This window comes from Streptomyces vulcanius (genome assembly GCF_042653945.1).
In the GTDB taxonomy this organism is placed as follows: Bacteria; Actinomycetota; Actinomycetes; order Streptomycetales; family Streptomycetaceae; genus Streptomyces; species Streptomyces mangrovi.
The window spans coordinates 172,261-225,093 of record NZ_JBHSFK010000017.1 but is presented as its reverse complement, the minus strand read 5'-3'; the positions used below and the strand labels follow the sequence as shown (position 1 = coordinate 225,093).

General features: G+C 70.4%; 52 protein-coding genes and 3 pseudogenes (1 of these 55 only partly in view). 30 read left to right on the top strand and 25 right to left on the bottom strand.

What is annotated here, in order from left to right:
• On the top strand, positions 1 to 200 hold a 200-nt coding region (locus ACFPIH_RS26170), incomplete at its 5' end, for a transposase (protein WP_385877577.1).
• A gap of 21 nt (positions 201 to 221) precedes the next feature.
• Here ACFPIH_RS26170 and ACFPIH_RS26165 read toward each other — a convergent pair.
• Together ACFPIH_RS26165 and ACFPIH_RS26160 are read right to left on the bottom strand one after the other, a co-directional pair.
• A complete protein-coding gene (locus tag ACFPIH_RS26165; RefSeq protein WP_381167404.1) occupies positions 222 to 407 on the bottom strand; it encodes a hypothetical protein in 186 nt (61 codons plus the stop codon).
• 233 nt (positions 408 to 640) lie between these two features.
• Complete coding sequence (locus ACFPIH_RS26160) at positions 641 to 916, bottom strand: hypothetical protein (protein ID WP_381167402.1); 276 nt, start codon at positions 914 to 916, stop codon at positions 641 to 643.
• Positions 917 to 1,056: 140 nt separating this feature from the next.
• Here ACFPIH_RS26160 and ku point away from each other — a divergent pair, with 140 nt between their 5' ends.
• Complete coding sequence (gene ku / locus ACFPIH_RS26155) at positions 1,057 to 1,932, top strand: non-homologous end joining protein Ku (RefSeq protein WP_381167400.1); 876 nt, start codon at positions 1,057 to 1,059, stop codon at positions 1,930 to 1,932.
• 22 nt (positions 1,933 to 1,954) lie between these two features.
• Here ku and ACFPIH_RS26150 read toward each other — a convergent pair whose 3' ends face one another.
• The gene (locus tag ACFPIH_RS26150; protein ID WP_381167398.1) at positions 1,955 to 2,284 is read right to left on the bottom strand and encodes a DUF6233 domain-containing protein; all 330 of its coding nucleotides are present in this window, start codon (positions 2,282 to 2,284) and stop codon (positions 1,955 to 1,957) included.
• A 45-nt stretch (positions 2,285 to 2,329) separates the two neighbouring features.
• On the opposite strand from ACFPIH_RS26150, the gene ACFPIH_RS26145 reads away from it, so the two are divergent.
• Complete coding sequence (locus tag ACFPIH_RS26145; protein ID WP_381167396.1) at positions 2,330 to 2,527, top strand: hypothetical protein; 198 nt, start codon at positions 2,330 to 2,332, stop codon at positions 2,525 to 2,527.
• Positions 2,528 to 2,562: 35 nt separating this feature from the next.
• Positions 2,563 to 2,814 (top strand): hypothetical protein, encoded by a 252-nt coding sequence (locus ACFPIH_RS26140; protein ID WP_381167394.1) that lies wholly within the window; start codon positions 2,563 to 2,565, stop codon positions 2,812 to 2,814.
• Positions 2,815 to 2,908: 94 nt separating this feature from the next.
• Here ACFPIH_RS26140 and ACFPIH_RS26135 read toward each other — a convergent pair whose 3' ends face one another.
• Genes ACFPIH_RS26135 through ACFPIH_RS26125 form a run of 3 tightly spaced genes read right to left on the bottom strand, consistent with a single transcriptional unit; the run spans position 2,909 to position 3,576 of the window.
• Positions 2,909 to 3,115 carry a hypothetical protein gene (locus ACFPIH_RS26135; protein ID WP_381167392.1) on the bottom strand — a complete coding sequence of 69 codons (207 nt, stop codon included), beginning with the start codon at positions 3,113 to 3,115 and terminating at the stop codon, positions 2,909 to 2,911.
• Between the two features lie 35 nt (positions 3,116 to 3,150).
• A complete protein-coding gene (locus tag ACFPIH_RS26130) occupies positions 3,151 to 3,330 on the bottom strand; it encodes a hypothetical protein (protein ID WP_381167390.1) in 180 nt (59 codons plus the stop codon).
• 33 nt (positions 3,331 to 3,363) lie between these two features.
• Entirely contained in the window at positions 3,364 to 3,576 is a 213-nt protein-coding gene (locus ACFPIH_RS26125; protein WP_381167388.1) for a GntR family transcriptional regulator, read from the bottom strand.
• Positions 3,577 to 4,226: 650 nt separating this feature from the next.
• Here ACFPIH_RS26125 and ACFPIH_RS26120 point away from each other — a divergent pair.
• From ACFPIH_RS26120 to ACFPIH_RS26075, 10 genes and pseudogenes are all read left to right on the top strand, one after another.
• The gene (locus ACFPIH_RS26120; RefSeq protein ID WP_381167386.1) at positions 4,227 to 5,411 is read left to right on the top strand and encodes a site-specific integrase; all 1,185 of its coding nucleotides are present in this window, start codon (positions 4,227 to 4,229) and stop codon (positions 5,409 to 5,411) included.
• A gap of 104 nt (positions 5,412 to 5,515) precedes the next feature.
• Positions 5,516 to 5,752, top strand: coding sequence for a hypothetical protein (locus ACFPIH_RS26115; RefSeq protein ID WP_381167384.1), 237 nt, complete (start codon positions 5,516 to 5,518; stop codon positions 5,750 to 5,752).
• 352 nt (positions 5,753 to 6,104) lie between these two features.
• Positions 6,105 to 6,543: pseudogene (locus ACFPIH_RS26110) on the top strand (transposase); the annotation flags it as partial.
• Between the two features lie 182 nt (positions 6,544 to 6,725).
• On the top strand, positions 6,726 to 8,597 hold the full coding sequence (locus ACFPIH_RS26105; RefSeq protein WP_381167382.1) for an ATP-dependent nuclease: 1,872 nt from the start codon (positions 6,726 to 6,728) through the stop codon (positions 8,595 to 8,597).
• Positions 8,594 to 10,498: a UvrD-helicase domain-containing protein gene (locus tag ACFPIH_RS26100; RefSeq protein ID WP_381167380.1), complete on the top strand. Its 1,905-nt coding sequence runs from the start codon at positions 8,594 to 8,596 to the stop codon at positions 10,496 to 10,498. Before ACFPIH_RS26105 ends, ACFPIH_RS26100 begins: the two co-directional genes overlap by 4 nt.
• A gap of 150 nt (positions 10,499 to 10,648) precedes the next feature.
• Positions 10,649 to 10,954: a hypothetical protein gene (locus ACFPIH_RS26095; protein WP_381167378.1), complete on the top strand. Its 306-nt coding sequence runs from the start codon at positions 10,649 to 10,651 to the stop codon at positions 10,952 to 10,954.
• Between the two features lie 531 nt (positions 10,955 to 11,485).
• Positions 11,486 to 12,103 (top strand): hypothetical protein, encoded by a 618-nt coding sequence (locus tag ACFPIH_RS26090; protein WP_381167376.1) that lies wholly within the window; start codon positions 11,486 to 11,488, stop codon positions 12,101 to 12,103.
• A gap of 164 nt (positions 12,104 to 12,267) precedes the next feature.
• Positions 12,268 to 13,074, top strand: a complete 807-nt coding sequence (locus ACFPIH_RS26085; protein WP_381167374.1) for a hypothetical protein — start codon at positions 12,268 to 12,270, stop codon at positions 13,072 to 13,074.
• A complete protein-coding gene (locus ACFPIH_RS26080) occupies positions 13,067 to 14,278 on the top strand; it encodes a helix-turn-helix domain-containing protein (protein ID WP_381167372.1) in 1,212 nt (403 codons plus the stop codon). Before ACFPIH_RS26085 ends, ACFPIH_RS26080 begins: the two co-directional genes overlap by 8 nt.
• Before the next feature lie 48 nt (positions 14,279 to 14,326).
• A complete protein-coding gene (locus tag ACFPIH_RS26075; RefSeq protein ID WP_381167370.1) occupies positions 14,327 to 14,863 on the top strand; it encodes a P-loop nucleotide/nucleoside kinase family protein in 537 nt (178 codons plus the stop codon).
• Positions 14,864 to 15,589: 726 nt separating this feature from the next.
• Here the strand turns inward: ACFPIH_RS26075 and ACFPIH_RS26070 are convergent.
• From ACFPIH_RS26070 to xylB, 4 genes and pseudogenes are all read right to left on the bottom strand, one after another.
• Positions 15,590 to 15,763: a DUF6245 family protein gene (locus ACFPIH_RS26070; RefSeq protein WP_381167368.1), complete on the bottom strand. Its 174-nt coding sequence runs from the start codon at positions 15,761 to 15,763 to the stop codon at positions 15,590 to 15,592.
• Positions 15,764 to 16,973: 1,210 nt separating this feature from the next.
• Positions 16,974 to 17,654 (bottom strand): annotated as a pseudogene (locus ACFPIH_RS26065) (acetamidase/formamidase family protein); the annotation flags it as partial.
• 170 nt (positions 17,655 to 17,824) lie between these two features.
• Positions 17,825 to 19,033, bottom strand: a complete 1,209-nt coding sequence (locus tag ACFPIH_RS26060; RefSeq protein WP_381167366.1) for an ROK family protein — start codon at positions 19,031 to 19,033, stop codon at positions 17,825 to 17,827.
• A gap of 79 nt (positions 19,034 to 19,112) precedes the next feature.
• On the bottom strand, positions 19,113 to 20,564 hold the full coding sequence (gene xylB, locus ACFPIH_RS26055) for a xylulokinase (RefSeq protein ID WP_381167364.1): 1,452 nt from the start codon (positions 20,562 to 20,564) through the stop codon (positions 19,113 to 19,115).
• Between the two features lie 125 nt (positions 20,565 to 20,689).
• Between xylB and xylA the strand changes: the two genes are divergently transcribed.
• Both xylA and ACFPIH_RS26045 read left to right on the top strand, forming a co-directional pair.
• Positions 20,690 to 21,856 carry a xylose isomerase gene (gene xylA, locus ACFPIH_RS26050; RefSeq protein ID WP_381167362.1) on the top strand — a complete coding sequence of 389 codons (1,167 nt, stop codon included), beginning with the start codon at positions 20,690 to 20,692 and terminating at the stop codon, positions 21,854 to 21,856.
• Between the two features lie 146 nt (positions 21,857 to 22,002).
• Positions 22,003 to 22,425 carry a hypothetical protein gene (locus tag ACFPIH_RS26045; RefSeq protein ID WP_381167360.1) on the top strand — a complete coding sequence of 141 codons (423 nt, stop codon included), beginning with the start codon at positions 22,003 to 22,005 and terminating at the stop codon, positions 22,423 to 22,425.
• Positions 22,426 to 22,488: 63 nt separating this feature from the next.
• Here the strand turns inward: ACFPIH_RS26045 and ACFPIH_RS26040 are convergent, their stop codons facing one another.
• Positions 22,489 to 23,871 carry an esterase-like activity of phytase family protein gene (locus ACFPIH_RS26040; RefSeq protein ID WP_381167358.1) on the bottom strand — a complete coding sequence of 461 codons (1,383 nt, stop codon included), beginning with the start codon at positions 23,869 to 23,871 and terminating at the stop codon, positions 22,489 to 22,491.
• 136 nt (positions 23,872 to 24,007) lie between these two features.
• A pseudogene (locus ACFPIH_RS26035) lies at positions 24,008 to 24,257 on the bottom strand (TetR/AcrR family transcriptional regulator); the annotation flags it as partial.
• Between the two features lie 136 nt (positions 24,258 to 24,393).
• Here ACFPIH_RS26035 and ACFPIH_RS26030 point away from each other — a divergent pair.
• Entirely contained in the window at positions 24,394 to 24,576 is a 183-nt protein-coding gene (locus ACFPIH_RS26030) for a hypothetical protein (RefSeq protein WP_381167356.1), read from the top strand.
• A gap of 71 nt (positions 24,577 to 24,647) precedes the next feature.
• Here ACFPIH_RS26030 and ACFPIH_RS26025 read toward each other — a convergent pair whose 3' ends face one another.
• Entirely contained in the window at positions 24,648 to 25,529 is an 882-nt protein-coding gene (locus ACFPIH_RS26025) for a hypothetical protein (RefSeq protein ID WP_381167354.1), read from the bottom strand.
• Between the two features lie 246 nt (positions 25,530 to 25,775).
• On the opposite strand from ACFPIH_RS26025, the gene ACFPIH_RS26020 reads away from it, so the two are divergent.
• On the top strand, positions 25,776 to 26,657 hold the full coding sequence (locus ACFPIH_RS26020) for an oxygenase MpaB family protein (RefSeq protein WP_381167352.1): 882 nt from the start codon (positions 25,776 to 25,778) through the stop codon (positions 26,655 to 26,657).
• Between the two features lie 12 nt (positions 26,658 to 26,669).
• On the opposite strand, the gene ACFPIH_RS26015 is transcribed toward ACFPIH_RS26020, so the two are convergent.
• Positions 26,670 to 27,281 carry a class I SAM-dependent methyltransferase gene (locus ACFPIH_RS26015; protein ID WP_381167350.1) on the bottom strand — a complete coding sequence of 204 codons (612 nt, stop codon included), beginning with the start codon at positions 27,279 to 27,281 and terminating at the stop codon, positions 26,670 to 26,672.
• 180 nt (positions 27,282 to 27,461) lie between these two features.
• Here ACFPIH_RS26015 and ACFPIH_RS26010 point away from each other — a divergent pair, with 180 nt between their 5' ends.
• Genes ACFPIH_RS26010 through ACFPIH_RS25990 form a run of 5 tightly spaced genes read left to right on the top strand, consistent with a single transcriptional unit; the run spans position 27,462 to position 32,351 of the window.
• Positions 27,462 to 28,256 (top strand): MHYT domain-containing protein, encoded by a 795-nt coding sequence (locus ACFPIH_RS26010; protein ID WP_381167348.1) that lies wholly within the window; start codon positions 27,462 to 27,464, stop codon positions 28,254 to 28,256.
• A gap of 35 nt (positions 28,257 to 28,291) precedes the next feature.
• Positions 28,292 to 30,838, top strand: a complete 2,547-nt coding sequence (locus tag ACFPIH_RS26005; protein WP_381167346.1) for a sensor histidine kinase — start codon at positions 28,292 to 28,294, stop codon at positions 30,836 to 30,838.
• Positions 30,835 to 31,272 carry a roadblock/LC7 domain-containing protein gene (locus tag ACFPIH_RS26000; RefSeq protein ID WP_381167344.1) on the top strand — a complete coding sequence of 146 codons (438 nt, stop codon included), beginning with the start codon at positions 30,835 to 30,837 and terminating at the stop codon, positions 31,270 to 31,272. The genes ACFPIH_RS26005 and ACFPIH_RS26000 overlap by 4 nt, the downstream gene beginning before the upstream one ends.
• 22 nt (positions 31,273 to 31,294) lie before the next feature.
• Positions 31,295 to 31,714, top strand: a complete 420-nt coding sequence (locus tag ACFPIH_RS25995; protein ID WP_381167342.1) for a DUF742 domain-containing protein — start codon at positions 31,295 to 31,297, stop codon at positions 31,712 to 31,714.
• 31 nt (positions 31,715 to 31,745) lie between these two features.
• Positions 31,746 to 32,351 carry a GTP-binding protein gene (locus ACFPIH_RS25990; protein ID WP_381167340.1) on the top strand — a complete coding sequence of 202 codons (606 nt, stop codon included), beginning with the start codon at positions 31,746 to 31,748 and terminating at the stop codon, positions 32,349 to 32,351.
• A gap of 10 nt (positions 32,352 to 32,361) precedes the next feature.
• Here ACFPIH_RS25990 and ACFPIH_RS25985 read toward each other — a convergent pair whose 3' ends face one another.
• Entirely contained in the window at positions 32,362 to 32,790 is a 429-nt protein-coding gene (locus ACFPIH_RS25985) for a PPOX class F420-dependent oxidoreductase (RefSeq protein ID WP_381167338.1), read from the bottom strand.
• 106 nt (positions 32,791 to 32,896) lie between these two features.
• Between ACFPIH_RS25985 and ACFPIH_RS25980 the strand changes: the two genes are divergently transcribed.
• A complete protein-coding gene (locus tag ACFPIH_RS25980) occupies positions 32,897 to 33,310 on the top strand; it encodes a roadblock/LC7 domain-containing protein (protein ID WP_381167336.1) in 414 nt (137 codons plus the stop codon).
• A gap of 141 nt (positions 33,311 to 33,451) precedes the next feature.
• Entirely contained in the window at positions 33,452 to 34,327 is an 876-nt protein-coding gene (locus tag ACFPIH_RS25975) for a DUF6397 family protein (RefSeq protein WP_381167334.1), read from the top strand.
• Positions 34,328 to 34,360: 33 nt separating this feature from the next.
• Here ACFPIH_RS25975 and ACFPIH_RS25970 read toward each other — a convergent pair whose 3' ends face one another.
• Both ACFPIH_RS25970 and ACFPIH_RS25965 read right to left on the bottom strand, forming a co-directional pair.
• Positions 34,361 to 35,227 carry an acyl-CoA thioesterase gene (locus ACFPIH_RS25970; protein ID WP_381167332.1) on the bottom strand — a complete coding sequence of 289 codons (867 nt, stop codon included), beginning with the start codon at positions 35,225 to 35,227 and terminating at the stop codon, positions 34,361 to 34,363.
• 31 nt (positions 35,228 to 35,258) lie between these two features.
• Positions 35,259 to 37,772 (bottom strand): DEAD/DEAH box helicase, encoded by a 2,514-nt coding sequence (locus tag ACFPIH_RS25965; RefSeq protein ID WP_381167330.1) that lies wholly within the window; start codon positions 37,770 to 37,772, stop codon positions 35,259 to 35,261.
• A 145-nt stretch (positions 37,773 to 37,917) separates the two neighbouring features.
• Here ACFPIH_RS25965 and ACFPIH_RS25960 point away from each other — a divergent pair, with 145 nt between their 5' ends.
• Positions 37,918 to 38,712: a metal-dependent hydrolase gene (locus ACFPIH_RS25960; RefSeq protein WP_381167328.1), complete on the top strand. Its 795-nt coding sequence runs from the start codon at positions 37,918 to 37,920 to the stop codon at positions 38,710 to 38,712.
• Positions 38,713 to 38,738: 26 nt separating this feature from the next.
• On the opposite strand, the gene ACFPIH_RS25955 is transcribed toward ACFPIH_RS25960, so the two are convergent.
• The 4 genes from ACFPIH_RS25955 to ACFPIH_RS25940 form a co-directional block, all read right to left on the bottom strand.
• The gene (locus tag ACFPIH_RS25955) at positions 38,739 to 38,993 is read right to left on the bottom strand and encodes a type B 50S ribosomal protein L31 (RefSeq protein ID WP_381167326.1); all 255 of its coding nucleotides are present in this window, start codon (positions 38,991 to 38,993) and stop codon (positions 38,739 to 38,741) included.
• 18 nt (positions 38,994 to 39,011) lie between these two features.
• Positions 39,012 to 39,497: a DUF5709 domain-containing protein gene (locus tag ACFPIH_RS25950; RefSeq protein ID WP_381167324.1), complete on the bottom strand. Its 486-nt coding sequence runs from the start codon at positions 39,495 to 39,497 to the stop codon at positions 39,012 to 39,014.
• 174 nt (positions 39,498 to 39,671) lie between these two features.
• Positions 39,672 to 41,453: an ABC transporter ATP-binding protein gene (locus tag ACFPIH_RS25945; RefSeq protein ID WP_381167322.1), complete on the bottom strand. Its 1,782-nt coding sequence runs from the start codon at positions 41,451 to 41,453 to the stop codon at positions 39,672 to 39,674.
• The gene (locus ACFPIH_RS25940; protein WP_381167320.1) at positions 41,450 to 43,252 is read right to left on the bottom strand and encodes an ABC transporter transmembrane domain-containing protein; all 1,803 of its coding nucleotides are present in this window, start codon (positions 43,250 to 43,252) and stop codon (positions 41,450 to 41,452) included. The genes ACFPIH_RS25945 and ACFPIH_RS25940 overlap by 4 nt, the downstream gene beginning before the upstream one ends.
• Positions 43,253 to 43,656: 404 nt before the next feature.
• On the opposite strand from ACFPIH_RS25940, the gene ACFPIH_RS25935 reads away from it, so the two are divergent.
• Together ACFPIH_RS25935 and ACFPIH_RS25930 are read left to right on the top strand one after the other, a co-directional pair.
• Positions 43,657 to 45,261, top strand: coding sequence for a peptide-N4-asparagine amidase (locus ACFPIH_RS25935; protein WP_381167318.1), 1,605 nt, complete (start codon positions 43,657 to 43,659; stop codon positions 45,259 to 45,261).
• A gap of 173 nt (positions 45,262 to 45,434) precedes the next feature.
• The gene (locus ACFPIH_RS25930; protein ID WP_381167316.1) at positions 45,435 to 46,895 is read left to right on the top strand and encodes a cation:dicarboxylate symporter family transporter; all 1,461 of its coding nucleotides are present in this window, start codon (positions 45,435 to 45,437) and stop codon (positions 46,893 to 46,895) included.
• A gap of 75 nt (positions 46,896 to 46,970) precedes the next feature.
• Here ACFPIH_RS25930 and ACFPIH_RS25925 read toward each other — a convergent pair whose 3' ends face one another.
• Positions 46,971 to 47,423: a MarR family winged helix-turn-helix transcriptional regulator gene (locus ACFPIH_RS25925; protein ID WP_381167314.1), complete on the bottom strand. Its 453-nt coding sequence runs from the start codon at positions 47,421 to 47,423 to the stop codon at positions 46,971 to 46,973.
• Positions 47,424 to 47,516: 93 nt separating this feature from the next.
• On the opposite strand from ACFPIH_RS25925, the gene ACFPIH_RS25920 reads away from it, so the two are divergent.
• Entirely contained in the window at positions 47,517 to 49,334 is a 1,818-nt protein-coding gene (locus tag ACFPIH_RS25920) for an ABC transporter ATP-binding protein (RefSeq protein ID WP_381167312.1), read from the top strand.
• Positions 49,335 to 49,387: 53 nt separating this feature from the next.
• Positions 49,388 to 50,239 (top strand): endolytic transglycosylase MltG, encoded by an 852-nt coding sequence (gene mltG / locus ACFPIH_RS25915; RefSeq protein WP_381167310.1) that lies wholly within the window; start codon positions 49,388 to 49,390, stop codon positions 50,237 to 50,239.
• A gap of 27 nt (positions 50,240 to 50,266) precedes the next feature.
• On the opposite strand, the gene ACFPIH_RS25910 is transcribed toward mltG, so the two are convergent.
• The 3 genes in view from ACFPIH_RS25910 to ACFPIH_RS25900 are tightly spaced (at most 55 nt apart) and all read right to left on the bottom strand, a layout consistent with a single transcriptional unit that may run on beyond the window.
• Positions 50,267 to 51,364 carry an NAD(P)-binding domain-containing protein gene (locus ACFPIH_RS25910; RefSeq protein WP_381167309.1) on the bottom strand — a complete coding sequence of 366 codons (1,098 nt, stop codon included), beginning with the start codon at positions 51,362 to 51,364 and terminating at the stop codon, positions 50,267 to 50,269.
• A 39-nt stretch (positions 51,365 to 51,403) separates the two neighbouring features.
• Positions 51,404 to 52,432: an ABC transporter substrate-binding protein gene (locus ACFPIH_RS25905; protein ID WP_381167307.1), complete on the bottom strand. Its 1,029-nt coding sequence runs from the start codon at positions 52,430 to 52,432 to the stop codon at positions 51,404 to 51,406.
• A gap of 55 nt (positions 52,433 to 52,487) precedes the next feature.
• On the bottom strand, positions 52,488 to 52,833 hold the 3' portion of the coding sequence (locus tag ACFPIH_RS25900) for an ABC transporter ATP-binding protein (RefSeq protein WP_381167305.1). 380 nt of this gene lie beyond the right edge of the window; only the last 346 of its 726 coding nucleotides appear in the window; the start codon falls outside the window, past its right edge; the stop codon is at positions 52,488 to 52,490.

Genomic DNA, 52,833 nt, shown 5'->3' with positions numbered 1-52,833 from the left:
TGCGCAAGCGCGGCATCACCCACCGCATCGCACGCAAGGGCATCGAATCTTCCACGCGACTGGGCCGCCACCGCTGGACGATCGAGCGCACCATGGCCTGGCTCGCCGGCTGCCGTCGGCTCCACCGCCGCTACGAGCGCAAGGCTGAACACTTCCTGGCCTTCACCGCTATCGCCTGCACCCTCATTTGCTACCGGTGACTCGCCAAATGAGACGTCGTCTTAGCCCTGGGGGTCGGGGAGTTGCCCCGGCTTGACGGCGACGATCTCCACGCTGGTGCAGCCGGCGGCCTCGAGCGTCGTCTTCTGCTGTTTGGCGCTGGGTTGGTCGTATGCGACGGCGGAGGCGTGGGGTGTGCCGGTGGGGTCGGTCCAGGTGAGTCCGTAGTTCTGCATGGTGGTGGTCATGGCGGCATTCTGGCTGCTGCCACTGACAGTGGATAGTTTCGGCCGTCGTCTTCCCTGGTGGCTGGTTTGTGGTGCATCGTGTGCGGGCGGGCACCGATCCATCCCCTGGGTGAGGTTCCCCTTTCGGGCCCTGCCGTCGTCCACCCGGCGGCGGGGCCCGCCGCTCCTCCCGGCTCCCCACGGGAGGCCATGCGGCTGCCCGCCCAGACGTTGGGGCGGGCGCTCGCATTGTGTCAGCCAGCCTTCTTCTGCTCCCGGAGCTCGTGGACGGTGGCGGTGAGCGTGCCGTCTTGCTGCTCGTAGTGGGAGAGGGCGACGCCGAGGCCGAAGAAGGTGGGCGCCCACTGGCCGACGAAGATCCCCCACCGGTCGGCGCGGGCGAGTCCGGTGCCGGGTTCCATTGTGAGGCTGCCTGCCCAGGCGGCGACGGAGAGGCCGATGCTGGCGAGGGCTGCCATGTAGGCGTGTTCGCTGCGGATGCCCATGTCGTGCATGCCTTTGATGATCACGGACTGCTCCATTCGTGAGGGGGTGTGGTGACCGTGTTCCTCACATCGGGCGCACCTATTCATAGCTTTTGTGCGCATATGTGGGGAAGGTGGTTGGCGCGTAGCCTGATAGTGCTCGGGGCCGTCGCGGAGGTCTCGCCATGCCTCGAACCATCTGGTCAGGCGCCATCTCGTTCGGCCTGGTCACCGTGCCTTGCAACGTCCAATCGGCCACTGAAGATCATTCGATCCGATTCCACCAGTACCACCTGGAAGACATGGGCCGCGTGCGCACCCGCAAGGTGTGCGAGCTGGAGGACCGCGAAGTATCGAACGCGGAGATCGGCAAGGGCTACGAACTGTCGAAGACGCAAGTCATCCCCATCACGGACGAGGAACTGCGGGACCTGCCACTGCCGACGGCGAAGGCGATCGAGATCGAGGCGTTCGTACCGCTGGAGTCCATCGACCCGATCCGCATCGCGGAGGGCTACTACCTCGCCCCGGATGGCCAGGTCGCGGCGAAGCCGTACAAGCTGCTTCGGCAGGCGCTGGAGAGGTCGTCGAAGGTGGCCGTCGCGAAGTACGCATGGTCTGGGCGGGAGCGGCTCGGCCTGCTTCGGGTCCGCGGTGATGCGATCGTTCTCCATGCGATGCGCTGGCCGGACGAGATTCGTGACCCCGCCGAGCTGCTTCCACCGCCGACCGAGGTCTCTGGCGACGAGATCGAGGGCGCGGTCGCCCTGATGGAGACGATGGCCCGCGACGACCTTGAGGGGCCAGAGTTCGAGGACCGCTACACCGACGCCATGGCGAAGATCATCGAGGCGAAGCGAGAAGACCGCGAACTCCCCGAGGTGCCCGAGCCGGAACGACCGGGGGAGGTGCTCGACCTCATGGCCGCACTGAACGAATCCGTGCAGAAGGCGAAGGCCGCCCGCGGCGAGGACACCGAGCCGGCGAAGACCAGCAAGAAGGCGGCCGCGAAGAAGACGCCGGCCAAGAAGGCGTCCCAGCGGAAGCCGCGCAGCGCCTGAGGTGGCCGCCCTACGGCTGCCCTCAGCCGTCCAGCCCGAGCGCCTTGCCGGGCGCGCAAAACTGGCAGGGGTGGAAGAAGCTCTTGTCGTTGCTGAGCGACCAGCAGGCTTTCTCGGCGGTGAGGCTGGTGACGGGCCGTTCGATCATGGTGCAGTCGGCGCGGTGGATGGTGACGCCGGCGGGGTGGTCGTTGTGGATTGCCTGCTCGGAGATGTAACCGCCCTGCTCCTCCTGCTGCAGCCGCCGCTCGACATCGCCGATCTTCCGGCGGGTCTGATCGAGCTGCCAGGCCAGCCACTCCTCGAGGGTACGGAGTTTGGCGAGGCGCTCAGCGGGCGAAAGTTCGGACATGTGTTCGATTCTAGGGTGGCCGGGCGACTCTGCCACCCTGGGGGCATGCAATCCGACCGCTACCACCTCCTGCTCGCCTCCGCCGGCCGCCCGGTACAGCACGGCTGGTGGGCGCGAGAGGCGACCGCGCGGGCGAAGTTCACGCGCTGGATCGGCGAGTACGGCAACTTGCCCGGCGCTCGTATCACCCTCATCGACGAAGTCGCGGGCGAGACGTTGACGACCTGGCCCGAGGTGCCGTGACCTCTGCCATCCTGGGATCGATGAGAGGGGGCTCCATGTCGCACCGCCCGTACCCGAACACCGACCGCGCCCTGCGGCAGTTGACCCGCCACGACGATGAGACGCCGCCGATTCCCGCAGCCTCGCTGCGCCCGGTCACGCCGTTGGAGTGGAAGCTGTTCGACGGTCTTACGGCCGTGACGCAGGCGGCTGGCGCCGCGCTGGCGGAGTCGTTGATGCGGGCGCTGCCAGCTGCGGGGGAGTACCGCCTGTCGACGCGCCCCGGCGTTGTCAGTGGCGGCAAATAGCCTGAAGGCTCCGACGCTGTCTTTCGAGCAAGTCGGGTTTCTGTATGACTGGTCGCCCCGTCCGGCGTGATGCACCGGGCGGGGCGTGTTGCTCTCAGGCCTCGGTGGGCGTCGGCTGCCGAACGGCCTTCTTCACGGCCATCTCCACGTCCACTCGCGGCATGCTCTCGTCCTTCGCGTGCTCGGTGACGGCGCCCTGGAAGGCGGCTGCGGCGTCCAGCCAGGTCTTCCACGCGGCGGCGTAGTCGTCGGCGGTGTCGAGCGCCGCGTGCGCGTCGACAGCGGCTTGCTCAAGGGTCACGAGATCTCCGAAAGTGTGTGCCACAGACGGCGATCCTATGCCGCGGTCGTCATCTCACCGCGCTCGACCTGGTCCAACTTTGCGAGCAGGCGCCGATACTCCTCGCGCTGCTCGTCCGTGAGTCGCGCGTCCGGGTGTGGCCACAGGGCACGGATCGCCTCGTTCAGCTCTGCAGCAGACTGCGGCGGACCCGCGGGCAGGGGAGTGGGAGGCATGATCCGAGTCTAGGGGCGGGGTCTGACACTGGGCTACGAGTTCTCGGCCGGCGGCTCGGCGATGTACGTCCCCTTCGCGGGCAGCGTGAGGACAAGGTCGCGCCCTGGTAGTTCCTCAAGGGCCCGCCGCACCGTACCGATCGCCACACCCAGCTGCTCGGCGAGTTCCCCCTCGCCCTCCAGCCTGGCGCCCGGCTTCAGCTTCCCGCCCGTGATCAGGCCCGCGATGTGGTCGGCGATCTGCACGTACACTACAGCGGCCGCGACGGATCCACTACCGGCTCTTGACCACCCATGCTGTCAACGTAGGGCGGCGCATCACACCATGCGGGTGCAAGTAGCGACACACTGCTGCATATAGCGGTATGAAGCAGTATAGAGCGATACAAGAAGCTCCCGCCGGACGCGAAGGGCCGCACTCGTTACCGTGCGGTGGTGGACATCGGCCGCGACCTGCATGGGCGCGGAGTTCGAACGGCCGGAGGAGACAGCGAAGTCGTGGATCTCGCGCGCTCGCAAGGCAGGCTTGCTCGCCCCGAGCGTTAAGGGTCGAGCTGGTGCCGAGCCTGGCCAGCTGCTGCGCGACCTGACGTCGGAGGAGTTCGGTCGGTTCTTTCCCGAGGGCTACGACACCCCCCGGAGAATCTTGCCATGCTCGCAGCAGGCTTCGGCTCCATGTCTCCAGAGCGTCAGCGTGCCGTCTCGGTCGCGTGGTTCACGCGCTAACGGCAGGCCGAGCACAACCGCGCAACTCTCCAATGGGAGAGTCGGAAAGCCGAGCGTGAAGCGGAGCGTTCCCGTTCTGCCGACGATGCGGACGGACAGGAGTGAGTGAAGCGGTGTCGGCCGTCACCAGCGGTCCCCGCAACGCTTCGTAATTTGATTGGGGGAGGGTTATGGCCAAGATCAAAAAGATCACACTGCAGAACGGCAAGACCCGTTACCGCACGGTGGTGGACGCCGGCCGTGACGAGAACGGCAAGCGGATCCAGATCACCATCACAAGGGACCGGAAGAAGGACGTCGAGGGCGAACGGGACCGCATCCAGCACCAGCGGAAGAATGGGACGCTCATCCTCCCCAGTGAAATCACGCTGGGGGAGTGGCTGGACCAGTGGTTGGAGATGAAGAAGCGGGATGTCGAGGAGACGACGATCCGCACGTACCGCCTTGCCCTGGTCCACGTGTACGACCGCATCGGCTACATCAGGCTGCAGGAACTCACCGAAGAGCACGTGACCGCGTGCATCGACGACATCGTGGCCAAGGGCCGCCGAAAGGGCGGCGAGGCCGGTACGCGGCTCGCCGTCTCCACTGCCGAGGGCATACTCACCCGCCTGCGGGAGGCGCTGAAGCGGGCAGTCACGCGGAAGCTGATTGCCGAGAGCCCGGCCCAGTCGGTGCGGATCAGCCTTGCCGACAGGAAGACCGACAAGCGTGAGCGGCCCACAGTAAAGCCCTGGTCCGTCGCCGAGGTGCAGCGGTTCATCGCTGGTATCGAGCGAGACCGTCTCTATGCGCCGCTACTCCTGAGCCTGATGGGCTTCCGGCCGGCCGAGGTGGCCGGCCTGCGATGGACCGATCTCGATCTGAAGCTGGCCACTCTGGAGATGGTCAACACCCGCACAATGATCGGCAACGTCCAGGTGCTGGAGAAGGACGCCAAGACTGCGGCCGGCGAACGCGTCCTGCCGCTGCCTGGTCCCGTGCTGGACGCGCTGAAGAAGTTCCGGGCGCGCCAGGCGCGAGAGAAGCTGGCGGCGGGGGAGGGGTACACCGACTCGCCCTATGTCGTCGTCGATCAGCTGGGGATGGTGCGGAACATCCGACATCTGCGCGAGCACGCGTACCGGCTGATGCGCGAGCTGGAGATGCGGCAGGTCCGGCTGTACGACGCTCGGCACAGCTGTCTGTCGTACCTCGCGAACAACGGGGTGCCGGACCACATCCTCGCCGCATGGGCCGGACACACGAACGCAGCGTTCACCAAGCGGAAGTACGTCCACGTTGATGTTGAGGACATGCGTGCCGCAGCGTCAGCATGGGGCGGCTTTCACGGCGAACATACCGAGCGGTCGTGAGTGATTGTGAGAAATCGTCGCTTGTTGATCTCAAAAAACGCGCTCTGAGCAGGTAGTTTCCGTGGCGTCGTAGAACAGTGTTCAGATTCTACTGATCAAGCCGAATGCCCAGGTCGCAGGGGCTCGACTTTCTGCGTCGGCTGGACGTCGCGGGGATCGTCGACGGGCTGCGGCCACCGGATTCGGGGGCGGACCTGACGCACGGCCAGGTGATCGAGGTACTGGTGGCGAACCGGCTGACCGCTCCCGCGCCGCTGTTCCGCGTCGGGGACTGGGCGTACTCGTGTGAGGCCGTCAAGGGGCTTGGTGGAGGCCGATGCGTGTCCCGCCTGGTGCGTTGACGGATCTCATCGGTGTCCTGCTGGGGGGTTTCGGCGATCAACGGAGTTGTCGCGTCCGGCCGGTGGCAGCAAAACGTCTCCTCAGGGACACCGCAAGGACTCGAAGATGTCCATGGCGGGACGCCGACGTGTCAATCGGGTAGGAGAGCCGGGTGACCGGCCCTCCTACCCGATTGGCGCTCCGTCAGAAGAGCAGCTCAGGCTCAACTCTCTAGAAGCATCCTCCGCGGTTACCTACAGCGAGGACCCCGGGGACGACCGTCGGCGACTCCCAGTGGGCGAAGAGCACGACGACACAGACGGCCTGCGCTGACCTGAGCGCACACGCGGGCATCCAGTGGGGACTATCTGCCCCAGGGGGCTGGGCTTCGGCTCGGGCATGACCTGCTGGTGGCGCCTGGCTGCGTGGAACGAGGTCGGCGTGTGGGACCAGCTGCATCTGCTGTTGCTGGAGAGGTTGCGGGCGGCGAAGAAGCTGGACTGGTCGCGGGCGGTATTCGATTCCGCCCATGTGTGGGCCGCTCGCAGGGGCCCAAAGCGGTCCAAGCCCGGTCGACCGTGCACGGCCGGGCAGCAAGCACCACGTCATCACCGACGCCCAGGGCATCCCGCTCGCGGTGTCGATGACCGGCGGAAGCCGCAACGATGTCACGCAGTTACTGCCTCTGGTGGACAGGGTTCCGGCCGTGGCAGGCGCTGTCGGCCGGCCCCGTCGCAGCCCCGATGCCCTGCTGGCCGACCGTGGCTACGACCACGACAAGTACTGGCACCTGCTGTGGCAGCGCGGTATTCGCCTGTCCGGGCCGACGAGGCGCCCGGGGCCCCTGTCTCCCGTAATCTGCCGGATTCCCCCGGGCGGCGACCCCGGAGAGCATAGGATCTCGAAAATATCGATCACGGGCCGCGCAGCCCGGGGGGACTCCTTCCCGGAGAAGAGGGCGCCGCGGCCCCGTCGGCGGGGGAATTTGTGTACTTGGCGCATCTTCGGGTCGAGAACTTCCGGGTCTTCGGAGCTGCGGCCCAGAGCGAGGGCGAGACGGACGCGTCGCTTGACCTGTCGTTCACGGCCGGGACGAACGTGCTCGTCGGCGAGAACGACAGCGGGAAGACGGCGATCATCGATGCGATCCGGCTGTGCCTGCAGACCGCGGCGACGGACTACTACCGGGTCTCTCAGGACGACTTCCACCTTGGGAAGGACGGGCGGGCGGAGACCTTCACCATTGTGTGCGGGTTCACGGCCCTGTCGACCGAGGAGCAGGCGGTCTTCCTGGAACTGCTCACCCACGACCGCGGCGGCGCCGCCTGGCTTTGCGTGACGTTCAAGGCCCAACGGATGGACCGGAACCGGGTCTCGGTCATCACCCGGACCGGACCGGACGGTAACGGCCCCGCCCTGGACGGCGCCGCACGCGAACTCCTGCGTGCCACCTACCTGCGCCCCCTTCGCGATGCGGAGGCGGAACTGCGCTCGGGCCGCGGATCACGGCTGTCCCAGATCCTCGCCGGCTACCCGGAGATGAAGGACCAGGGCATCAATGATTACGACCCCGAGGGCGACACCCCTCCGTCCACTCTGGTGGGGATCCTGCGCCGCGCCGAGCACGACATCCGCGACAACAGTGCCGTATCTGAGGTGAGCCAGGACATCAACTCGGCTTACCTGCAGCGGTTTGCCATCGGCGACGACGTCCTGCGCGCCAAGATCAGCGTCGCCACCGACGCGACGCTGGCCCGCGCGCTGGAACGGCTCGAACTGAACCTTTTCGCTGAGTCCGACGAGTGGACGCGCCGCGGGCTCGGCTACAACAATGCCTTGTTCATGGCCGCGGAGCTCCTCCTGCTGGGCAAGAGCGAACTGGCACCCCTGCTGCTGATCGAGGAGCCCGAGGCACACCTCCATCCCCAGCTCCAGACCCGGATCATGGACCTGCTCCGCGACAGGGCCCAGGGGCCGCAGGAAGGCGGCAGGGCCCCGGTCCAGGTCATCCTCACCACCCACAGCCCCAACCTCGCCGCGTCGACGTCCGTCGAGTGCCTGACCCTCGTCGTCCGGGGCCGCACCTTCCCGCTGCGGCGCGGGATCACGCGCCTGACCGGCGAGGACTACGCGTTCCTGACCCGGTTCCTGGACGTCACCAAGGCCAACATGTTCTTCGCCCGGGGCCTGGCGATGGTCGAGGGCGACGCCGAGGCAATCTTCCTGCCCGCTCTCGCCGCCGTCCTGGGAATGCCCTTCAACGAGCACGGCGTCAGCGTGGTCAACGTCGGCCACGTCGGCCTGTTCCGGTACAGCCGCGTCTTCCAGCGCTCCGGCGAGCAGATCCCCGTCCCCGTTGCCTGTATCCGCGACCGCGACCTCGTCCCCGTCGGCACCTCGGAGGAGATGCGCGGCGGCTTGAAGTGCTGGGACGAGATGACGGAGCAGGAGATCGCCGCGCACGTCGCGGACCTCGCCAGCGGCGACGACGGGCCGGTGAAGACCTTCGTGTCGAACCGGTGGACGCTCGAGTACGACCTCGCCGTCACCTCCTGGGCCATGGCCAGGCTGATGCACCGGGCGGTCAAGCTCGCATCCGTTGCAGAACGGTCCTGGCCGGACGCCGCCAAGACCGAGCAGGTCATCGCTCGGGCCGACAGGGATATCGACGAGTGGGAAGGCCAGGGCCTCACTCTGGAACAGGCTGCACTGAAGATCTACAGACCACTCAAGCTCAACACCAGCAAGTCGATCACCGCACAGTTCGCCGCGCAGCTCCTCGCCTCCACCCCGCTGACGCAGAGCGACGTCCCGCCCTATCTGGTCCACGCCTTCAAGTACCTGTGCGGCGAGGTGGCCCCGTGACCGGCACCTACCTGGCCGATGCCTTCGCCACGCACAAAGTGGAGGCCATGGTGAAGCTCCTCGGACTCGATCCGCTTGATGCCGAGCAGTGGGACTTCTTGCAGAGCGAGACCACACAGGACCTCCAGGCCGCCCCGGGGTCGGGCAAGACCACGTTGATCGGACTCAAGCTTTCGCTCATGGCCGAGGCATGGACCTCCGTGACGCGCGGGGTCTGCGTGTTGTCCCACACCAACACGGCTAAGAACGAGATCGCCGACCGGGTGGCCTCCCTTGCTGCGGGGCGGCGCCTGCTGCGCTACCCGCATTTCATCGGCACCATCCAGTCCTTCGTGCACACCTTCCTCGCGCTGCCGGCCGTGCGGGCCAAGGGCGTCGAGGTCCGGTCCGTCGACGACGCGGCTTTCGAGACCGCAGCAATCCGGCTCCTGCAACGCCCTGACTATTCCACCCTGCGCAGCTACGTGGAACGCCAGCGCGACGGCACCGGCATCGTCACCGGGGCGACGTTCACCTACAAGGACGGCGAACTCGTGGTCACCGGCGCGACCAGGGAACCCCCCTTCCGCGCCGAGACAACCAGCGGCAAGCAGCTGTCCAGCCTCAAGTGGACTCTGGCCCATCAAGGCGTCTTCCGCTACCAGGACATGTACGCCATCGCCCAGCAGTACCTCACCGAGCACCCCGGCATCGTCCCGGCCGTCTCCGCGCGCTTCCCATTCGTTCTCCTCGACGAGATGCAGGACACCAGCACCACCCAACACGAACTGCTGGACCTCGTCTTCGCCTCCTCGCCCACCGTGGTGCAGCGGGTAGGCGACACCAACCAGGGCATCTACAGTGACGCCGGCGCCCTGCGCGGACCCGCCTCGGTGTTCCCGCTGCCCGGCGCCGCGGAGCTGCCAGTCAGCCGCCGCTTCGGACCGCAGATCGCAGCAGTGGCCAGCCACCTGGCCGTCCGGCGCCCCCAGCAAATCCACGGAGCCGGTCCCGACGGCCAGGTGGCGGTCTTGCTGTTCGACGAGGCCACAGCGACCGACGTCGTGCCGACCTTCGAACGCATGGCCGCCGTAATCGTCCCCGAGGACGTCCTCCTCAGGCGTCCGCCGCGTGTGCTGGGCGCGCGGCAGGGCCGGGGAGGCTCCCAGGCCTACCCGCAGTCGATCTCCTGCTACGTGCCCGGCTACACCCCGCCCGACCGCCCGACGGCACACCGCGCCCTGATCGACGCGGCCCGCGCGGCAGGGACCCAGTGGAGGTCCGGCGCGGACAGCCACGAAGCGGCCACCGAGTTGTGGAACGCCCTGCGCGCGTCCTTCACGCCCCTGACCGGCGAAGGGCTACCGGCGCTGGGCCGCCTCGAGAGGTCTGCGGCGACCCCCGGCGGCAGGGTGCGGATCCTGCTGCGCGAACTCCTCTTCCACGCAGCCGCGTTCGACGAGGCGGGCTGGGGCATGATCACCGAGCAGCTCACCGTCCAGATGAAGCTGCTCGCCGACCGACCGCTGAAGGCCGTCGGCCTGGAGTTCACCCCCGCGGCCGAGGCGGCCACAGCAGCGGGCGGCGTCCCCAAGAGCTCCGCCGCAGTGCCGGCGGTGCGGGCCGTACCCGGGACCATTCAGAGCGCGAAGGGCGAGACCCATGCGGCGACGCTGATCCTGGAGTGCCTTGAGAAGAACGGCAAGAAGTTCGACGTGACCGAGGCGCTCCGCATGGTCGCGGAGGGGAGCGACCCGCAGCGGGAGCTGAAGAGTGTCCAGGCCGCTGTGCAGCTTGTCTTCGTCGGGGCGACGCGCCCTACCCACCTGCTGGTGCTCGCCGCCCAACGCGACCGCGGCAAGCGGTACGCGGAGGTGATGATCGACGCGGGCTGGGACGTCCGGGACCTCACCGAGCACTGACCCCTGCATCCGTCCGTCTTCCTCGCGGTAGCGGCGCATGACCTTGGAGCCGGGGTCCATCCGCCCTGCTTCTCTATGCCGGCGTCGGGGTTGCCGACGCGGGCGGACTCGGTCACCAGCCTGCGGCGGGGGCTGTGCCCAGTGGGCCGGATGTCCATCTGGGTGCGGGCGCCGATGCGGGTGAGGACGTCGCCGACGGTCACCGGGTCGAAGCCGCCGGACAGGACGGTCTTCCAGCGGCTGTGCACCGCGCGGAACGCGAACGAGTCGGGGGCGACGTCCTGGCTCAGCTCGTCCTTCCAGCGGCGCCAGGCCCTCACCGGGCAGAGGTGCGCCCAGAAGCCGTACGGGACCTCGACCGTGCGCGGGGCGATCTTGGACACCCGGACGTCCACGATCAGCCCGCGGCCCTCGGGGTCCTCAGTGATGGCCTCCTGCAGCTGGAGCTTCAGCTAGCACCGCGCGGTGACGACGACCTCGGACAGACAGCGGTCGATGGTGGCGGGGGCGGTCAGCTTGCCGGGCGGGCTGGAGCCAGCACCACTCCACGAACGCCACCAGCGTCCCGGACCGGACCGCGGCTGGCGGCAGTTCGGCGTCGGCGCAGAACTTGAGCCAGGTGCGCCAGTCGGCGGCGTAGCCGGTGCGGGTACTCTCGGGGCGGTTGTTCTCGACGTGGGCGGTCGCCTCGTGGTCGAGCCGGATGAGGCGGGCCTCGGCGGCGGGTCGTAGTGCTCGCCGTGACCGGCAGATCCGCAGTTGTCATGGTCTCCCTTGAGCGCCCGTCACGCCCGTTTTCCGTAGCGGAGTTTGTGTCGTCTGGATCCCCTACATGTGAGCGGTGGTGGCCACGGACAAGCGCGGTGTTCAACAACCGATCGGTTCATGGAAAACAGCGGCAGCCATGGCAGGACCAGCTTCGGGTGTCCAGCGGACCGATCCTTCCCATGCCTATGGAGAAACCGTCGCGGCGGGCAGGATGCCCGGATGGACGCAGGGGCGGCCGCAGCGATCGCGGGGATCGCAGGAGCCGGAGGAGCAGCAGTCGGCGGACTGTGCGCTGTGTGGGGAGCACGGATTGGCCTACGAGGTGCCGCGGACTCGGCCCGACAGCAAGTACGCGACCAGGCGTACACCGAACACGGAGGGTGGTTCCATGAGCGCCGCATCGACACGTACGCGGAGTTCCTAAACGTCTGGGACACCGCCGCCCGGTCGCTGCGTCCCGCGTGGGAGACCATCGACCGCGTCGCCCACCTGGACGCCCCCGACCACGACGACTACGTGCGCGTCGCCGAAGAGTTGCTGACGTCGGTCAAAAACGTCGCGGTCCCTGTGGAGGCGATGTTGGAACGGGTGACGACGATCGGCCCGGTGCCGGCGTCGGCGCACGCCGCCGCGGACGTGATGGTCGCTGCCCTCCATGAGATGCGTTGCGAAACGGAGACGCGCGTTGCGTGGCTTGCCGATCAGGACAGCAGCGTCCCCAACTGCGGCTGGGAACCATGGAACGCAAGTGACCGTCAGGCGATGGGTGCCCGGCAAACCTTCGTCGAGGTCGCCCGCGCCGTACTTGAAGCAGCACCCCAGCCGCCCGCAGGTTAGTTGGTGGTGTTGGCGAGCATCCGGCGGACGGCCTCCAGGCGCTGACGACAGCCGCGCCCCGCACGCAAAGCGCCCACCAGCGCGGGCATTTGGAGGTCATAAATTAAGCGAACATGCTATGTTGACGCTCGTTCGGTAAGTGACTGACTCTCTGAGGGGGGATCATGGCTGGTGAGGTCACGCCGTCGCGGTGGGCCGTTGAGCAGTTTGGTGATCACGCTGCAGATGTGATGCGGCACGTGGCTACCGGCCTGGCACGTGGCCAAAAGGCGGCCCGGTTGGTTCAGGTGACGGCCGAGTCCGCAGGGGCCGCCGACAGGCGTCCCTACGGCAGTATGTGGGCCACGCGCTACCACCAAGTCGTCTCGCAGTTCGACTTGGCTTCGCTACCTGGCTACGAGGCTCACAAGCCGAAGGGGGCGTCGTACAGCCTGGCGGTGGTCAACGGGCGGGTATTGATCCCGTTCCGGCACGCCACGTCACTGAAGGAGCCGATCTCCTGTGCGAAGCTGAGCACGAAGATCCCTCAGAAGGTGTCCCGTGACAACGGCGTAGACCCTGCTCCGAGTCTGTTCGACACTCTGGGCGCCGCCGAAGCGGAGGCAAACCCAACGGTGGCCGAAGCCGCCGTGGCGGCCAAAGCGGAGAAGCTGACAGTGATCTACGTTGCGTATGTGGCCAACGCCGTCAGCGACGAGATTCTGGCCGCCTGGTGGGGCACGCCCTTGTCGCTGGAAGACGACGGCACCATGCGGTGGGAGCCCGAGCGGCTCGACATGAGCATCGCTACCGCGGAAGACTCCAGCCGTTCTCGCAATGATCTGCACGATGCTAGCGCTGCCATCCCTACACAGGGCTGGGCCGGGGGCGAGGTGCCTTCGCTGAATGTCGCGCTCCGCGTCGAGGACAGCAAGCATCCGTCCGCCGAACAGGAACCAACGAACCCCGAAGCAGAAGACGGCGATGAGTGAGAAAACCCAGCCAACGCTGTTCACAGCACCAGGTAGCCGCAGCGCTCGCAGAGGCCGCGCTGGTCTGGAACAGCCATCCCCGGCCGCAGTACACGAGGCATTCGATCCCGCCCGGCTGGCCCAGGCGCGCTGCCTCCTGGGGATGACGAAGAGGCGTCTGGCCGACGAGCTTGGGGTGACCCCGGCCGCGGTGAGTCAGTACGAGATGGGCACCAACCGGCCTCGCCCTGACCTCCTGCCGCGGTTGGCAGAGATCTTGGATGTGCCGTTGACGTACTTCTTGTCGGGGCGCCCCCATGCACGGCTGGATCCCTCGGCTGCGCATTTCCGCAGCCTGCGCAGCACGCGGTCCTACCAGCGTGCCAAAGCCATCGCGTTCACCGAGCAGGCATGGGAGCTGACCTATGCTCTGGAGAAGCGTGTCCGGCTCCCGGTGGTTGACCTGCCCGGCTTCGCCGGTGGGGAGGTCCTCTCGGGCACCGAACTACCCAGCGACCCAGTTTCCGCCGCCCGAGCACTACGAGTCGCGTGGGGGTTGGGCGCCGGGCCGATCACCCACCTTATTCGGCGGTTGGAAGTGCGCGGAATAGTGGTGATCACTCCGCAGCGCGACGAGGACCTGCTATCCGTCGATGCCTTTTCCACATCGCGCCTTCCCCGGCCGCTGATCGTATTGACTCCGAACAGGACCAACGACGTCTACCGGCACCGCTTCAGCGCAGCCCACGAGCTGGGTCATCTGATCCTGCACGGCGACGCTAGACCTGGTGACATCGCCCAAGAGCGTGAAGCCGACACCTTCGCAGCGGAGTTCCTCACACCCCGCGAGTCGATCCTGACCGAGCTGCCCGCACGAGCCGACCTGCACAAGTTGTCGCAGTTGCGCGACACCTGGGGAGTATCGGTGCACTCCCTGCTGTACCGCTGCCGAGAACTTGGTCTCCTGTCGGACTCTTCGGCGAGCCGTGCCTATCAGCGCCTGCACGGCCTACAGGGGCAACCCGGTTTCGCTCCGGACCCCCTGGCTGGCTATCCCAGCGAGCAGCCCACGCTGCTATCCCAGGCATTCGCCCTTGCCTGCGACAACGGCCTGACAATCACGGAATTGGCACGTGAACTGGCCTGGAGCGTGCGCCAGGTTCGTCGAATGCTCGGCGACGAGGAAGTCCGGCCGGCCCTCCGGCTGGTCGGTAGCACGCCCTAAGCTCGCGCCACCGGCACGAACGCAGGTGCCCCCCCGTCTGCTTGACCAGTGCGCTCAGCGCGCGGCTGTCCAGCGGGGCTGGTTGAGCACAACCAGCCCCGCGCCCCGTCGACCAATCGACCGCTGTTTGTCCGGCGTGGTCAAAGCACACCTAGAGCACGCGGAGCAGGGCGTTGTCCTCCCACTGGTCGACGAGTTCGAGGTAGCCGGCCCGGTACAGCCGGTACGGCGTGGACTACCCGGAGCGGGGCTACTTCGCCCTGGAGACCCTGGTGGGTCGCTGAGGTCCGCGAGGAGCTGGTCGAGCGGGTCGCCACGGGGCAGGACGTGGTGCTCGACCACGGACTGTGGACGCGTGCCGCCCGCTACGAGTGGAAGAAGCTCGTCGAGGAGGCCGGCGGAAGCCCGCGGCTGCTGTACTTCCCCGTCCCCCGCGAGGAGTTGCTGCGGCGCCTTGCCGAGCGCAACGAGCGGAAGGACGCCAACGCGCTGACCCTCTCAGAGTCGGCGCTGGAGGACTTGTACGCCCGCTTTGAGCCCCCTCACGACGAGGGCGAGGAGATCATCGAGCCCGGCTCGTTCTGACACGCCGCGGGCGTCGGAGGCCGCCACGTGGCGACCAGTCGTGTCGCCTCCGCTTACCACACCCGCCGCTTCACCCAGGTGCCCCGTCTGAAGAAGGTGCCGCGGGTGCCGCCCCCTGCGGACCGCAATCCGGCAAGCCCTGGCGGACCGGCACCTCCACGGTGATCTCCCGGACGGCCTCCACCACCTCGGTGCGAGCCATCGCGGCCCGCTGCGCGGCCTTGACCGCCTCGGCCGAGACCTCCGCGGGGTTGCATGACCCACGTCGCCTCGATACTCGCCGCCCGCGCCACCAGCCGCTCCTCCGGCGGAAGCTCCAGCCGGGCCCACCCAGAAGAGGCGCAGCGAAGTACGAACGGCATCCCTGTGGTGTCCCAGTCGTGTCTCCCGGGAGGCGCCACCCGGCATCCCTGCACAGGTGAGTCCTCCGAAGGCTTCGTGTGCGACGCCAGTGCGGCACTGCCGGGACGCGCACGAGACACCGTAAGGACGTGCGCAGAACTCCAAGAGGTACAGCGGTATCAATCGGCGTCTTATCGGTGTCCCCGTCGAGTCTCGTTCGTGTACCGATGAGTCCCCTCGGCGCGCGTCCTCGGCCAGCCGGTCCGCTCGTTCTCCTCACGGCGCTGGGCCTTCAGCGGCTTCCTTCGCCGCGACCTCCTCCATCTGCCTCGCCCGCACCCGCTGCACGTTCCCGGGAGTCGGCATCCCCGCCACCAACACCTCCTACAAGCCGACCGACTTGAGCATGTTCAGCAGGATGTCGGTGTTGCCAATCGCAGTCTCCAGCGCCTCCCGGGCCGCCTCCAGCTGTGCGGCCTGCGCGGCCAAGGTGGAAGGCCGGGCCCGAAGCAGGGTGAGGGCGGCGTCCGCGTACGCGCAGTATCTGCCCTCATGCATCTGGCGTGCCGTTGTTGCAGGCGATGCCGGACTGGTAGTCAACGCGCAGGACGTAGACGACCTTGCCGAGGATCCGGGCCTCGTCGCCGGGATCGGCTCGTTCTCTGGGGGTTTCGTGGCATGAGCCACACCTATCCGTCCTGCCGACGCAGCACCTTCACGGTGGCCTCGTCGTCCAGGAGCGCGGCGACGTTCTACGGGGTTCCCATTAGGTGTGGTGTGACGTGGTGCGAGTGTTCCTCGTTGGTGCTTGGACGCTCGTACTCGCAGGGTGTGGCTCTATGGCGGGTTGTTGCATGATCCGTCAGAGCACCGGAGTTTCACATGCGGGCTTTCCCCGTGGTCCTGCCCTCGGGTACGCGGTACTGGACCGTCCTCGATGACAACGTCGTTCCCGTCGCCGACAGCTGGGGGCGATACCAGCGCTTCGGTCGCAGCCGAGCCGAACGACAGCGCGGTCTCCGCGGTCATCTACAGCGAGGACCCTGGGGACGACCGTCGGCCACTCCCAGTCGGCGAAGAACACGACGACACCGACGGCCTTCGCTGACCTGAGCACGCACACGAAAAGACCCCGGTGAGCAGGGGCGTTTCCGTTGTGTCAGGAGTTGTATCAGGGGCCAGCCAGGAGGCGACCGAGTTCAGCCCTGCGCTCCTCGGGGACCTCCGGCCAGTCAGCGACGAGTTTCGCCGCCAACACGTCGAGGTCTTCCTCGACCTGCCCATCGGAACGAGAATCGTCGACCGGCTCCGCGGGCGGAAACAGGTCCGACTCGCGGATCTTCAGTGTCGATGGTGCTGGCATTGGAGACTTCGTGTCTGTTGTTGAGTTGTCTCGTGCGTCCGCGCCCTGCGCGGGTCTCCCTCTGACGCGCTCGTTGACGCCGTGCTTGCCTCGCGGCGGAACGTGCGAGGAGTGCAGCGCCTCAGGCCGTGCACGGCCTGAGCGACGGCGAGCGCGGCACTTTCATTCGATGGTCCCGCATTGCGTGTTTGCCCGCGTCGCTGACCCCTTCGGCCGTGCGTTCCTGGCTGAACCAGCCCTTTGACAGGCGTGCCGCGAACAGCGTTTCGTTTCCTTCGTGCTCGACCTGGTTCGCCTTGGAAACGCGGACTGGTCGAAGGGCCGTTTCCAAGATCGAGATTTCGACTGTAAATCGCGTCGCCACAGGTCGGACGCCTGTGAATCCATGGGCAAAAACTACGCCTTGATCTTGTTCATCGCGCACTCCACCGCGACCCCGCAGGTCTCGCCCTCGCCCTGCCGTGCGTGCCCGTCGCCCAGGCTCAGCAGCGCGCCCTCCACGTTCACCCCCAGATAACAGGTGACACCGGCCCGCATCTCGGGCGTGTCCATGTTCCCGCCGTGCGCGTCGGGCACCAGCGCCGAGCGGACCTCCAGGTTGGCCGGCGCCACCCCCACCGTGCCGTGCATGGGATCCAGGGGCAGTTCCAGCTCGATGTCGCTGTCCCGGGCCCGGAACAGTGCCGTACGGCGGCTGCGGTCCAGCTGCCAGATCCATACCCGCTCCGGCAGCGGCGTCTGGAGGGTGGCCGTGGTGTGCGTCGACGTCAGCGCGCCGAACAGCGGGACCGTGGTGGACGCCGCCCAGTCACGGGCCGGATCGATCGACACGAAGTGCCCGGCGACCGTGTCGCCGGGCTCCGCCCCCTCGATGTGGAAGGGCCCGGTCTGCGGGTTGAGGAAGGGGAACTCGCACACCTCGGACACCAGGTCCTTCTCCGAGCGCACCCGCCCGGCGAAGCAGTCCTCGGTGTACAGGTCGAGGACCGTGCCGGGCGCGATCCGCGCGACGGGCGGCGCCCCGCCGAACGTCCAGGCGAACTCGCCCGGTTGGGGCCGTACGGTCAGGATCCGGGGGTCGGTCATGGCTGGGTGCTCCGTTCCGTGGCGGGCGGGTGCCACCACGTTACGGCGATCATGGGCCTGGTGGACGGGCGCCACCGGGTTCGGTGGACGAGTACGGAACTGTGGACAACTTGCTCACCCGAACGGGGAATTCCGGAACGACCGGCCCCGCTCGGTCCCGGCGGAGCCGGTCAGACCCGCTCCGCCACCGCCGCCGGATCGTCCAGCACCGACCGCACCACCGAGTGCGCGGCCCCCAGCAGCGGGCCCTCAGGACCCAGCCGCGAGACGGACACGGGCTGCGCGGGCCCCGCCGTGCGCCGGGCGAGTTCCGTCTCCAGGGACGGCAGCAGCCAGGGCGCGAGCCGGGCCAGGGCACCGCCGAGCACCACGCTCTCGGGATCCAGCAGGTTCAGCGCCCCGGTGAGAGCGATCCCGAGGGCCGTGCCCGCCTCGCGCAGGGCCCGCCGTACCTCGGGGTCGCCGTCCGCCGCGCGCCCCGCGAGGAGTCCGACCCGGTCGCCGTCCTGCCCCAGGCCGGCCGCGCGCAGCACCGCGTCCTCGCCGGCGTACTGCTCCAGACAGCCCCGGCCGCCGCACGCGCACTGCGGCCCGTCGGGGTGGACCGGCACATGGCCCAGCTCGCCCGCGAAGCCGCGGGTCCCGCGCAGCAGGCTGCCGTCCACGACCAGCGCGGCGCCGATGCCGATCTCGGCCGACACGTGCAGGAAGTCGCGAGGCGTGTCCGCGCCGAGCCAGAGCTCGGCCAGTCCGCCGAAGTTGGCCTCGTTGTCCACCGTCAGCGGGAACTCCCCGGGCAGCAGCGCGCCGAGGTCGGTGTCGTGCCAGTCCAGGTTCGGGGCGCGTACGACGGTTCGCGCGTCGCGGGCGACCAGGCCGGGGACGGCCACCGCGAGCCCGGCCGGCCACAGGCCCTCGCGCTCCGCCTGGGCGACGACCGTCCGCACCAGCCCGGTCAGCTCCTCGATCACCGGCTCGGGGGACCGGCCCCGGTTCGTACCGTGCCGCTCGGCACGCGCGCGTACCTCGCCGCGCAGATCGACCGCGCAGACCGCGAGGTGGTCGACGCCGATCTCGGCGCCCAGCCCGGCCGGACCGCGTCCGCTGACCGCGAGAGCCGAACCGGGCCGCCCCACCCGGCCGGGCCGCTCGGGGCCCAGTTCCTCGATCAGCCCGCTGCGTATCAGCTCGTCGACGAGGGTGGACACCGCCGCACGGGTGAGGCCGATGCGTGAGGCCACCGCCGCCCGCGAGAGCGGTCCCTCGGCGCTGACGGCGTGCATCACCCGCGCCAGGTTGCGGCGGCGCATGCCCTGCTGGGTGTCGGGCAGCGCGCGCCCCGGGCCGGTGGCGCGGACCTCGTGCAGCGGTTCGGTCATGCCTGCGTCGATTCGTCGGTGTTCAGCGAGTGCTCAGTCGGTGCTCGGCGGGGGTTGCTCCTGGGAGCGGACCCGCTCATTACGCGCGCGTGCCGCGCTCCAGCAGCGGGGCCGCGTCGGAGAGTACCCCGGTGATCCTGGCCAGCGTCGCCTCGTCCCGCTCCACGGCGTCCAGCACCGGGCCCCGCGCGGTGTTCCAGCGCCGGGCCACGGCGGCCGGGTCCTCGCCGGTCAGCAGCCCGGCCGCTTGCGCCGCGGCACCCAGGGCGACCAGTTCCTTCGCCTCGGGGATCTGCACCGGCCGCCCGGACAGCCGTCGTACCGTCTGCTGCCAGGCCGCGCCCCGGGCGCCGCCGCCGATCAGCAACAGGGGAGCCGAAGGGTCCGTGCCCTCGTCTTCCTTGCCGAGGACCAGGTCGAGCGCGCCCAGCAGGGAGTGCACGGCGCCGTCGTAGGCGGCCTGCAGCAGCTGGCCGGCGGTGGTGTCGTGGCGCAGGCCGTGCAGCAGGCCCGAGGCGTTCGGCAGGTTCGGGGTGCGCTCGCCGTCCAGGTAGGGCAGGAGCGTGAGGTCCGAGGTGGGCTCCACGGCCTCCCGGTCCAGACCCAGCAGGGCCGCGAGCCGGTCGACGGCGAGCGTGCAGTTCAAGGTGCAGGCCAGCGGCAGCCAGTCGCCGTGCGCGTCGGCGAACCCCGCCACCGTGCCCGTGGGATCGGCGGGCCGCCGCTTGGACACCGCGTACACCGTCCCCGAGGTCCCCAGGCTCAGCACCGGAGTGCCGGGCCGCAGCCCGAGGCCCAATGCTGCCGCCGCGTTGTCGCCGGTGCCCGGCGCGACCAGCGTGCCCTTGGCGAACGGCAGGCCGTGACCATCCCGTACGGTCCCCGCCACCTCCCCGGGCCGCACCACACGGGGGAGCAGCGCCGGATCGAGCCCCACGTGCGCGAGGATCTCCTCGTCGTACTCCTCGGTCGCGGACGCCCACCAGCCGGTACCGGAGACGTCACCGCGGTCCGTCGTGCCCACGCCGGTGAGCCGCTCGGTGAGGTAGTCGTGGGGGAGTCGTACGGCCTTCGTCGCGCGCAGGGCCTCCGGTTCGTGCTCGGCCAGCCAGGCCCACTTCGTCACCGTGAACGAGGCGGCCGGGACGGATCCCGTCCGCTCCGCCCAGAACCCGGCTCCGCCCAGCTCCTCGGTCAGCCGACGGGCCTGCGGGGCGGAACGCACGTCGTTCCACAGCAGCGCCGGGCGTACCGGCTCGCCGTGCCCGTCGAGCGTGACGAGGCCGTGCTGCTGCCCGCCGACCGACACCGCAGCCGCCTCGCGTGCCGCGTCACCGCACTGGCGTAGCGCCTCGTGCAGCGCCTCCCACCACTGACGCGGGTCGCTCTCGCGCCCCGCCCCGGACGACACCGTGTGCGGCGCCTGGCCGCTCGCGACGACCTCGCCCGTGGCCGCGTCGACGACCAGCGCCTTGGTGGACTGGGTGGACGAGTCCACCCCGACGACGAGCGGACCCTCGGCTGCTGACATCGGGCTCTCCCTAAGTTTTTCCGCGGCTCTGCGGGATCTGTCTTCCCAGAGGTGCGTCCGCATACTAATTTGTAAACGGCCATGACGAAATAGTCAGCAGAGCAGTTCGAGCAAGGAGCCGCGGCATGAGCTACCAGCCCACCCCCGAGGACAGGTTCACCTTCGGCCTGTGGACCGTCGGCTGGCAGGGAAGGGACCCGTTCGGCGACGCCACCCGGCGCGCCCTGGACCCGGTCGAGTCGGTGCAGCGCCTGGCCGAGCTGGGCGCCTACGGCGTGACCTTCCACGACGACGACCTGATCCCCTTCGGGTCCTCCGACAGCGAGCGCGAGGAGCACATCAAGCGCTTCCGCCAGGCCCTGGACACCTCCGGCATGACGGTGCCGATGGCCACCACCAACCTCTTCACCCACCCCGTCTTCAAGGACGGCGCGTTCACCGCGAACGACCGCGACGTGCGCCGCTACGCCCTGCGCAAGACGATCCGCAACATCGACCTGGCCGTCGAGCTCGGTGCCAAGACCTACGTCGCCTGGGGCGGCCGTGAGGGTGCGGAGTCCGGCGCCGCCAAGGACGTACGCGTGGCGCTCGACCGTATGAAGGAGGCCTTCGACCTACTCGGCGAGTACGTCACCTCCCAGGGCTACGACCTGCGCTTCGCCATCGAGCCCAAGCCCAACGAGCCGCGCGGCGACATCCTGCTGCCCACCGTCGGCCACGCCCTGGCCTTCATCGAGCGCCTGGAGCGCCCCGAGCTGTACGGCGTCAACCCCGAGGTCGGCCACGAGCAGATGGCCGGGCTCAACTTCCCGCACGGCATCGCGCAGGCCCTGTGGGCGGGCAAGCTGTTCCACATCGACCTCAACGGTCAGTCCGGCATCAAGTACGACCAGGACCTGCGTTTCGGCGCCGGCGACCTGCGCTCGGCGTTCTGGCTGGTCGACCTGCTGGAGACCGCCGGTTACGCGGGACCGAAGCACTTCGACTTCAAGCCGCCGCGCACCGAGGACCTCGACGGCGTGTGGGCCTCGGCCGCGGGCTGCATGCGCAACTACCTGATCCTCAAGGAGCGCGCGTCCGCGTTCCGTGCCGACCCGGAGGTCCAGGAGGCCCTGCGCGCCTCCCGCCTCGACGAGCTGACCCAGGCCACCGCCGCCGACGGTCTGCAGAGCCTGCTCGCCGACCGCACCGCCTTCGAGGACTTCGACATCGAGGGGGCCGGCGCCCGAGGCATGGCCTTCGAGCGGCTCGACCAGCTCGCGATGGACCACCTGCTGGGCGCGCGGGGCTGAGCCGGGGCGCGTTCCCCCGCACGGAACACGTCCGAGTACGTCGGAGCACATCCGAATACGTCGGAATCATGCCTTCCACGGCATGACCCCGTATCAACTTCCGTGTGGGGGTCGCGCGCCGAGCGGTGCGCGGTGACGCTGGACGCATGGCCACGCCACCCGTACCGCCCCAGCCGCCCGGCCCGCCGGGCGACACGCCGCCTCCGGGCGGCTTCGGCCCGCCCACCACTCCCTACGCATACGACCCGGGCGCCGCTGGTGGCCCCGGCGGCTCCGGAGGTTCCGGACGGCGCAGGAACCCGCTCTTCGTGGTGCTCGTGCTGCTGGCCGCCGCCGGAGCCGTCGTCGCCGTCGTGTTCATGGCCTCGTCCGGCGGCGACTCGTCGGAGGACAAGCCGAGCTCCGACAGCAGCTCCGGCACCGCTCCGGCCCCCTCGCTCAGCCTCCCCGTCGAGCTGCCCAGCGGGTTCCCGAGCACGTTGCCGTCCGAGCTCCCGAGCACGTTGCCGTCCGAGATACCGAGCGACCTGGAGTCGCTGCTGCCGTCCCTGGACGAGCTGCTGCCGTGAGGCCACGCGCGCGTGGCCTCGGCGTACGACCCACGCGCGCGTGCCGGAGCGGCTCTCCCGGCGTCACACGCCGCGCGGCAGCCGCACATAGGTCACGGTCGTCTCGACACCGCTGTCGACCAGCCGGCCCTGAGCGTCGAACGCGCCCGCGCCGTCCGTCATCCCGAAGTCGTTGTCGTTGATCAGGGCGAGCGTGTCGTGGTCCACGCGCGCGACGCCCTCGATCTTCCCGGGTACTCCGGCGACCGTGCCCAGGTCGACGACCAGGCGCTTGGACAGCACCGGAACCCCCGAGGCCGCGGGGTCGGCCAGCTGCTCCAGCGAGGGGGACGTGGTGTCGGCGTCCCAGCGGCTGCCGAGGATGTCCGCCCCACGGCTCAGCTTCACCACCTGCAGCCTGGCGGCCTTGTCCGTGCGCTCCTCGACCAGCAGCCGGTCGCCGCCGACCGCGACCACCGAGGAGATCTTGAGCTCGGAGGTGTCGTCCTCGCTCGGGTCGACCACGTTCACCGGGTCGAAGCGGTAGGCGTACTCGGCGGTGACCGCCTTCTTCCGGGGCGAGAAGCGCAGCAGACGCACGGTGCGCGAGCCCTCGCCGGCGTCCGTGTCCGGCAGCGACAGCGGGCTCTGCACGGCTAGTACGAGGTCCCCGCCGGTGAGCTGGGCGAGCCCTTCGAACCCGCGGTTGATCTTCCGGTGCAGCAGGACGGCCGGCAGCGCCTCCACCACCGGGTAGTCCGTCCCCGTGAGGTTCAGCCCCTCGGGCACGTAACGCGTCAGCACCTTCCCGCGCGCGGAGACGTGCACCAGCGAGGGACCGTACTCGTCGACGAGCCAGAAAGTCCCGTCCGCCGCCCGGACGATGCCCTCGGTGTCCAGCCCGTTCGGGTTGTAGGACAGGGGCGTGCTCGCGTCGTAGGAGTACGGCGCCTCGTCGCGGCTCGCCTGGTTCGACAGACCGGTGACGGGCCTGCCGGACGACGTGGTCACCGGGATCGCGTCCAGTACCTTGACCGTGTCCCCGGTGACCCGGATCCTCACGATCGCCGGATCGAACCCGGGCACCGGGAAGGTGCGCCGCTTCGTGCCGGCGACCTTGATCTGTCCGTTGGGCCCGCGGTCGGTGACCGTCCAGAACTCGCCCTTGCGGCCCGTCGGACAGATGTCACTGCCGATGCCGCCGAGGTCCACGCCCCGGTCGTCGTCCACCGTGCCGGGCAGCAGCCCGTTGCTGAACGTCCCGAGGGGGAGGTCGCCGAGCGTCGCCGTCCGGGTGACGTACGCCTTCCCGGATGTGTGCCCGGCCCCCTTGCCTGACGCCGTACCGGACGACGTGCCCGCCGCCGTCGCCGGCCCTGCCGTGACAAGGGCGGCCAGCACGGCGAGCGGCACACCCGCCGCGACGGAACGGTGAACACGGCGCCGGGCGATGGAGCGCGGGGACATCGAGCCTCCTGAACAGCAAGTTCATTGACAGCGGCCAGAGTTGGCTCACACCTCGAACGGCGTAAGACGTTCCGGTGAACACGAGGAGTCAACCGCCGGTCGGCCCGACAACCCCTCGAAGGGCGGGCGCGGACGGTCAGGCACGCTGCGATTCCCTTGCCGCCATCCGGCGCACCGCGTCGTGGACCAGCCGAGCGTGGAGTTCGAACAGGGCGACCAGGCCGACGGAGTCGCCGTGGATCTCCCTGCGCACGAACAGCCCGTCGGCGCCGGCCACGGTGGGCCGCCGCTCCCAGGGCGGGCACGAGGCCGAGGCGGAGGAAGTCGGGGGCGGCGACCGGCGATCTCGCGACGTTGGCGGCCATGGTGGTGGCGCGTTCCAGTGGGTGCCGGTGAGGGGTGTCTCGGGGGTGTCTCGGGGAAGGAGGTCAGGGACGTTTCAGGGTCGCTTTCGGAACCGTGTGCGCGCCGGACCCGTTTTCATGGCAGAGAGCGGCAACAGCCGCGAAGGAGGCGACGTACATGTCGAGAAACGCGAAGATCGCCGCAGGAGGTGTGGCGGTCGGCATTCTGCTGCTGATCTGGCTGCCCTGGTGGGCGTCTCTGCTGATAATCCTGGGGGTTCCGGCAGCTGCCTATCTCACGCTGGACCCCTCGCAGCGGCGCAGGCTGCGCCGTGTCACCCGCAAGGAGCTCGGCCGCTGAGGGCGTGAGGCGACGGGGGCGGCAGGGCGCTTCGGCCCGGCCCGCGGACCCGCCCAGGCCGCCCCGCCGCCTCACAGTGGACGTACGGCCATCTTGTCCAGCGCTTCCAGCAGTCCCGGCAGCTCCGGACCCCGGCCGACCGGCAGCACCTCGCCGGGCGCGTCGTCGAGCAGCACGAACGCGATGTCGTCCGTCCTGGCCACCAGCGACCAGCCCGGGCCGTCGGCCCGCAGCGTGCGCGCGTCGCCCGGCGCGAACGAGGACCGCACCCGGCCCAGCGGCGGCGGGGTGTCCACGTAGGCGCGTGCTTCGGCGAGCACCCGCCGGACGGCGCTGCCGCCCTTCGGCGTGGCCTTCTCGCCTCCCGGGCTGCCGTCCCTGTCGCTGTCGTTCCCGTCCCTCGCGTCGGCCTCCTCGAAGGCTGTGTCGCCCGCCGCTTGTGGGGGAGTGAAGTCGGAGTCGGATATCTGGTCGCGCCACACGCTCCAGTGCACGGCGATCTCGTCCGCGCCCAGGCGCCGCTGGGCCGAACCCCAGACGGTGGTGTCCGGCGGGGTCAGTGGGGGACCGTCGTCGACCTCGGGGGCGGGATCGTGCGGCGCGGGCACGCCGGGTGCCGCGACGGCCACGTCCAGCGGCCAGCCGGGCAGGGCGGCGACCACCGTCCGGTCGTCGGGCGAGAGGTCGTACTCCATGCCGCAGTCCCACGTCGCGATGGCCACCGCCACCAGGGACACGTCGTCGATGACGACCGTCCACCGCGCGCCGGCGCCGTCCTGGCCCAGTACCAGGCCGTACCCGTCCGCGAGCGGCGCAAGGCCGAGTGCCGCGCAGGCCTCCGGGTAGTCGTCGCCGAGCACGCTCGGGAACTTCGCCGGCGTCAACAGCACCGCGGTGAGCACATAGAGCGCGTCGTCCGCTGCGGCGACGGTGTCCTCGTCCGTCCCGGGCATCCCGGCCTCCCCTCGGTTCGTCCAACGGCGCGCACCCTAGTGCGGCGGGAAGCCACTTGTCACGACTCCCGGACACACCCGGAGCTGCAGTTTTCCGACCTGCCGGGGCGAATCGCCCGGCCTTCACCGTTCCGTCACGCTGCGGGCCGCCGTCTTCCACCGTTCCGTGACCCGGTCGAACCGAACGTTCATGTCCTGCTACTCAACGTAGAGTCGGAGACTCGGTGGCAGAAGGGGGACGGTGCGGTGAGGCGTTTCGAGCGGCTCGAACAGATCCGGCGGATGGACCCGTACGAGGACGCGTTCGAGATCTACCGGCTGACCGCGGCATACGAGTTCCCCTGGGACTTCACCCGCGCACTTGAACTCGCCCTCTACCGCACCTACGCGGTGCCGAGCATCGGCCGGCTGCTCGCGCGGACGGCGGAACTCACGGACCGCGCCCAGAAGCGCTACGACGACACCTCCCTGCTCCTCGACGCCGTCGTCGAGCACGGTTTCGACAGCGAACAGGGCCGGACGGCCGTCCGCCGCATCAACCAGATGCACCGCAGCTACGACATCGTCGACGACGACATGCGCTACGTGCTCTGCACGTTCGTCGTGATGCCGAAACGCTGGACAGACGCCTACGGATGGCGGCGCATGTCCCGCCACGAGATCATCGCCTCCACCGTGCACTACGGCACCCTGGGTCGGCGGATGGGCATCCCGGACATCCCCTCGACGTACGAGGAGTTCGAGGCTTGCCTGGACGCCTACGAGGAGGCCCACTTCGCCTGGGACGAGGGTGCGCGCCGGGTGTCGGACGCCACGCTCGACCTGATGGCGTCCTGGTACCCGCGACCGCTCGCCCCGGTCCTGCGCACCGCGACGCTCGCCCTGCTCGACGAACCGCTCCTCAAGGCCTTCCGCTATCCCCCTCCGTCCCCCGCCGTCCGTGCCCTGGTGCGCGGGGCGGCACGCGCGCGTGGCCGGGCGGTCCGGCTGCTGCCCCCGCGCAGTGCCCCGCACTACGCCCGCCAGAACTGGGAGATCAAGGGCTACCCGAACGGCTACTGCCTGGCCGACCTGGGCACCCGCCCGGTCCCGGGCGCGGGCGGCTGTCCCGTACGGCGCGCGGAGTGACCCGGTGGACGGTCACCGCTCGCGGACGGCCAGGGCCAGGAAGCGGGTGTCCTCGTCGGCGTAGGACGTCATGCGCCAGCCCGAACCGGCGAGCAGCGGACGCAGGTTCGGCTCCGCCCGCAGGTCCTGCGGAGTGAGCCGCCGCCCCTGACGGGCCGCCAGGGCAGCCCTGCCGATGGGGTGGAACAGGGCCAGGACACCGCCGGGGCGCACCACACGCGCCAACTCCCGCAGATTCTCCGCCGGGTGCGGCAGATGGGCGACGAGGCCCGCGGCGAACACCGCGTCGAGCGACTCCGGGCGCAGCGGGAGCGCGGCGACGTCGGCGAGCAGCAGCAGCCCGTCGCGGTCGCGTCCCGCCCGTGCGGCGGCCTCCAGCATGTCCGGGGTCAGATCGGCCCCCAGGACCACGCCCGAGGGTCCCACGGCGGCACGCAGCGGCGTCAGGGCCCGTCCGGTGCCGCAGCCGGCGTCCAGCACGCGGTCCCCCGCGTGCAGGCCGAGCTCGGCGACCGCTGCGGCGTAGGCGGGACCGTCGTCGGGGAAGCGGGCGTCCCAGTCCGCCGCGCGGGCGGCGAAGAACCCCTGGACGCGCGTGTGGTCGTCTGCTCGGTCGTCGCTCATGATCCGCATGATCCCTTACGGGCGGATCCCTCATCGGCAGATCCCTCACCGGCACGGGTGAAGGCACTGCGCACACGTTCGAGCGTGAGGCGATCGTTCCGACGTACTTCTGCGTCATATTGCGGCAGCTTTCGAAATGCGCCCCCTTTGTACTCCCGTGCCCCCTAGCGTCCCGGGGCCATGGGACACCTGGACCACGCCGCCTTCGGCTGGCTGACCCCCGTGCTGTCGTACGCGATGGCCTGCGCCGGCGCCGCCCTCGGGCTGCGCTGCACGGTGCGCGCGCTCGGGGCCACCGGGCGCGCACGCCGCAACTGGCTGCTCACCGCCGCCTCCGCGATCGGCACCGGCATCTGGACCATGCACTTCGTGGCCATGCTCGGCTTCGCCGTCGGCGGCACCGACATCCGCTACGACGTTCCCCTGACCGTGCTCAGTCTGTTCGTCGCCATGGTCGTCGTCTGCGCCGGTGTCTTCGCCGTCGGCTACGGCCGCGACCGCACGCGCGCGTTGCTGACCGGCGGACTCACCACGGGCGTGGGGGTCGCCAGCATGCACTACCTGGGCATGGCGGCGGTCCGGCTGCACGGCGACATCACCTACGATCCGACGCTGGTCGCGCTCTCCGTCGTGATCGCCGTCGTCGCGGCGACCGCGGCACTCTGGGCGGCCCTCAACATCAGCGCGCCGATCGCGGTCGCCCTCGCCTCCCTCGTCATGGGAGCGGCGGTCAGCAGCATGCACTACACCGGGATGCTCGCGGTGAGCGTGCGCGTCACGCCCTCCGGCGCGGCACTGCCCGGGGCCACGGCGATGCAGTTCATCTTCCCCCTCGCCGTCGGGCTCGGGTCCTATCTCTTTCTGACCTCGGCCTTCGTCGCGCTGTCGCCCACCACGGGGGAGAGCGAGGCATCGGCCTCGGCCCAGCAGCCGGTGGCGGGCCAGGCCGGCCGGCGGCCGGCCCGGACCGTGTGACGGCACACCCCGACCCACTCCCGAGCGAGGAGGCCATGCGTACACCCCGGAGAGGCCACACGGCCGGCGCCGAGGCGCCGCCACCCGTGCGTGGGCGCCGCGCCCACGCCGGACCACCCGCCGACGAGGGGCCGGCAGAGGACCCGTCGGGCGCCCAGGAGGAAGCGACGCCCACGCGCGCGGGACGCCGCCGGATCCGGCCGCGCACCGTGCGAGCCAAGATCGTCTGCCTGCTGATGGTGCCGGTCGTCTCCCTGCTGGCCCTGTGGGGGTACGCCACGGTCAGCACCGCCCAGGACGTCTCCAGGCTGCGCCAGTTGCAGCGCGTCGACTCCCAGGTCCGTACCCCCGTCGGGGCCGCCGTGGCCGCCCTGCAGGCCGAGCGGACCGCCGCCGTACGGTACGCGACCGACCCGGGCGCCCGACCGGACGGCGAGCTGAGGAGTCTCGCGCGGCGAACCGACGCCGCGGTGGCCGCGCTGCGGCTCGGCGACCACAGCACCGTCGCAGACGGCCAGGAACTGCCCGCCGGAGTCGCCCGGCGGCTCGAGACGTTCGTTTCCGGCGCCGAGAGCCTCCGACCGCTGCGGACCGCCGTGCTCGACGGCGGCGCCCGCTGGCGGGAGACGTACGACCGGTACACGACGACGATCTCGGCGGCCTTCTCGGTCGGCGGCTCGCTCTCCGGCATCCAGGACGCCGAACTCGGCTCCGACGCGCGCGTGCTGCTCGAGTTCTCCCGCGCCGCGGAGGCGCTCGCCCAGGAGGACGCCCTTCTCGCCGCCGCGCACCCGGCCGGCCGGCTCGACGACGAGCGGCTGCGGCTGTTCACCGGCGCCGTGGCCAACCGCCGCACACTCACGGAGTCGGCCGTGGCGGACCTGCGCGGCGCCGAACGCACCTCCTGGCAGCGGCTCGCCGACGGCAGTGCCTACGCCGCCCTCGACGCCACCGAGGACAAGCTGGTCGCCGCCGGACCGGGCGCACGGGCCGACACACAGGGCGGCTGGGACAGCGCTCACGCGCGCGTACGGGACGGCATGCGCGGCATCGAGGCCGCGGCCGGACGTGACGTCGTCGCCCGCGCGGATCCGTTCACCCGGGGGCTGCTCACCCCGGCCGGCGCCGCGGTGCTGTTCGGTCTCGCCGCCGTCGCCGCCTCGCTCGTCATCTCCGTGCGCATCGGCCGCGGACTCGTCGTCGAACTGGTCGGCCTGCGCAACGGCGCCCTCGAGATCGCCCGGCGCAAACTTCCCGAGGCCATGCGAAGACTCCGCTCCGGAGAAGAGATCGACATCCGTGCCGAGGCTCCGCAGGGACCGCCGGCCGAGGACGAGACCGGCCAGGTCGCCGAGGCTCTCGGCAGCGTGCACCGCGCCGCGCTGCGGGCCGCCGTGGAGCGTGCCGAACTCGCCGGCGGTATCTCCGGCGTGTTCGTCAACCTCGCCCGCCGCAGCCAGATCCTCGTCCACCGGCAACTGCGCCTCCTGGACAGCATGGAGCGCCGCTCCGACGACCCGAACGAGCTGAGCGACCTCTTCCGCCTCGACCACCTCACCACCCGGATGCGACGCCACGCGGAGAGCCTGATCATCCTCTCCGGAGCGGCCCCCGGCCGGGCCTGGCGCATGCCGGTCTCCCTGACCAACGTGATCCGCGCAGCCGTCTCCGAGGTCGAGGACTACGCGCGCGTGGAGGTACGGCAGCTCCCGGAGGCGTCCGTCGCCGGCGCCGCCGTCGCCGACCTCACCCACCTGCTCGCCGAACTCGTCGAGAACGCCGCCCAGTTCTCGCCCCCGCACACCCGCGTGCGCATCACCGGCGAACCCGTCGGCAACGGCTACGCGGTGGAGGTGGAGGACCGCGGTCTGGGCATGGGCAGGGACACCCTCACCGAGGCGAACCGGCGCATCGCGCAGTCCGAGACCCTCGACCTCTTCGACAGCGACCGGCTCGGCCTGTTCGTCGTCAGCAGACTCGCCGCCAGGCACGGCGTCAAGGTGCATCTGCGCACCTCGCCCTACGGCGGCACCACAGCCGTCGTCCTGCTTCCGACAGCCCTGCTGCACAGCGGAAAGCCGGAACGCTCCGCCCGGGAGATCGCCGAAGCCGCACAGCCCCCGGAACGCGAGTACGCGCGTGTGCCGGACCCCGACCGGCACCGGCAGACGGTCGCCACGCCCGACGACCGGCAGCGGCAGGCCGTCGCCACACCGGCCGACCGGCCCGCGCTGGCCGCCCCCGCCCGGGCAGCCGCCCGGCAGACGGCTGCCGACCCCCCTCCCCCCGGAGTGACCGCCTTGCGCCTGCACCGCTCCCCGGACGACGCCGACGGATCGGACGACCTGCCGCGCCGGGTACGACAGGCACACCTCGCCCCCCAACTCCGCCGAACGCACACCGAGGAACCGGACCCGGCAGCCGCCCCGCGCGGTGACGACGGACGCACCCCCGAACTGGTACGGGACCGGATGACCGCCTACCGGGCCGGCTGGGCGCGCGGCGGCGGCCGGCAACCCGGCCGGCGCGCCACGTCGGATCCCGTGCCGGGCAGCGACAGCAGCGAAGGAGACCCCGCATGATCCAGGACCCGAGCACGAGGCCGGCCCGGCACTCCGGCGAACTCGACTGGCTGCTGGACGACTTGGTGATGCGCGTCAGCGAGGTACGGCACGCCGTGGTGCTGTCCAACGACGGCCTCGCCGTCGGCGCGTCGGGCGACTTGCGCCGCGAGGACGCCGAACATCTCGCCGCCGTCGCCTCCGGCTTCCACAGCCTCGCCAAGGGCACCGGCCGGCACTTCGGCGTCGGCGGCGTCCGCCAGACCATGGTGGAGATGGACGACGCCTTCCTGTTCGTCGCCGCCGCGGGCGACGGTTCCTGTCTCGCCGTCCTCACGGCTGTGACCGCCGACATCGGGCTGGTCGCGTACGAGATGGCACGCCTGGTCAAGCGGGTCGGCGAGCACCTCTTCGCACCACCGCGCCTCGGCGCGCGGCCACCTGCCGCCGGATGAGGCGAGAGAGCGACCGGACCGGATGATCCAGCACACGACCGGCACGACCGGCGCCCCGAGCGAGCCGGGCAGCCAGTGGTACGACAGCGACGCCGGACCGCTGGTGCGCCCCTACGCCATGACGGGCGGCCGCACCCGACCCGGCCCCACCGGAGTGCGGTTCGACCTCATCGCCCTGGTCACGCGGGATCCCGGCGCACCCGGCACGGACGGCACGGCGCTCGGACCCGAGCACCGCACCCTGGTGGACCTGTGCCGCGCCGAGACCCAGTCGGTGGCCGAACTCGCGGCGGGCGCTGACCTCCCCGTGGGAGTGGTCCGGGTGCTCCTGGGCGACCTGCTGGAACTCGGCTGCGTCACCGTCAGCCGCCCTGTCCCGCCCGCACACCTGCCCGACGAACGGATTCTGCGCGAGGTCATCGCCGGGCTGCGCGCCCTGTAGACGAACGCACCTGTTACAGAGAGAAGTGATCATGGCCTTGGAAGACTCCGACGCCGCCGACGGCGACACGGCCCCCCTGGCGTTGAAGATTCTGGTCGCCGGCGGGTTCGGCGTGGGCAAGACCACCCTGGTGGGCGCGGTCAGCGAGATCAGACCGCTGCGCACCGAGGAACTGCTCAGCGAGGCGGGCCAGTGCGTGGACGACACCGACGGCGTCGACCACAAGGTCACCACGACCGTCGCCATGGACTTCGGCCGCATCACCATCCGCTCCGGCCTCTCCCTCTACCTCTTCGGCACGCCGGGCCAGGACCGCTTCTGGTTCCTGTGGGACGAACTGTCCCAGGGCGCCCTGGGAGCCGTGGTCCTCGCCGACACCCGGCGGCTGGGGGACTGCTTCCCCGCCGTCGACTACTTCGAGCACCGGCGCATCCCGTTCGTGGTCGCCGTCAACTGCTTCACGGGCGCCCGGACCTACGAGGTCCAGGACGTCTCGCGCGCCCTGGACCTCGACTCGGGCACACCGGTCGTCCTGTGCGACGCCCGCGACCGGGCATCCGGCAAGGAGGTGCTGATCCGGCTCGTCGAGTACGCGGGGCGGATGCACACCGCCCGGCTGCTCGACTCCGTGAGCTGAGGCGGCGGCGTCAGCCCGCGATGGACTTCTCCGCCAGCACCTTGTCGATCCTGACCCGGACGAGCAGTTCGCCCGGTACGCCGTTGCGGGCGCCGAACTCCTCGGCGCGCTCCTCGCCCATGTACCGCGCGCCGATCCGGGCCGCCCAGTGCCTGACCTCGTCGAGTTCCTCCGAGATCCGGGCGCGGCCCTGGAGCACCACGTAGTCGAACGGCGGCCGGTCGTCGTCCACACACAGGGCGACCCGGCCGTCCCGCGCCAGATTGCGCCCCTTCACGGTCCCCTTGCCGGTGTTGAACACCAGGTCGTCCCCGTCCAGCACGAACCAGATAGGTGCCACGTGCGGGCTCCCGTCGGCCCGTACCGTCGACAGCTTCGCGGTGCGGGTTCCCTGCGAGACGAACGCCCGCCATTCCTCGTCGGTCATCTTCTGCGCCATGCCGCCATCCTCCTTGCTCGTGCGCCCGCTCCTGGGGAAGGCTGGCGGGCGATTCCTCCAGTGAAGCGGAGGACACACACGGGGAACGCTACGGGGAGTTGGAGACATGGCGCAGAAACAGGGGCTGAGCTGGCTGCTGGACGACCTGACCGAGCGCGTCGAACACGTCCGGCATGCACTGGTCCTGTCCAACGACGGGCTCGTGGCGGGCGTGAGCACCGGGCTGGGCCGCGAGGACGCCGAGCACCTCGCCGCCGTCTCGTCCGGACTGCACAGCCTCGCCAAGGGATCCGGCCGCCACTTCCGTGCGGGCCAGGTACGGCAGACCATGATCGAGTTCGACGACGCGCTGCTGTTCGTCACCGCGGCGGGAGCCGGCAGCTGTCTGTGCGTCCTCAGCGGAGCGGAAGCCGACATGGGCCAGATCGCGTACGAGATGACCCTGCTCGTCAGCCGGGTCGGCGAGCACCTCACCGTGGACGCCCGGCATCCCGACCGGACCCCGCCCGCAGATCTCTGACCTGCCTTTTTCCTGGCTCCCGTGGAGTTATCCACAGGCTCGCCACGAGATCCGCGAATCCGGCTACGGTTTTTCCCGTGGCCACCGCGGACCGTGCGGGGCCGCCGCTTCACTCCACATCACTCCACGGGGGAGACCGATATGTCCGGCAACACCGTCACGCCTCAGCAGACCCTGCCGTGTTCCGCGAGTCGCGCGGCACGGGAACTGGGCCTGAAGCGAAGCGAGTTCGACCTCGCCGTACACCTCGGGCGGGTGAGGACCGTGCCCGACGAGGGCGGAGGGGGCAGCCGTGTGCCCCGGGCGGAGCTCGACCGGCTGCTCGAACGGCCCGAGGAACTGCGCCGGCGCGTCCGCACCGTGGGCACCCGCGAAGGTGCCGCAGACATGGAAGTGTCCCCGTCCCGGTTCACCCGCCTCGCGCGACTGGGACTCGTGGTGCCCGTGAAGTTCTACCTCAACCGGTACCGTGCGGTCGTCTGGCTCTATCTCGCCGACGAACTGCGGCAGTTCGCCGCCGACGACACCAACGCGCCGCTGCTCAAGGGCCGGGCGCCCGAGTCGATGCGGGCCCAGGTGGCCGCGGGCGTGGACCTACGGCCCCGGAACTGGCGCGGGCGGCACCTGGGCTTCCTGCTCCGGCAGGCCGACGACCCCTGGCAGCGCGCCGGAGCCCTGGCCGCCTTCCTCGATCCTCTCCAGGTCGCGGAGCTTGTCGAGGACCCCTACGAGCGGTCCCACCTGAACCGGTTCCGGCCCGGACCGCCCGCACACGGCGCGCCGGGCAGCCCCGCCGTGCACCTCGTCGAGAAGATCATGACGGCGGACGACCCCGACGAGATCGGCTGGCTCAGGTCCGACCTGGAAGGCACCCTGGCGGAAGCCCGCGCACACCAACCCGCGCCGCGCCCCACGCCGACTCCCGCTCCGCGTCCGGCGCGGGAACCGATCACCACGGATCAGTCCCGGCGCCCGGTGCGCGGTCTGCTGAGCCGCTTGCGCCGCAGAAGCGCCTGAGCGGCGCCTGAGCAGCAGCTGGGCCACGGACTTCTACAGCGTCCGGAAAAGCCCCTCCTGGACCACCGACACCAGCAGGCGCCCCTGCAGGTCGTAGATCCGGCCTCGGGCGAGCCCGCGGCCACCGGTCGCGATCGGTGACTCCTGGTCGTACAGGAACCACTCGTCCGCGCGGAACGGCCGATGGAACCACATCGCGTGGTCCAGGGACGCCATGTCGAAGCTCCGCGGCCCCCACAGGGGTTCCACCGGCAGGCGGACGGCGTCCAGGAGGGTCATGTCACTGGCGTACGTCAGCGCGCAGGTGTGCACCAACGGATCGTCACCCAGCGGCCCGACCGTGCGCATCCACACCGCGCTGCGCGGCTCGGCGCCCTTGATGTCCTCGGCGCTCCAGCGCAGCGGGTCCGCGTACCGGATGTCGAAGGGCTGACGTCGCGCCATCCGCTCCAACTGCTCGGGCAGCTCGCCCAGATGCGCCCGGACCTCCTCCGCCACCGTCGGCAGGGACTCCGGGTCCGGGACCTCGCGGGCCGGCGGCAGCTGGTGTTCGAAGGGACCTTCCTCAGGCTTGTGAAAGGAGGCGGTGAGATTGAAGATCGTGCGGCCCTGCTGCACGGCGGTGACCCGGCGGGTCGTGAACGACCGCCCGTCGCGCACCCGTTCGACCTGGTACACGATCGGCACGCCCGGCCGGCCCGGGCGCAGGAAGTACGCGTGCAGCGAGTGCACGGGCCGGTCGCCGTCCGTGGTCCGGCCCGCCGCGACCAGCGCCTGGCCGGCCACCTGGCCGCCGAAGACCCGCTGCAGGGACTCCTGCGGGCTGCGGCCCCGGAAGATGTTGACCTCGATCTGCTCCAGGTCGAGCAGGTCGACGAGTCTCTCGGCCGGATTCGTCATCGGTGTGCTTCTCCTGTGCCTCGCGCTGTTCTCACAACTGACCGACGTCGGTGACCCGGACCACCGCGCGGCCCTCCGCGTCCGAGGCCGTGAGATCGACCTCCGCGCTGATGCCCCAGTCGTGGTCGTCGTTCGGGTCGTCGAAGATCTGGCGGACCCGCCAGAGCCCGTTCTGCGGCTCCTCCCGGATGACGAGCAGCTTCGGACCGCGGGCATCGGGGCCGGTTCCGAGGTCTTCGTACTCGTCCCAGTACTTGTCCATCGCCTCGCCCCAGGCGTCGGCGTCCCAGCCCGACTCGGCGTCCATCTCGCCGAGTTCCCCGACCTGGTCGAGGGCGGCGAGTTCGACCCGGCGGAACATCGCGTTGCGGACCAGGACCCGGAAGGCCCGCGAGTTGGCGGTGACCGGCTTGACCTCGTCTGCCTTCTCCTGGGCCTCCTCGGCGGTCATCTCCGCCGGGTTGGCCAGCTGCTCCCACTCGTCCAGCAGACTGGAGTCGACCTGGCGCACCATCTCGCCCAGCCACTCGATCAGGTCCTGGAGGTCCTCGGACTTCAGATCGTCCGGGACGGTGTGGTCGAGGGCCTTGTAGGCGCTCGCCAGGTAGCGCAGCACAATGCCCTCGGTGCGGGCCAGCTCGTAGTGGGACACCAGCTCCGTGAAGGACATCGCCCGCTCGTACATGTCACGGATGACGGACTTCGGCGACAGCGGGTGGTCACCGACCCACGGGTGGCTCTTGCGGTACGTGTCGTACGCGTGGAAGAGCAGCTCCTCCAGGGGCTTCGGGTAGGTGATGTCCTGGAGTCGCTCCATGCGCTCCTCGTACTCGACGCCGTCCGCCTTCATCGCGGCGACCGCCTCGCCGCGCGCCTTGTTCTGCTGGGCGGCGAGGATCTGCCGCGGGTCGTCCAGCGTGGACTCCACCACGGAGACCATGTCCAGCGCGTACGACGGCGACTCCGGGTCGAGCAGTTCGAACGCGGCCAGCGCGAAGGTGGACAGCGGCTGGTTCAGCGCGAAGTCCTGCTGCAGGTCCACGGTGAGGCGGACGATACGGCCGGTGGAGTCCGGCTCGTCGAGCTTCTCCACGATCCCGCCGTCCAGCAGCGAACGGTAGATCGCGATCGCGCGCCGGATGTGGCGCAGCTGCTGGCGGCGCGGCTCGTGGTTGTCCTCCAGCAGATGGCGCATCGCCGCGAAGGCGTTGCCGGGCCGGGCGATCACCGACAGCAGCATCGTGTGGGTCACCCGGAAACGCGACGTCAGCGGCTCCGGCTCCGACTCGATCAGCTTGTCGAACGTGTTCTCCGTCCAGCCGACGAAGCCCTCCGGCGCCTTCTTGCGGACCACCTTGCGGCGCTTCTTCGGGTCGTCGCCCGCCTTCGAGAGCGCCTTCTCGTTCTCGATGACGTGCTCCGGCGCCTGAGCGACCACGAAGCCGGCCGTGTCGAAGCCGGCCCGCCCGGCGCGGCCCGCGATCTGGTGGAACTCCCGAGCCCGCAGCGTCCGCACCCGGTTGCCGTCGTACTTGGTCAGCGCCGTGAACAGCACGGTGCGGATCGGCACGTTGACGCCGACGCCGAGCGTGTCCGTACCGCAGATCACCTTCAGCAGACCCGCCTGGGCGAGCTTCTCCACCAGGCGCCGGTACTTGGGCAGCATGCCGGCGTGATGGACACCGATGCCGTGCCGCACGTAGCGCGAGAGGTTGCGGCCGAACTTCGTGGTGAAGCGGAAGTTGCCGATCAGCGCGGCGATCTGCTCCTTCTCCTCGCGCGAGCACATGTTGATGCTCATCAGCGCCTGCGCCCGCTCCACCGCCTGCGCCTGAGTGAAGTGCACGATGTAGACGGGCGCCTGCTTCGTCGTCAGCAGGTCGGTGAGCGTCTCCGTCATCGGGGTGTACCGGTACTCGTACGACAGCGGTACGGGCCGGGTCGCCGAGCGGACCACCGAGGTGGGGCGGCCGGTGCGCCGGGCGAGGTCCTTCTCGAAGAAGGACACGTCGCCGAGCGTCGCAGACATCAGGACGAACTGCGCCTGGGGCAGTTCCAGGATCGGGATCTGCCAGGCCCAGCCGCGGTCGCCCTCGGCGTAGAAGTGGAACTCGTCCATGACGACCTGGTTGACGTCCGCGTTCCTGCCGTCGCGCAGCGCGATCGAGGCGAGCACCTCCGCCGTGCAGCAGATGACCGGGGCGTCGGAGTTGACGGACGCGTCACCGGTCAGCATGCCGACGTTCTCCGTGCCGAAGATCTTGCACAGCTCGAAGAACTTCTCCGACACCAGCGCCTTGATCGGAGCCGTGTAGAAGGTGACCTCGTCCCGGGCCAGCGCCGCGAAGTGCGCGCCCGCCGCGATCATGCTCTTGCCGGACCCGGTGGGCGTCGACACGATCACGTTCGCCCCCGAGACCACCTCGATCAGCGCCTCCTCCTGGTGGGCGTAGAGCGTCAGACCGCGCTCCTGTGCCCAGGACTCGAAGGCTTCGTACAGGGCATCGGGATCTGCGGTCGGCGGCAACTGATCGATGAGGGTCACAACCCCATCTTGCCCGTCCATGTGCCCGATGGGGGAATCGGCTGCCAATGCGAAGATCACGGCAGCTACGCTGTGTCGCCGACGGAGCGTCAACGCACCCGGTCAACTGGACAGCGGCACACGAGGAACGAGGCGGACGACGGCCATGATGGGACCAGCACACTCACTCTCGGGGGCCGCGGCCTGGCTCGGAGTCGGCGCTGCGGCGACCGCGGCCGGGCACGGAATGCCCTGGCCGGTGCTCCTCGCCGGCGCGCTGATCTGCGCGGGTGCCGCGCTCGCCCCGGACCTCGACCACAAGGCCGCCACCATCTCCCGGGCCTTCGGTCCCGTCTCGCGCTGGCTCTGCGAGATAGTCGACAAGCTCTCCTACGCCGTCTACAAGGCCACGAGGAAGCAGGGCGACCCGCGCCGCTCCGGCGGGCACCGCACCCTGACGCACACCTGGCTGTGGGCGGTCATGATCGGCGCGGGCGCCTCGGCGCTGGCGATCGTCGGGGGCCGCTGGGCGGTCCTCGCGCTCCTCTTCGTGCACATGGTGCTGGCGATCGAGGGCCTGCTGTGGCGGGCGGCCCGGGGCTCCAGCAGCGACGTACTGGTGTGGCTGCTGGCCGCGACCAGCGCGTGGATCCTCGCCGGAGTCCTGGACAAGCCCGGCAACGGCGCGGACTGGCTGTTCACGGACCCGGGCCAGGAGTACCTCTGGCTGGGCCTGCCGATCCTGCTGGGCGCCCTGGTGCACGACATCGGGGACGCGCTCACGGTCTCGGGCTGCCCGGTGCTGTGGCCCATCCCGATCGGACGCAAGCGCTGGTACCCGCTCGGCCCGCCGAAGTTCATGCGCTTCCGGGCCGGCAGCTGGGTCGAACTGAAGGTGCTGATGCCGGTGTTCATGCTGCTCGGGGGAGTGGGCGCGGTGGCTGCCCTCAACGTCATCTGACGCCGGCCGGTGGCGGGGGCCCCGGATCAGCCGGTGTCGCTCCCGCCGTACCGCCGCTCGAAGGCCGCGACCCGGCCCTCGGTGTCCACCGTGCGCGCCTTGCCGGTGTAGAAGGGGTGGCTCTCCGAGGAGATCTCGACATCCACCACCGGGTAGGTCTCACCGTCGTCCCACTCGATCGTCCGGTCGCTGGTCGCGGTGGACCGCGTGAGGAAGGCGTAACCGGCGGCGCGGTCACGGAAGACAACCGGATGGTAGTCGGGGCTCTGGTCCTGCTTCATGAGTGCTCCTCGTCCTGGTCAGCCGGACAGACCGTCGCCGGACAGACGGTCCTCGTCGACGATGTGCATCGCGGCCTCCTCGGCGGAGGCGGCCGCCCCGTCGATGCCGACGTCCGTGGCGATCAGCGCGCTCTCCTCGTCCTCGTGGGCGCCCTCGTCCGGGGCCACGAGCCGGCCGGAGCGCAACGCGCCGACCTCGTCGTCGAGGAGTTCCCCGTCGGTGCCGTCGGCGTCGCCGAGGCCGTCCCCGTCCTGCGCGCCGAGGTCGGGCACCTCCTCCGCGAGCCGCTCGTCCAGGGTCTCGCCCCGCTGCCGCTCCGCGGCCGTCACCCCGCTGTGCTCCACGGCCCAGGGCCGCTCGGGTGGGGACCAGCCGCGGTCGAGGGGATCCCCGACCCCGTCGTTCTCCAGGGTGTCCTCCGCGTCGAGCAGCCCCGAGTCCTCCTGGATGTCCGAGGCGTCGGGCTGGTAGACGTCGTCCCCCCATCCGTCGACGCTGTTCACGACTACCTCCAGGGAGTGACGGACCCGGACTCACCGCGACCGGCGGCGGGGCACCGCTGTACGGGTGCCGGTATCCAGCGTTCCACTCCGCTTCGGGACAGCGCAACGCCAGGTAGTGCGCGAGGGCGGCGACCTGCGGTCACCCGCGGGACCGCCGCCCCTGCCCGGTCGGCCTCACCCGTGCCAGGACCGCCAGAGCGCCGCGTACGCCCCCTCCGCCGAGACCAGCTCGGCATGGCTGCCCAGCTCGGTGATGCGGCCGTTCTCGACGACGGCGATCACGTCCGCGTCATGGGCGGTGTGCAGACGGTGGGCGATGGCGACCACGGTACGGCCGTCCAGGACGCGGGCCAGGGACCGCTCCAGGTGCCGGGCGGCACGCGGGTCGAGCAGCGAGGTCGCCTCGTCCAGGACCAGCGTGTGCGGGTCGGCCAGCACCAGCCGGGCCAGCGCGATCTGCTGGGCCTGCGCCGGGGTGAGGGCGACCCCGCCGGAGCCCACGTCGGTGTCGAGACCGTCGTCCAGGGCCCGTGCCCAGCCGTCCGCGTCGACCGCGTCCAGTGCCGACCACAGCTCGGCGTCCTCGGCGCCGGTCCGGGCCAGCCGGAGGTTGTCGCGCAGGGAGCCGACGAAGACGTGGTGCTCCTGGTTGACCAGCGCCACATGCGAGCGGACATGTTCGGCGGTCATCCGGGACAGCTCGGCGCCGCCGAGGGCGACCCGGCCGTCCCGCGGGGCGTAGATACCGGCGAGGAGCCGGCCCAGCGTGGACTTGCCCGCGCCCGAGGGGCCCACCAGGGCCAGCCGGGTGCCCGGGGCGACCTCGAGGGACACCTTGCGCAGCACGTCGACGCCCTCGCGGTAGCCGAAGTGGACCCGGTCGGCGAGCACGTCCCGGCCGTCCGGCGCCAGCCCGGAGTCCCCGGCGTCCGGCTCGATCTCCCGCACCCCGACCAGCCGGGCCAGCGACACCTGGGCGACCTGCAACTCGTCGTACCAGCGAAGGATCAGGTTCACCGGGTCGACGAGCATCTGCGCCAGGAGCGCGCCGGTGGTCAGCTGCCCGACGTCGATCCAGCCGTGCAGGACGAAGACCCCGCCGAGCATCAGGACCGAGCCGAGCACCGTGACGTGCACCAGGTTGATCACCGGGAACAGCACCGACCGCAGCCACAGGGTGTAGCGCTCCCAGGCGGTCCACTGCTGGACCCGCAGCTCCGACAGCGCGGTCCGGCGGTCACCGAGACGGTGGGCCTCGACGGTGCGTCCGGCGTCCACGGTCTCGGCGAGGGCGGCGGCCACGGCGGCGTACCCGGCGGCCTCCGAGCGGTAGCCGGACGGCGCCCGCTTGAAGTACCAGCGGCAGCCGGCCACCAGCAGTGGCACCGCGACCAGCACGGCCGGCGCCAGCGGGGGCGCCATGACCACGAGACCGCCGAGCAGCAGTCCCGCCCACATCACGCCGATCGTCAGCTGGGGCACGGCCTCGCGCATCGCGTTGGCCAGCCGGTCGATGTCGGTGGTGATGCGGGACAGCAGGTCACCGGTCCCGGCCCGCTCCAGCACACCAGGCGGGAGCCGGACGGACCGGACCAGGAAGTCCTCGCGCAGGTCCGCCAGCATCCGCTCACCGAGTATCGCGCCGCGCAGCCGCACCTGCCGTACGAAGAAGGCCTGGACGACCAGCGCGATCACGAACAGCGTGGCGGTGAGCCCCAGATGGAGCTCACGCACCCCGTCAGACAGCCGCTCCACCACGTCGCCGAGGAGCCAGGGCCCCACCATCGAGGCGACCGTGGCGACCGTGTTGACGAGCAGCAGGAGCAGAAAGGCGCGGCGGTGCCGGCGCAACAGTTCGCCCACGTAGGCGCGTACGGTCGCGGGGGCGCCGACGGGCAGCGTGGTCGCCGTCGTCGGTGCCGCCGGGTCGTACACGGGTGGCGCCACGCCGATCATGCCGTCTCCTCGATCTCTTCCAGCTCGCTGTTCTCGAGCTTCGCCAGCACACCGCTCAGCGCGGCGTCTTCCTCGGTCTCACGGGTCACCACGGCCCGGTACCGGGGCTCGGTACGCAGGAGTTCGCGGTGCGCGCCGACCGCGGCGGCCTCGCCCTCGTGGACGAGGACCACGCGGTCCGCCCGGTCCAGCAGCAGCGGGGACGAGCTGAACACCACCGTGGTGCGCCCGGCCCGCAGCTCCCGCAGCCCCTCGGCGATCCGTGCCTCGGTGTGCGAGTCGACGGCGGAGGTGGGCTCGTCCAGGACGAGGACCTCCGGGTCCGTGAACAGCGACCGGGCCAGGGCGAGCCGCTGGCGCTGGCCGCCGGACAGGGAACGGCCGCGTTCGGTGATGTGGGCGTCCAGCGGGTCGTCGACGTCCAGGGAGCCCTGCACGAGCGACTCCAGGACGTCCCCGCACTGTGCGGCGTCCAGCGCCGCCCGCGCGCCCACCTCGCCCGACGCGGGCACGTCGAGCAGGTCGCGCAGCGCACCGGACAGCAGCACCGGGTCCTTGTCCTGGACGAGGACGGCGGTGCGCGCCGAGTCCAGCGGCAGTTCGTCCAGCGGCACGCCGCCGAGAAGCACCGAGGGGCCCTCCTCCGGGGGATGCCCGCCGAGCCGTTCCGCCAGCCGTCCGGCCGCGTCCGGGTCGCCGCACACCACCGCGGTGAGCAGCCCCGCCGGGGCGAGCAGCCCGGTGCCGGGGTCGTACAGATCGCCCGAGGGGACGTCCGCCGCGCGCGACCCGCCGATGTCGGTGGCCCGCTCCAGCGACAGCACCCCGGCGGCCCGCCGGGCCGAAGGACGCGAGAAGGAGTAGGCCATCGCGATCTCCTCGAAGTGCCTGAGGGGATAGGCCAGGACCATGACCGAGCTGTAGACCGTGACGAGTTCGCCGACGGTGATCCGGCCCTCGCGGACCAGATGGACGCCGTAGCAGACGACGACGATCAGCAGCAGGCCCGGCAGCAGCACTTGGACGGCGCTGATCAGGGACCACATGCGGGCGCTGCGTACGGCCGCGTGCCGGACCTCCTGGGAGGCGCCGCGGTAGCGGTCGAGGAACAGTTCCTCGCCACCGATGCCGCGCAGGACGCGAAGGCCCGCCACGGTGTCGGAGGCCAGTTCGGTGGCGTGTCCCGCCTTCTCGCGCTGGTAGTCGGCCCGACGCGTCGCCCGGGGCAGCAGCGGCAGCGCCGCGAACGCGACGACCGGCAGACCCACGGCGACCACGACGCCGAGCGCGGGCTGGTAGACGACGAGACCGACGGCGACCAGCAGGACGGTGAGGGCCGCGGCGGTGAAGCGGGACACGCCCTCCACGAACCAGCCGATCCTCTCGACGTCGCCGGTGGACACGGCCACCACCTCGCCGGCGGCGACCCGCCGGGTCAGCGCGGGACCGAGCTGGGCGGCCTTGCGGGCGAGAAGCTGCTGGACGCGGGCGGCGGCGGTGATCCAGTTGGTGACGGCGGCGCGGTGCAGGAAGGTGTCGCCGAGCGCGGTGGCGGCACCGAACAGGGCCATCAGCGCACCGGTGAGGGCGAGCCGGGTGCCCGAACGGTCGATGACGGCCTCGATGGCGAACCCGACGCAGAACGGCTGCGCCGAGACGCCGACGAAGTGCAGCAGCCCCCAGGCCAGGGACTTCAGCTGACCGCCGAGCTGGCCACGGCCGAGCCACCACAGGAAGTGAGGGCCCGAGCGCGCGTCCGGCACGCCCGGGTCGGGATACGGAAGGTCTTGGATCTGCATGACGTCCCAGTGGCTCGTGTCAGGGGGTGGTGGGGAGGGCGGATGAGCGTGCGCGAAGGACCGCGAGACGCGGGAGCAAACCGTGAAAGGTTCGCGTCATGCTGGAGTGAAATCAACCGGTTTTCGGGGACGGCGCATGGTTCCGGCAGCGAGGAGGTGTGCGGTCCACGGTGGTCGGTGTTCTCCTCGTCGCGGCGCTCGCCGCGGGTACAGGCGGCGCTGACCAGGGACGCGGTACCGGTGCGAAGGGCGCCGTCACCGCGTCGGCCACGCTCTCGGCGCATCGCATTCCCGACGTCGGCGACCGCCCGCAACGGCGCGTTCCCGCCGCCGTCCGCCAGGCTTCGCCCTCCTGGGGGAGGCGTCATTGCGGGGAACGGCCCACTGCCCGTAGAACACCGGCCATGAAGAGATCCATAGTCATGTCCATGCTTGCCGGGGTGACCCTGCTGGCGAGTGCCATTCTGGGAGCCGGTCCGGCCCAGGCATCCGGCGTCCCCGCCGAGTTCGGCACCGACTGGCACGATCCGCTGACCGCGTCCCCGCCCGTCGCCAAGCCCTCCGGGAAGTCCTGCCAGGTCACCGTCGCCGAGGCACAGTTCCGGGACTTCACCCCCTACCGGGGCACCTACACCCCGCCGGACGGCTGCGGCGACCGCTGGAGCAAGGTGGTGCTGCGGCTCGACGGCAAGGTCAAGGGCCGCCAGTACGACCGGCTCGGCTATCTGCACGTCGGCGGCGTCGAGATCTTCCGCACGTCGACGCCGGAGCCGTCGCCCGACGGCATCGAGTGGTCCGTCGAGAAGGACGTCACGCGCTACAGCGACACCTTCCGCCGGGGCCAGGACGTCGAGATGCTCATCGGGAACGTCGTGGACGACACCTACACCGGCGTGCTCGACGTGAAGGTCACGCTGACCTTCTACGCAGGGAAAGAGACCGGGAAACCGGCCACGACCCCCGACCGCGTCCTCACCCTCGGCGCGGACGGCACCCTCACCACACCGCGCAACAGCGAACGCATCCTCGCCGAGGTGTACGCCACCGGCTCGGGCGGCGGCTGCGAGGAGTATTGGTACCTCAGCGTGCCCGACTCCGCCCCGTACTCCTGCCAGGCCGAGAACGGCCCCTACCGCGAGGTGCAGATCAAGGTCGACGGACAACTCGCGGGAATCGCGGCGCCGTTCCCGAACGTGTGGACCGGAGGCTGGTCCAACCCGTTCCTCTGGTACGTCGTCCCGGGCCCGCGCGCCTTCGACGTCACGCCGATCGAATACGACCTGACCCCCTTCGCCGGGATCCTCAACGACGGCCGCCCGCACCGGATCGAGGTCTCGGTGGCAGGAGTCCCCGAGGGGCAGAGCGGCTGGAGCGCCCCCGTGAACGTCCTCGTCTGGCAGGACGCCCACCGCGCCCGCGTCACCGGGAAGCTCACCCGGCTCGAAGCCGGTGACCTCGCCAACTCCTCGACGTACACGCCCGGCACGGAACACCGGGTCGAGACCGAGGGCGGGCACGGGCTGACCGTCGCCGGGTACGTCGACACCTCGCACGGCCGGGTCACGACCACCGTCACCCGCACCCTGGCCACCACCTCGGCGCACCGCTGGACCGACGGCGAGACGGTCGACGGCCTCGACGCCCGCTGGACGGACGACGAGAAGGTCACCGTCGACGGACGAGGACCGGCCCGCACCACCCGGACGCACCGCGCCTACACGATGAACGGCACCACCACCGTCGGCGCCGACGACCGGCTGCGCACCGTTCTGGCCCTCGGCGACCGGGCGGACGCCGTGACGACCCACGGCGGCTGGCGCACCTCCTGGTCGAAGCTCGACGACACCTACACGGGTGACGCCACCTACACCCTGAACGTGCCGCGCGACCAGCGGCACGCGGTCGCTGCCACCGGCGAGCGCTACCGGCGTTACGGCTCGGACGGCTGCTACGACCGGCGGCTGACGACCGTTCAGGGGGTGCTGACCGAGGACCGCGACGGCTGCTGAGCGGGTACGCGTGCGATGCGTCACTCGTGGCGGGATTTACACAGCGGAAACGCGGCGGTCTTGTGCGTGATCGACGGCACCTTCAAAGTGATCGCTACGGAAGTCGCTTTCCGTATCGCAGAAGTCTCCCCTCAGGTCTCTGCGTGTCTCCCCGTCCCCCACAAGGAGTGCCCGTGCCGCCGTCCGTCCCGTCCCTGCCGCGACGCGTCGCACGCATACTGCGTACCTCACTCTTCGCGCAGGTCGCCTGCGCGCTCGTGCTCGGAATTCTCGTCGGAAAGCTGTGGCCCGACGTGGCCACGGACCTCCAGCCGCTCGGTGACGGCTTCACCCGGCTCATCAAGACGATCATCTCGCCGCTGGTGTTCTGCGTGGTCGTCGTCGGTATCGCCAAGGCCGGTGACCTCAAGGCGTTCGGGCGGATCGGGCTCAAGGCCCTGATCTGGTTCGAGGTCGCGAGCACGCTGGCCCTGCTCATCGGACTGCTCGCCGCCAACATCGTCCAGCCCGGCTCGGGGATGAACGTCGACCCGTCGACGCTCGACACCTCGGCGGTCGATGCGAAGACCGGCGGCGGTTCGCTGCCCTCGACGACCGAGTTCGCGCTGAACGCCCTGCCGACCAGTTTCATCGGCGCCTTCGCCGAGAACTCCCTGCTCCAGGTGCTCATCCTGGCCTGTCTGGTGGGGGCGGCGCTGCTGCACCTCGGCCACACCAGGGTGCCGCAGGTACTGCCCGCCGTGGAGCAGGCCCAGGAGATCATCTTCGCGATCGTCGGCTTCGTCATGCGACTCGCCCCGATCGCGGTGTTCGGCGCGATGGCCGTCCTGATCGGCAACTACGGCCTCGGTGTCATCGAGACCTACGCCAAGCTGATCATCCTGTGCTACGCCGCCGCCGCGCTGTTCGTCGCGCTCCTCGCCGTCGCCCTGCGGATGCTCACGGGGCTCAGCCTCTGGAAGTTCCTGCGCTACATCCGCGAGGAGATGCTGCTCGCGCTCGGCACCGCCTCCACCGAGGCCGTCATGCCGCGCGTGATGCAGAAGCTGCGCAAGGCCGGCGCCCGCGACGACGCCGTGGGTCTGGTGCTGCCCACGGGCTACTCCTTCAACCTCGACGGCGCCTCGCTGTACCTGTCGATCGGCACCCTGTTCATCGCCCAGGCGGTGGGCGTGGACCTCAGCCTGGGGCAGCAGATCACCGTGGTCCTGGTGCTGATGCTGACCAGCAAGGGCATGGCGGGCATCCCCGGCTCGGCCTTCCTCGCCCTGTCCGCGACCGCCTCCTCGCTGGGTGCCATCCCGGCCGGCGCCGTCGCCCTGCTGCTCGGCGTGGACCGCATCATGGACTCGATGCGCGTCGTCACCAACCTCCTCGGCAACTGCGTCGCGGTGTTCGCGGTCTCCCGCTGGGAGGGAGCGCTGGACCTGGAACAGGCGAAGAAGGTACTCGACGCCAAGCCCGAAGCCGCCAAGCCCGAAGCTGCCAAGCCTGAAACCGCCAAGCCCGAAGCCGCCAAGCCTGAAACCGCCAAGCCTGAAACCGACAAGCCCGAAGCTGCAAGGCCCCAGGACGCGGAAGCCGTCGTCGTGCCCACCCAGGCGACCAAGGCGACAGCCCCCGACGCGAGCTGAACGCCACGCCCGACGCGCCGCGGCCACCACTCCAGCCGTACGGAGTGGTGGCCGCGGCCTGTTTCCCCGTGCCCCTCAGCAGCGGCGCCCCTCAGGCACCCCGTCGATCAGCGTGTCCAGCAGCCCCCCGAGCACCGCCCGCTGCGGATCCGTCAACGGCGCCAGAATCTCCTCCGCGGCCGACCTGCGTGCCCCACGCAGCGCGCGCAGCGCCTTGCCGCCGTCCTCGGTGAGCTCGATCCGGATCACCCGGCGGTTGGTCGGATCGGGCACCCGACGCACCTTGCCGCCCGCCTCCAGCCCGTCGACCAGGGTTGTCACGGCGCGCGGGACCACCTCCAGGCGCTCGGCGAGGTCGGCCATGCGCGGCGGCGAGCTGTAGCAGGCCAGGGTGCGCAGCAGACGGGACTGGGCCGGGGTGACGCCGAGCCCGCACTGCTCGATGTGCCGCTTCTGGATCCGGTGCACCCGGCGGGTGAACCGGAGCAGCTGCTCGGCGAGCGCGGTGTCGGAATCGGGGGTGGTCATGCGGGGACAATATCAGGATGCCGTTCATTGTGAGTATAGGTAACAATGAGCTACGCTCCGCATGTTCTTCCCTCTCACCTCCCGTAGGAGCCCATGAACCCCGGAAAACCAGACCCCCGGATCCCGTCGGCCGACACGGCCGTGGAGGAACAGCCCCGCCAGGTGCGCCGTATCGTCCGGCTGTTCCGCCCCTACCGAGGCCGCCTCGCGGTCGTCGGACTGCTCGTCGGCGCCTCGTCGCTCGTCTCGGTGGCCACGCCCTTCCTGCTGAAGGCGATCCTGGACGTCGCCATTCCCCAGGGCCGCACCGGTCTGCTGAGCCTGCTGGCCCTCGGCATGATCCTCAGCGCCGTCCTCGGCAGCGTCTTCGGCGTCCTGCAGACCCTGATCTCCACGACGGTCGGCCAGCGCGTCATGCACGACCTGCGCACCGCCGTCTACGACCGGCTGCAGCGGATGTCCCTCGCCTTCTTCACGCGCACGCGTACCGGCGAGGTGCAGTCCCGCATCGCCAACGACATCGGCGGTATGCAGGCCACCGTCACCTCCACCGCGACCTCCCTGGTCTCCAACTTCACCAGCGTGGTCGCCACGATCGCCGCGATGGTCGCCCTCGACTGGCGGCTGACGGTCGTCTCGCTGCTCCTGCTGCCCGTCTTCGTGTGGATCGGCCGCCGGGTCGGAAACGAACGCCGGAAGATCACCACGGTGCGCCAGAAGCAGATGGCCGCGATGGCCGCCACCGTCACCGAGTCGCTGTCGGTCAGCGGCATCCTGCTCGGCCGCACCATGGGCCGTGCCGACTCCCTCACGAAGTCCTTCGCCGAGGAGTCCGAGCAGCTCGTCGACCTCGAGGTGAGGTCCAACATGGCCGGCCGCTGGCGCATGGCCGTGATCTCGATCGTCATGGCCGCGATGCCCGCCGTCATCTACTGGACCGCGGGAGTCACCCTCCAGCTCGGCGGACCGGACGTCTCCCTCGGCACGATCGTCGCCTTCGTCTCGCTCCAGCAGGGACTGTTCCGCCCGGCCGTCAGCCTGCTGTCGACCGGTGTGCAGATCCAGACCTCGCTCGCGCTCTTCCAGCGCATCTTCGAGTACCTGGACCTCCCCATCGACATCACCGAGCGCCCGGACCCGGTCCACCTCGACCAGGTCAAGGGCGAGGTCCGCTTCGAGGACGTCTCGTTCCGGTACGACAGCGACGGCAAGGCCTCCGGCCCGATCCTCGACGGCATCGACGTCACCGTCCCGGCCGGCGGCAGCCTCGCCCTGGTCGGCCCGACCGGCGCCGGCAAGTCCACGCTGGGCTATCTGGTGCCGCGGCTGTACGACGTGACCGGCGGCCGGGTCACCCTCGACGGCGTCGACGTCCGCGACCTCGACTTCGACACCCTCGCGCGGGCCGTCGGCGTCGTCTCGCAGGAGACGTACCTCTTCCACGCCACGGTCGCCGACAACCTGCGCTTCGCCAAGCCCGACGCCACCGACGAGGAGCTGCACGCGGCGGCGCGGGCGGCGCAGATCCACGACCACATCGCCGCCCTGCCCGACGGCTACGACACGGTCGTCGGCGAGCGTGGCCACCGCTTCTCCGGCGGCGAGAAGCAGCGCCTGGCTATCGCCCGCACCATCCTGCGCGACCCGCCCGTGCTGATCCTCGACGAGGCCACCAGCGCCCTGGACAACCGCACCGAACACGCCGTCCAGGAGGCCATCGACGCGCTCTCGGCCAACCGCACCACGCTCACCATCGCGCACCGGTTGTCCACCATCCGCGATGCCGACCAGATCGTCGTCCTGGAGGCCGGCCGGGTGGCCGAACGGGGCACGCACGAGGAGCTGTTGGAGGCCGAGGGGCGGTACGCGGCCCTGGTGCGACGGGACGACAGCCTGGAGCCGACAAGATGAGAGCATGTCAGGCAATGCCGTGTTTGTTGTGATATGAGGGTTACCGTGCCCGCATGCAGATGAACACTCCGCGACGGAGCATGATTCGACTGACGTGCCGGGGCCGCGCCGCTCTCATCGCGAGCGGAGCCGTCGTGGCCGGGACCGCTGTGGCGGTGCCGCTGCTGAGCGTCGAGCGTCAGGAGGAGCCGAAGGAGCCGACCGCCCTGGTCATCCCGGAGGGCTGGCGCGCGAGCCGGATCTACGACGCCGTCGACAAGGTCCTCGCCCTGCCCGCCGGCACCACCCGGAAGGCGTTGCCCAAGGCGGGCCTGCAGCTGCCGATCGACGCCGAGGGCAACCCGGAGGGCTACCTCTTCCCATCGACATATCCGCTCGACGACAAGTCGACCCCCGAGGGGTTGCTGTCGTACATGGTCGGCACGGCGAACAAGAAGTTCAACGGAGCGCCGATCGCCGCAGGCGCCCAGCGCAACGCGATGAACGTCTACCAGGCCGTCACCCTTGCCAGCCTGGTCCAGGCGGAGGCCGCCTCCAAGGCGGACATGGGAAAGGTGGCCCGGGTCGTCTTCAACCGGCTGGAGCGCGGCATGCCGCTGCAGATGGACTCCACCATCAACTACGCCCTGAGCCGCTCCACGCTGCGCACCTCGGAGCAGGACACCCGCATTGACAACCCGTACAACTCCTACCAGCGCATGGGTCTGCCCCCGACCCCGATCGACAACCCCGGCGAGGAGGCGATGCGTGCCGCGATCAGTCCCACTCCGGGCGACTGGCTGTACTTCGTCACCGTCAAACCGGGCGACACCCGGTTCACGGCGGACTACGCGGAACACCAGCGCAACGTCACCGAGTTCAACGGCAACCAGCTTCACCACCCGGCGGCGAAAGCGGCCAGGTGAGGTGACGCGGCGATGCCCTTGTGGAGGTCAGGCGGCGACCGGCGTCGGCTCCGGCTCACGGGGCCGTTCGGCCAGCAGCCGTCTGATGTCCCGTACGGCCGCGCGGCCCGCCCGGTTGGCGCCGACGGTGCTGGCCGACGGGCCGTAGCCGACCAGATGGATCCGCGGGTCCGCGACCGCGCGCGTGTCCTCGACCCGGATCCCGCCGCCCGGCTCACGCAGCCGCAGCGGCGCGAGATGGTCGATGGCGGCCCGGAAACCGGTCGCCCAGAGGATCACATCGGCGGCCACCCGCCGTCCGTCGTCCCACTCCACGCCCTCCGGGGTGATCCGGTCGAACATCGGAAGACGGTCGAGAACCCCGTCCGCGAGCCCCTGCCGGATCGCGTCGTTCAACGGCAGCCCCGTCACGGACACCACGCTCTTCGGCGGCAGCCCCTGCCGCACCCGCTCCTCCACCAGCGCGACGGCCGCGCGCCCCGCGTCCTCGCCGAAGGTCCCCTCGCGGAAGACGGGCGGCCGGCGGGTCACCCAGGTGGTGGCCGCCGCGTACGGCGCGAGCTCCAGCAGATGCTGCGTACCGGACGCGCCCCCGCCCACCACGACCACCCGCAGCCCGGCGAACGCCTCGGGCCCCGGGTAACGCGCGGTGTGCAGCTGCCGGCCGCGGAACGTCTCCTGTCCGGGGTAGCGCGGCCAGAACGGCCGGTCCCAGGTCCCGGTGGCGTTGATCAGCGCCCGCGTCGACCACGTCCCTTCGGAGGTCTCGACGAGCAGCCGCCCGCCGGTCCCCTCCCGGACGGCCTTCACATCGACCGGCCGCCGTACCCGCAGGTCGAAGGTCCGCTCGTACGCGTCGAAGTACGCGGAGATCACCTCCGACGACGGCCGCGCCGGATCGGCCCCGGTCAGCTCCATGCCCGGCAGCGCGTGCATCCCGTGCACCTTGCCGTACGTCAGTGAGGGCCACCGGAACTGCCAGGCGCCGCCCGGACCGGGCGAGTGGTCCAGCACCACGAAGTCGCGCTCCGGCTCGAAACCGGTGCGCCGCAGGTGATAGGCGCCGGCCAGACCCGCCTGCCCGGCGCCTATGACGACCACCTCGACCTCACGAATGTCGTTCACGCTTCTACCAACAGCGTGGACCGGGTGGATCTTCCCGCGCTACGACGACGTACGCGCCGGAGTGGTGGACGGAGGCAGGTCGCCGTTGTAGCGCGGGTCGACGTAGTCGGCGAAGTCGACCTTGCGCGGGATGAGCTTCAGCGTGGTGAAGGTGTCGGCGATCTCCTGCTCGGAGGCGATCAGCGGCTTGTCGACCGCGACCGAGATCCGCGAGGCGTTCGACCGCTTCACCGCGCCCAGCGCCACCTCGTACGGCAGCCCGGTCTCCTTCGACCACACCTTCGCCCAGTCCTCCTGATGGCCGTACACCCAGGCCGTCGCGCGGCGCAGCCGCTCCAGGTAGTCCTTGATGGCGTCGGCCTTCTTCGTGTCCTTCAGCGCGGCGGGCGCGGCGACCTGGAAGGTCAGGCCGTTGGTGATGCCGTCGCCGGTGGTGAGCACACGCCCCTGCTTCGCCTGGAGCACCTGCGAGGTGTACGGGTCCCACACCGCCCACGCGTCGACCTTGCCGGAGGTGAACGCGGCGAGCGCGTCGGCCGGCTGGAGGTACTTGACCTTCACGTCGCTCAGGCTCAGCCCGGCCGCCTGGAGCGAGGCCACCAGCTGGTAGTGCGCGGAGGATCCCTGGGCCACGGCCACCGACTTCCCCTTGAGCTGCTCGGGCTTCGTCAGCTTCGAGTCGTCCGGTACGAGGATGGCGTCGCCCTTGGACGTGCCGTGGAACGCCGCCACCACCGCGATCTTCGAGTCGGCGCCGGCCGCGAAGACGGGCGGGGTGTTGCCGACCCCGCCGATGTCGACGGCCTTGGCGTTGACGGCCTCCAGCAGCGGTGGGCCGGAGGTGAACGTGGACCACTTGATCTTGTAGTCGAGGTTCTTCAGCTCTCCGGCGGCGCGGAGGATGGCCTCGGAACCTCCCTTCTGGTCTCCGACGTTGAGCGTGAGGGAACCCTTGCCGTCGGTGTCGTCACCGCCGAGGCCGGTGCCTGCGGAGGCGTTTCCGCCGCAGGCGGTGAGCAGAAGGGCGAGGGGAAGGAGCAGGGCGGCGGGGACGAGGTGTCGGCGCATGACGGATCCGTTCTGGTGCGGAGGAGCAGGGGTGATCAGGGGTGATCAGGGGTGATCAGGCGGCTTCGACGCCGAGCCGGTGGAGCAGTCCGGTACGGAGGTCGGCGAAGCGGGGGTCGGCGAGGTCGCGCGGGCGGTCGAGGTCGATGTGCTGTTCGTGCGCGATGACCCCGTCGTCCATGACGAGGACCCGGTCGGCGAGCAGTACGGCCTCCTCGACGTCGTGCGTCACCAGCAGCACGGCGCAGCCGCGTCGCTGCCACAACTCGCCCACCAGGCGCTGGGCGTTGATGCGGGTGAGCGCGTCGAGCGCGCCGAACGGCTCGTCGAGCAGCAGCAGATCGGGCTCGCGCACCAGGGCGCGGGCGAGGGAGGCACGCTGGGCCTCGCCGCCGGAGAGG

Excerpts from the sequence above, each read along its gene's own strand:
- ku (WP_381167400.1), top strand. The coding sequence starts at position 1,057 with ATGCCTCGAACCATCTGGTCAGGCGCCATCTCGTTCGGCCTGGTCACC.
- ACFPIH_RS25935 (WP_381167318.1), top strand. The coding sequence starts at position 43,657 with ATGAAGAGATCCATAGTCATGTCCATGCTTGCCGGGGTGACCCTGCTG.
- xylA (WP_381167362.1), top strand. The coding sequence starts at position 20,690 with ATGAGCTACCAGCCCACCCCCGAGGACAGGTTCACCTTCGGCCTGTGG.
- ACFPIH_RS26115 (WP_381167384.1), top strand. The coding sequence starts at position 5,516 with ATGCCCAGGTCGCAGGGGCTCGACTTTCTGCGTCGGCTGGACGTCGCG.
- ACFPIH_RS26045 (WP_381167360.1), top strand. The coding sequence starts at position 22,003 with ATGGCCACGCCACCCGTACCGCCCCAGCCGCCCGGCCCGCCGGGCGAC.
- ACFPIH_RS26060 (WP_381167366.1), bottom strand. The coding sequence starts at position 19,033 with ATGACCGAACCGCTGCACGAGGTCCGCGCCACCGGCCCGGGGCGCGCG.
- ACFPIH_RS26085 (WP_381167374.1), top strand. The coding sequence starts at position 12,268 with ATGGCTGGTGAGGTCACGCCGTCGCGGTGGGCCGTTGAGCAGTTTGGT.
- ACFPIH_RS26070 (WP_381167368.1), bottom strand. The coding sequence starts at position 15,763 with ATGCATGAGGGCAGATACTGCGCGTACGCGGACGCCGCCCTCACCCTG.
- ACFPIH_RS26010 (WP_381167348.1), top strand. The coding sequence starts at position 27,462 with ATGGGACACCTGGACCACGCCGCCTTCGGCTGGCTGACCCCCGTGCTG.
- ACFPIH_RS26140 (WP_381167394.1), top strand. The coding sequence starts at position 2,563 with ATGTCGCACCGCCCGTACCCGAACACCGACCGCGCCCTGCGGCAGTTG.
- ACFPIH_RS26095 (WP_381167378.1), top strand. The coding sequence starts at position 10,649 with ATGTCCATCTGGGTGCGGGCGCCGATGCGGGTGAGGACGTCGCCGACG.
- ACFPIH_RS25975 (WP_381167334.1), top strand. The coding sequence starts at position 33,452 with ATGTCCGGCAACACCGTCACGCCTCAGCAGACCCTGCCGTGTTCCGCG.
- ACFPIH_RS25955 (WP_381167326.1), bottom strand. The coding sequence starts at position 38,993 with ATGAAGCAGGACCAGAGCCCCGACTACCATCCGGTTGTCTTCCGTGAC.
- ACFPIH_RS26165 (WP_381167404.1), bottom strand. The coding sequence starts at position 407 with ATGACCACCACCATGCAGAACTACGGACTCACCTGGACCGACCCCACC.
- ACFPIH_RS26130 (WP_381167390.1), bottom strand. The coding sequence starts at position 3,330 with ATGCCTCCCACTCCCCTGCCCGCGGGTCCGCCGCAGTCTGCTGCAGAG.
- ACFPIH_RS25940 (WP_381167320.1), bottom strand. The coding sequence starts at position 43,252 with ATGCAGATCCAAGACCTTCCGTATCCCGACCCGGGCGTGCCGGACGCG.
- ACFPIH_RS25945 (WP_381167322.1), bottom strand. The coding sequence starts at position 41,453 with ATGATCGGCGTGGCGCCACCCGTGTACGACCCGGCGGCACCGACGACG.
- ACFPIH_RS25960 (WP_381167328.1), top strand. The coding sequence starts at position 37,918 with ATGATGGGACCAGCACACTCACTCTCGGGGGCCGCGGCCTGGCTCGGA.
- ACFPIH_RS26120 (WP_381167386.1), top strand. The coding sequence starts at position 4,227 with ATGGCCAAGATCAAAAAGATCACACTGCAGAACGGCAAGACCCGTTAC.
- ACFPIH_RS26090 (WP_381167376.1), top strand. The coding sequence starts at position 11,486 with ATGGACGCAGGGGCGGCCGCAGCGATCGCGGGGATCGCAGGAGCCGGA.
- ACFPIH_RS25990 (WP_381167340.1), top strand. The coding sequence starts at position 31,746 with ATGGCCTTGGAAGACTCCGACGCCGCCGACGGCGACACGGCCCCCCTG.
- ACFPIH_RS25925 (WP_381167314.1), bottom strand. The coding sequence starts at position 47,423 with ATGACCACCCCCGATTCCGACACCGCGCTCGCCGAGCAGCTGCTCCGG.
- xylB (WP_381167364.1), bottom strand. The coding sequence starts at position 20,564 with ATGTCAGCAGCCGAGGGTCCGCTCGTCGTCGGGGTGGACTCGTCCACC.
- ACFPIH_RS26040 (WP_381167358.1), bottom strand. The coding sequence starts at position 23,871 with ATGTCCCCGCGCTCCATCGCCCGGCGCCGTGTTCACCGTTCCGTCGCG.
- ACFPIH_RS25970 (WP_381167332.1), bottom strand. The coding sequence starts at position 35,227 with ATGACGAATCCGGCCGAGAGACTCGTCGACCTGCTCGACCTGGAGCAG.
- ACFPIH_RS25920 (WP_381167312.1), top strand. The coding sequence starts at position 47,517 with ATGAACCCCGGAAAACCAGACCCCCGGATCCCGTCGGCCGACACGGCC.
- ACFPIH_RS26150 (WP_381167398.1), bottom strand. The coding sequence starts at position 2,284 with ATGTCCGAACTTTCGCCCGCTGAGCGCCTCGCCAAACTCCGTACCCTC.
- ACFPIH_RS25985 (WP_381167338.1), bottom strand. The coding sequence starts at position 32,790 with ATGGCGCAGAAGATGACCGACGAGGAATGGCGGGCGTTCGTCTCGCAG.
- ACFPIH_RS26015 (WP_381167350.1), bottom strand. The coding sequence starts at position 27,281 with ATGAGCGACGACCGAGCAGACGACCACACGCGCGTCCAGGGGTTCTTC.
- ACFPIH_RS25980 (WP_381167336.1), top strand. The coding sequence starts at position 32,897 with ATGGCGCAGAAACAGGGGCTGAGCTGGCTGCTGGACGACCTGACCGAG.
- mltG (WP_381167310.1), top strand. The coding sequence starts at position 49,388 with ATGCAGATGAACACTCCGCGACGGAGCATGATTCGACTGACGTGCCGG.
- ACFPIH_RS26000 (WP_381167344.1), top strand. The coding sequence starts at position 30,835 with ATGATCCAGGACCCGAGCACGAGGCCGGCCCGGCACTCCGGCGAACTC.
- ACFPIH_RS25905 (WP_381167307.1), bottom strand. The coding sequence starts at position 52,432 with ATGCGCCGACACCTCGTCCCCGCCGCCCTGCTCCTTCCCCTCGCCCTT.
- ACFPIH_RS26145 (WP_381167396.1), top strand. The coding sequence starts at position 2,330 with ATGCAATCCGACCGCTACCACCTCCTGCTCGCCTCCGCCGGCCGCCCG.
- ACFPIH_RS26005 (WP_381167346.1), top strand. The coding sequence starts at position 28,292 with ATGCGTACACCCCGGAGAGGCCACACGGCCGGCGCCGAGGCGCCGCCA.
- ACFPIH_RS26025 (WP_381167354.1), bottom strand. The coding sequence starts at position 25,529 with ATGCCCGGGACGGACGAGGACACCGTCGCCGCAGCGGACGACGCGCTC.
- ACFPIH_RS26080 (WP_381167372.1), top strand. The coding sequence starts at position 13,067 with ATGAGTGAGAAAACCCAGCCAACGCTGTTCACAGCACCAGGTAGCCGC.
- ACFPIH_RS26030 (WP_381167356.1), top strand. The coding sequence starts at position 24,394 with ATGTCGAGAAACGCGAAGATCGCCGCAGGAGGTGTGGCGGTCGGCATT.
- ACFPIH_RS25995 (WP_381167342.1), top strand. The coding sequence starts at position 31,295 with ATGATCCAGCACACGACCGGCACGACCGGCGCCCCGAGCGAGCCGGGC.